The sequence below is a fragment of the Mycobacterium sp. 360MFTsu5.1 genome (assembly GCF_000383495.1).
Taxonomy (GTDB): Bacteria; Actinomycetota; Actinomycetes; order Mycobacteriales; family Mycobacteriaceae; genus Mycobacterium; species Mycobacterium mucogenicum_B.
On record NZ_KB911468.1, the window covers coordinates 230687 to 288357 of the forward strand.

The following is a 57671-nucleotide window of genomic DNA, read 5'->3' on the forward strand; positions in this document are numbered from 1 at the left end:
AGCGCGAGTTTGCCGAAAGCCTTGGCCGCCAACAACGACTGTGATCGGACGTGCTTGGCGACGTCGCGGTAGCTGCCGTCGGGCCAGCGGTTGGCGGTGCCGCCGAGCACCGCGAACAGGTCCTCGGCGCCCCACATGACGGCGTACGTGTTGTCGACCCGTGCGGTCTCGGTGACGGCGAGCGCGCCGAGCGGCGTCTCCACCAGCACCACCACGTCGAGCGGCGCAAGTGCCCGAACTTGTTCGGCGGACTCGGTTTTCGCGAGCATCACCGTGGTGTACGGCGTCTTCGCCAGCGCTTCCAGGTCCAGCGGATGATCAGCGGTGTCCGACGGGTTCAGCCGCACCACCGTGCGCGCCGGGTCCAGCGGGGTGTCGATCAACGCCTGGCGAGCCGCCGGCCGGTCCTTCGCGGCGCAGCCGTCTTCCAGGTCGAGGATCACCACATCGGCTGCGGCGGCGGCCTTTTCGAACCGCTCAGGACGGTCCGCCGGGCAGAACAGCCAGCCGGGGCCCGGGGCGGTCAAGCTCATGACGGCTGCTCCGCGGGACGCTTGCGCACCATGGTCTTGCGCGTCGCCGTGGCGACGATGTCACCGTGCTGGTTGCGACCGGTATGGGCGAACGTGACGATGCCCTCCCCCGGCCGGCTCTTGGACTCGCGCTTCTCGACCACCTCGGACTCCGCGTACAGCGTGTCGCCGTGGAAAAGCGGCCTGGGGAAAGCGATGTCGGAGAAACCGAGGTTTCCGACGATCGTGCCCTGCGTCAGCTGGGCGACCGACAGCCCGACGAGCGTGGACAGCGTGAACATCGAATTCACCAGCCGCGCATGGAACGGCGGCAACGCGTCGGAGAACGCGGCGTCCAGATGCAGCGCCTGCGTGTTCATGGTCAGCGTGGTGAACAGGACGTTGTCGGCTTCGGTGATGGTGCGGCCGGGCCGGTGCTGGTAGATGACGCCCGGCTGGAACTCCTCGTACCAGAGCCCGCGCTGCTCGATGATCCGCTTCTCGGTCACAGCCCGGCCTCACGCGCGATCAGCATCAGCTGAACTTCCGTTGTGCCCTCACCGATTTCGAGGATCTTCGAATCACGGTAGTGCCGGGCCACCGGGTACTCGTTCATGAAGCCGTAGCCGCCGAACACCTGGGTCGCGTCGCGGGCGTTGTCCATCGCGGCCTCGCTGGCGATCATCTTGGCGATGCAGGCCGCCTTCTTGAACGGCTTGCCCGCCAGCATCAGTGCGGCGGCGTCGTAGTACGCGGTGCGGGCGACGTGGGCGCGGGCCTCCATCCGGGCGATCTTGAAGGCGATGGCCTGGTAGCCACCGATCTTGCGGCCGAACGCTTCCCGCTCCTTCGAGTACTTCACGCACTCGTCGACGCAGCCCTGCGCGACGCCGACCGACAGCGCGGCGATGGCGATGCGACCCTCGTCGAGGATGCGCAGGAAGTTGGCGTAGCCGCGGCCACGGTCACCGAGCAGGTTCTCGGCCGGCACCCGCACGTCGTCGAAGCTCAACGGGTGGGTGTCCGAGGCATTCCAGCCGACCTTGTCGTAGGCGGGTTCGGCGGTGAAGCCCGGCGTCGGCACCGGAACCAGGATCGACGAGATCTCCTTGTGCCCACCGGGCAGTTCGCCGGTCACGGCCGTCACGGTCACCAGCTTGGTGATGTCGGTGCCGGAGTTGGTGATGAACTGCTTGGAGCCGTTGATCACCCAGCTGTCGCCGTCCAGCTTGGCGGTGGTCTTGGTGGCGCCGGCGTCACTGCCGCCACCGGCCTCGGTCAAACCGAAGGCGCCCAAGGCCTTTCCGCTGGCCAGCTGCGGCAGCCATTCCTGCTTCTGCGCCTCGGTGCCGAAGCGGTACACCGGCATGGCACCCAGGCCGACGCCGGCCTCCAGCGTGATGGCGACGCTCTGGTCCACCTTGCCGAGTTCTTCCAGGGCCAGGCACAGGGCGAAGTAGTCGCCGCCCATGCCGCCGTACTCCTCGGGGAAGGGCAGGCCGAACAGGCCCATCTCGGCCATCCCGTCGATGACCTTGTACGGGAAGGTGTGGTCCTTGTCGTGCTGGGCGGCCACCGGCGCGACGACCGTCTGCGCGAATTCCCGAACCGTCTTGGCCAGCTCGGCGTAGTGGTCCGGCAGGGTGCCGGTCGAAATGAAGTCGCTCATTTGGTCTCCTCGGTTGCTGCGGTAATCCGGGCCAGCGGCTGGCCCACTTTGACCTGATCGCCCACGGCGACAAGCAATTCCACGGTGCCGTCGACCGGCGACGACAACGCGTGTTCCATTTTCATGGCCTCGACGGTGACGACGACGTCACCACTACTCACCGTCGACCCGTCCTCGACGCCCACGGCGACAACGGATCCCGGCATCGGGCTGACGATCTCGGCGTCACCACTGTGTTCGTCGTCGGCGCGGACCGGCGCCTCACGTACGTCCTCGACGACGGTGGTACGGCCGGCACCGGCCAGCCACAGCCGGTGGTCCTCGACGGCGGTCAGGTATTCGGTGCGCAGGCCGTCCACCGTGACGATCAGCCGGTCACCGTCCAACGACGCTGTCACGCTGAGCGGTTCGCCGTCTTCGATGCGTGCCGTGGCGGCCGCGGGCGTTCCGGTGAGGTGGACGTGGTCGGTCCGGTCACCGGCCCGCAGCCGGATGGTGGTCGGCGCGTGCTCCCCCACCCGCCAGCCCGTCGGGGTGGCCCACAGTTCGCCGGCGTCCGCCCAGCTGTGCAGCCAGCGGTACGCGGCGGCGGCGATGAACTCGTCGTCGCCGGCCTGCGCCGCGACGTAGTCGCCCGTGCGGCGGTCCAGCAGCCCGGTGTCGAGGCGTCCGGCGATGACGTCCTCGTCAGCCAGCAGGAAACGCAGGAAGTCGAGGTTGGTGCCGACACCCAACACGGCGGTATCGGCCAGTGCCCGGTCCAGGCCACGCCGCGCCGACTCCCGATCCGGCCCGTACGCAATGATTTTCGACAGCATCGGGTCGTAGTCGCTGCCGATCACCGAGCCGGCCCGGATACCGGAATCCACGCGGGCGTCGGCGGGCTCGGCCAGCGCCAGCACGGTGCCGCCCGTGGGCAGGAAGTCGTGCGCCGGGTCCTCGGCGTACACGCGGGCTTCGATGGCGTGGCCCGTCATCGTGATGTCGTCCTGTGCCACCGGCAGTGCCTCGCCAGCGGCCACCCGCACCTGCAACTCCACCAGGTCGATGCCCGTGACCAGTTCCGTCACCGGGTGTTCCACCTGCAGGCGGGTGTTCATCTCCATGAAGAAGAACTCGTCGGGCCGGTCGGCGGAAACGATGAACTCGACGGTGCCGGCGCCGCGGTAATCGACGCTGCGGGCGGTGTCGCACGCGGCCGCACCGATGCGGGCCCGGGTCGCCTCGTCCAGCACGGGTGACGGGGCCTCTTCGATGACCTTCTGGTGCCGGCGCTGCAGGCTGCACTCGCGCTCGCCGAGATGCACGACGTTGCCGTGACTATCCGCGACGACCTGGACCTCGATGTGCCTGGGGTTCAACACGAATCGCTCCAGGAACAGGGTGTCGTCACCGAATGCCGAGGCGGCCTCGCGGCGGGCCGAGGCCAGCGCGGCGGGCAGCTCGGCAGCCGAATGCACCACGCGCATACCCTTGCCGCCACCGCCGGCGGACGGCTTCACCAGCACCGGGAAGCCCACCTCGGGGGCGCCGGTGATGAGCTCGTCGTCGGTGAGGCCCGGACGCGAGATACCGGGAACCACCGGCACCCCGAAGGCCGACACCGCCGCCTTGGCGGTGATCTTGTCGCCCATGGTGCCGATGGCCTTGGCCGGCGGCCCGATGAAGACGATGCCCGCATCGTGCAGTGCGGCGGCGAATTCGGCGTTCTCGGACAGGAATCCGTAGCCCGGATGCACGGCCTGCGCGCCGGTGCGCCGCGCCGCGCTCACGATGGCGTCGATGCTCAGGTAGCTCTGCCGGGCCGGGGCCGGGCCGATGTTCACCGCCACGTCGGCCTCGAGCACATGCCGGGCACCGGCATCGGCGTCGCTGAACACCGCGACCGAACGAATCCCCATGGCCCGCAACGTCCGGATGACGCGGACCGCGATCTCGCCGCGGTTGGCGACCAGGACCGTATCGAAAGTCTTCATCTCACATCCTGAAAACGCCGTAGGACACAGGCTCGAGCGGAGCCTGCGCGACAACTGAAAGAGCCAGTCCCACCACGGTTCTGGTGTCAGCCGGGTCGATGACGCCGTCGTCCCAGAGCCGGGCCGTCGAGTAGTACGGGTTGCCCTGATCTTCGTACTGCTGGCGGATCGGGGCCTTGATGGCCTCTTCCTCCTCCGGCGTCAGGTCACCGCGCACGGTGGCCAGCACCGAGGCGGCCTGCTCGCCGCCCATCACCGAGATGCGGGCGTTGGGCCACATCCACAGGAAGCGTGGCGAGTACGCGCGGCCGCACATCGAGTAGTTGCCGGCGCCGTACGAGCCGCCGATGACGACGGTCAGCTTCGGCACCCGCGCGCAGGCCACCGCGGTGACCATCTTGGCGCCGTGCTTGGCGATGCCGCCGGCCTCGTAGTCGCGGCCCACCATGAAGCCGGAGATGTTCTGCAGGAACAGCAGCGGCACCGACCGCTTGTCGCACAGTTCGATGAAATGTGCGCCCTTCTGGGCGGATTCACCGAACAGCACGCCGTTGTTGGCGATGATGCCCACCGGGTGGCCATGGATGCGGGCGAAGCCGGTCACCAGCGTGGTGCCGTATTCGGCCTTGAATTCGGTGAATTCGCCACCTTGGGCAAGCGAAGCGCCGGGGAATGGCCCGTCGACGATGCGGGTGATCACCTCGTGCACGTCGTACGGCACCTTGGAGTCGATCGGCACGACGTCGTAGAGCTCGGTCTGGTCGCACACCGCGTCCACCACCGGGGCGACGTCCCACGGCGCCTGCGCGCGCGGCCCGAACGTCGAGGCGATGCGGCGGACGATGCGCAGCGCGTCGCGGTCGTCGTGTGCCAGGTGGTCGGTGACGCCGGAGATCTTGGAGTGCAGGTCGCCGCCACCGAGGTCCTCGGCCGAAACCACCTCTCCGGTCGCGGCTTTCACCAGCGGCGGGCCGCCCAGGAAGATGGTGCCCTGGTTGCGGACGATGACGGCCTCGTCGCTCATCGCGGGGACGTACGCGCCGCCGGCGGTGCAGGAGCCGAGCACCGCGGCGATCTGCGGGATACCCCGCGCCGACATGTTGGCCTGGTTGAAGAAGATGCGGCCGAAGTGTTCACGGTCGGGGAACACCTCGTCCTGGCGCGGCAGGAACGCACCACCGGAGTCGACGAGGTACACGCACGGCAGCTGGTTCTGGCTGGCGATCTCCTGCGCCCGCAGGTGCTTCTTGACCGTGATCGGGTAGTACGTGCCACCTTTCACCGTCGCGTCGTTGGCGACGATCATGCATTCGCGACCCGACACCCGGCCGATGCCGGCGATCATGCCGGCGCCCGGGCATTCGTCGTCGTACATGCCGCCCGCGGCCAGCGGCGCGATCTCCAGGAACGGGCTGCCCGGATCGAGGAGCCCGTTGACCCGGTCGCGCGGCAGCAGCTTGCCGCGACCGACGTGGCGCTCGCGGGCGCGCTCCGATCCACCCAGCGCGGCGACGGCCAGCCTGTCCTTGAGATCGGCCACCAGCGCCAGGTGCTGCTCGCGATGCGATACCCGTTGGGAAACGCTCGGCGACATCGTCGCTCCATTTCACTTGAGTTAATGGCGAATAACCGAACGCGATGTTAGTCTTCATTAACTGAGATGTCCAGACCGGGTTGGAGGTGTCGATGACGGCATCAGTGTCAGACGCCGAAACACCGCGCAGCCGAGCCAAATCCGACCGGCGCGGCCAACTCGTCGCCGCCGCCGAACGACTCATCGCCGAACGTGGCTTCCTGGCGGTCCGCCTCGAGGACATCGGCGCCGCGGCAGGCATCAGCGGGCCCGCGATCTACCGGCACTTCCCCAACAAGGAAGCGCTCCTGGTCGAGCTACTGGTCAGTGTCAGCGCCCGGCTGCACGCGGGGGGACGCGCCGTGGTCGCCGAATGTGACGATCCCGCCGACGCACTCAACGGCCTCATCGAGTTCCACCTGGACTTCGCGCTCAACGAGTCCGACCTGATCCGGATCCAGGACCGCGACCTCAACAACCTCCCCGACGCCGCCAAACGGCAGGTGCGCCGCTCGCAGCGCCAGTACGTGGAAATCTGGGTGGACGTCCTGCGCCGGCTCGACCCGTCCCGCAGCGAAGCCGACGCCCGCACCATGGCCCACGCCGCATTCGGGCTCCTGAACTCGACGCCGCACAGTGTCACCGCGGGCGGCGCCCGCAAGCAGGAGGAATCCTCGCGCGCCGTGCTGCGCGCCATGACCGTCGCGGCACTGGCCCCGCACCGCTGATCCAACCCGCCGCAGCGTCCCCGCGGTCCGGCGCGCGCCGCAGGTACCCTGCAAACATGAGGTGGGCATGACCGGATCGCGCGACGACGGGCTGGACGCCACCAAGAAACTCCCGGCCATGCCGACGGCCGGCTACCAGACCGACGCCTTCACCGATCCCTACGGTGTCACCGCACCGCCGAAGGTCCGCCGCCACAAGTGGCTGTTCCCGCTGGCCGGCGCGGTACTGATCCTGGCTCTCTGCACCGTGATCGCGCTGGTCATCGTCAACAGTTCCGAACAACAGACCCTGGTCGCACCGCCGCCGCTGCCGGTCCCGACGCAGGATCCGATGTCGTCGTCGACGACTGTGACGACCACCACGACGCCCGAGAGCACCGAGCCCAGCGAAGCCGTCAGCCCACCGGCGGCGGCAGCGCCCCCAGACGACGAGAGCGGCGACACCGAAGCCGTGCTGTACGCCGTGATCGGCAACGGCCGGGCGGTGAGCATCACGTACGTCGACACCGGCGGGGTGCTGCAGACGGAGTTCAACGTGCCGCTGCCGTGGACCAAGGAAGTGCAGCTGAACCGGCCGGCCGCGCGCTCGGCCAGCGTCAGCATCGTCAACGCCGGACGCGGCATCGCGTGCACCATCTCGGTCGACGGCACCCAGATTCAGCAGCGGGAAGGCGCGGGCCTCACGGTGTGCCGGCAGTCCGGCAAACGCGGCCGCGGGCACGGGCACTAACGCCGGGCCGGCACCTTCACCAGCATCATCCCGACCAGCCCGATCGCCAGGACCGTGCACAGGCCGCCCAGGCCCGCCCGCGTCGTCGCGAAGATGTCGATGAACATCGAGAACAACCACGGCGACAGCACGTGCGCCGCCCGGCCCGTGGTGGTGTAGAGCCCGAAGGCCACGCCCTCCTTGCCGTCCGCCGAGATGCGGAGCATCAGGTTCCGCGACGCCGACTGCGTGGGGCCGACGAACAGGCACAGTGTCAGGCCACAAATCCAGAACGCGAGCGGTCCGGACAGGAACATCAGCGTGATGCCGACGGCGACCATCGCGGCCAGTGAGCCCACGATGACGCGCTTGGAACCGATCCGGTCGTCGAGCATGCCGCCGAGCGCCGCGCCCAGTGCCGCGATGGTGAACGCACCGGCGCCGAACAACGGCACGCTCGTCGGCGCGAGCCCGTAGACGCTGACCCCCACCACCGGTCCGAAGATCGAGATGCCCGTCAGCCCGTCGCGGAAGACGGCGCTGGAGAGTAGGTAGTAGACGACGTTGCGGTCGCGGCGCCACTCGCCGACGACCTCCGTCCACAACCTGCGGTAGGCGCCGAAGAATCCGACGGCCGGCGTGCCGTCGTGCGGCGGCGACTTCACCGTCAGCAGCAACGGCAGCGCGAAGATGACGAACCACGCCGCGGCCACCAGGACCGCGTACCGGTCGGGTTTGCCGTCCGAGTTCGGAATGCCCAGGAGGCCGAGGGTGTCGCCGCTACCGGACTTGAAACCCACGAAGACCAGGAGCAGCAGTACGACGCTGCCGAAAAACCCTGCCGCCAAGCCGAATCCAGAGATGCGACCCGAGGTCGTCGGCGTCGACAACTGCCGCAGCATCGCGTTGTACGGGACCGTCGCCAGGTCCATGCACGCCGCGGTGCAGGCCAACAACGCCAGGCCGATCCACAGGTAGTGGTAGTCGGGCTTGATGAACGTCATCGACGCCGTCAGCACCACGACGGCGCCCGTCAGCGCCGCGAGCGCCCGCCGCCGCCGGTACGCGGCGTCGACCATCACGCCCGTCACCGGGGCCAACAACGCCACCGCGATGCCCGCCACCAGCACCGCGCGCCCCAGCCAGCTCTCGGGCGTCGTCGGGCCCGGCAGGCCTTTGCCGACCTCCGAGATGAGATAGATGTTGAAACCGAAGGTCGTCACGATCGCGTTCACGCCCGTGGCACCGGAGTCCCACAGCGCCCAGGCGGCGACGCGGCCCCGGCCGACAGGCGGGACGTGGCTGCCCAAGGCCCGTCGATTCGCTCGGCAAGCCTCGCTCATGCCGCCACTCTATTGGTCCCTACGATTGCACCCATGTCCGTACCCGCTCCCAGTCCCGACGCCCGCGCCGTCGTCACCGGCGCCTCGCAGAACATCGGTGAAGCGCTGGCCACCGAACTCGCCGCCCGCGGCCACCACCTGATCATCACGGCGCGCCGCGGCGAGGTGCTGGCCGAGGTCGCCAAGCGCATCACCGACAAGTACGGCGTCACCGTGGAGGTCCGGGCCTGCGACCTGACCGACCCGGCCGACCGCGACAAGCTCTGCGACGAGCTCGCCCAGCGCGACATCTCCATCCTGTGCGCGAACGCCGGCACCGCGACCTTCGGTGCCGTCGCCGACCTGCCGGCCGAGGGTGAGAAGGCCCAGGTGCAGCTCAACGTGCAGGGTGTGCACGACCTGGTGCTCGCCGTGCTGCCCGGCATGATCGCGCGCAAGGGCGGCGGCATCCTGATCTCCGGTTCGGCCGCGGGCAACTCGCCCATCCCGAACAACGCGACCTACGCCGCGTCCAAGGCGTTCGCCAACACCTTCAGCGAGTCGCTGCGCGGCGAGCTCAAGCCGCACGGCATCAACGTCACGCTGCTGGCGCCCGGACCGGTGCGCACCGAGCTGCCCGACCCGTCCGAGCAGTCACTGGTCGAGCGCCTGATCCCCGACTTCCTGTGGATCGACACCGAGTACACCGCCCGGATTTCGCTGGACGGCCTCGAGAAGAACAAGATGCGCGTCGTGCCCGGCCTGACCTCCAAGGCCATGTCGGCCGCGAGCGGCTACGCCCCGCGCGCGATCGTCGCGCCGATCGTCGGCGCGGTCTATAAGAAGCTCGGCGGGTCGTAAGGCCCAGCCGCCGCGCCGAGAAGGACCAAATGGCTGCTGATTCGGCTTCGCAACGACCATTTGGTCCTTCTCGGCGCGCCCCAACTGAACCGACTTACCGCCGGCGCGTCGTACCGAACAGGCTGCGGGTGATCTCGCGGCCTGCCACGGTCGCCGCCGAGCGCAGGAAGCTCTTGAACGCGGTGCTCTGCAGGACTTCCGACACCATGCCGGGTCCCTCTGCCTCGACCTCGACGCGACCGGATGCGGTGAGGTCGGGCTCTTCGGCCGGGGTGGGCGCGGGCGCCGTGCCGGCATCAGCCGCAGGCGGCGCACCGGCCGGCGCCGGCTGCGCAGACAGCCGCTCGTGGGCCGAGTCGCGGTCGACTGTCGCGCCGTAGGTCGCTTGCAACGGGCTGGCCTTGGCGGCGGCAGCAATGGCGTCGGGGCCGATGGTGCCCATCAGCGACCGCGGCGCGCGCAGCCGGGTCCACGCCACCGGCGTCGGCGCACCGACCTCGGACAGCACGGTGACGACGGCCTCACCGATCCCGAGCGACGTCAGCGCCGACTCCAGGTCGTAGACGGACGTCTTCGGGTAGGTCCGGACCGTCTTCGTCAGAGCCTTCTGGTCGTCCGGGGTGAAGGCCCGGATCGCGTGCTGGACGCGCGCACCCAGCTGGCTGAGGACGTCGTTGGGAATGTCGGTGGGCAGCTGGGTGCAGAAGAACACGCCGACACCCTTGGAGCGGATCAGCTTGACGGTCTGCTCGACCTGGTCCAGGAACGCCTTCGACGCGTCGGCGAACAGCAGGTGCGCCTCGTCGAAGAAGAAGACCAGCTTCGGCTTGTCCGCGTCACCGATCTCCGGCAGCGTCGAGAACAGGTCGGCCAGCACCCACATCAGGAACGTCGAGAACAACACCGGCCGCGCGGCCTGGCTGCCCAGCTCCAGCAGCGTGATGATGCCGCGGCCCTGCGGGTCCAGACGCATGAGGTCCTCGGGCTTGAGCTCGGGCAATCCGAAGAACGTGTCGCCGCCCTCGGCCTCCAGGTTGATCAGCGCACGCAGGATCACGCCCGCGGTGGCCGGCGACACCGCGCCGAGTGCCTTGAGCTCCTCTTTGCCCTCATCACTGGTCAAGAACTGGATGACACCGCGCAGATCCTTCAGGTCATCGAGGAGCAGGCCCTTCTGGTCGGCCCAGTGGAAGATCAGCCCGAGCGTCGACTCCTGAGTCTGGTTGAGCCCCAACACCTTCGACAGCAGGATGGGCCCGAAGCTGGTGACGGTGGCGCGCACCGGGACGCCGATGCCCGTCGTCCCCAGTGACAGGAACTCGACCGGGAAGGCGGTGGGCGTCCAGTCGTCGCCGGTGTCTTTCGCACGCTGGGCGGTCTTGTCGCCCGCCGCGCCGGGCTGCGCGAGCCCCGACAGGTCGCCCTTCACGTCGGCCATGACGACCGGCACCCCGGCCGTCGACAATTGCTCGGCGATGACCTGCAGCGTCTTCGTCTTACCGGTACCGGTCGCGCCCGCGATGAGGCCGTGGCGGTTGATGGTGGCCAGCGGAATCTTGACTTGAGCGCTGGGGTCGACGGTCCCGTCGACGACGACCGCGCCCAGGTTCAGCGCTTGGCCGGTGACGGCGTAACCAGCGGCGATCTGCTGCGCGGGGGATGCACTCGAATCGGTCGTCATGCGCCTGACCCTACTTCGTCGGGTCGCTGGTGGCCGGGTATGGACACCCCGTTGAACGCCTGGGAATAGTCTGGAACACCGTGCGTGACGAACTGGTATGGATCGACTGCGAGATGACGGGGCTGGATCTCAAGTCCGACCGGCTCATCGAGATCGCGGCATTGGTCACTGACAGCGACCTGAACGTGCTCGGCGAGGGCGTCGACGTGGTGATCCACACCGACGACGCCGCCCTCGACGGCATGGCTGATGTGGTGATGAAGATGCACACCCGCTCGGGCCTGATCAACGAGGTGCGGACCTCCACGGTCACCCTCGAAGAGGCCGAGCAGATGGTGCTGGACTACATCCGCGGCCACATCGGGCAGGCGAAAACCGCTCCCCTGGCCGGCAATTCGATCGCCACCGATCGCGGCTTCATCGCCCGCGACATGCCCCGCCTCGACGACTTTCTGCACTACCGGATGATCGACGTCAGCTCGATCAAGGAACTGTGCCGCCGCTGGTACCCGCGCATCTATTTCGGGCAGCCCGACAAGGGGCTGGCGCACCGCGCCCTCGCCGACATCCACGAATCCATCCGTGAGTTGAAGTACTACCGCGGCACCGCGTTCGTGCCCGCGCCCGGCCCGTCTACCAGCGAAATCGCGGCCGTCGCCGGTGAACTCGGCCCACCGACGAACGACGCCGTGGAGACCGATTCGGCTTAGCGGGCCCAAGCGGTTAGTATCTACGACGCTGCTTCTGAGAAGCAGCGATGGTGGCTGTAGTTCAGCTGGTAGAGCACCAGGTTGTGATCCTGGGTGTCGCGGGTTCGAGTCCCGTCAGCCACCCCGAGGTAGAACATCGCCTCACCTGCGCGTAGCGGGTGAGGCGATGTTTGTTTTCCGGGGGTCTCGCGCCCGGCTGGCACAGTGGTGCACGTGGGTGATGCGATCGAGTTGCGAGCGTCCTGCCTCGAAGGACCCCGAGTCCGCCTTCGCAAGGCGCGCGACGAGGACGCCGAGGGCCTGATCGAAACGCAGACCGACGAGCGGGTACGCCGGTATCTGGGCGGACCGCGACCTGTCCACGAAGTGCGCGCCGTGCTCGAAGGGGTCGGCGCGGCAACGTTATTGGAAGCCCCCGGCTGCTACATCGCGACGGCCAAGGATTCCGACGAGATGCTTGGGACGGTGACGCTGAGTCGCCGTCGCAACGACGTGCCCGGCCATCTGGACCCCGGCGGCGACGAGCTCGAGCTGAGCTACGTCTTCCGTCCGCACGCGTGGGGTCGGGGCTATGCGAGCGAAGCCGCGCGGCTACTGCTGGAGTACGCGGCCGGCGAGCTGGACGACCAACCTGTCGTGATCATCACCCAGACCGCCAACCGCGCCTCGCTCCGCTTGGCCGAGCGCCTCGGGTTCAGTGTGGTGGCGACGTTCGAGCAGTACGACGCCGAGCAGGCGCTGGCGACCGCTCGGCTGGCCACGTTCCTGCGCACCGAAGCCCTTCGCGCCGACTCCTAGGGTCAGCAGGGCACCTGGTCCAGGAAGCCGTGCACCGACCGGATGCGGCCGTCGGCGTCCGTGGCCAGCACGTCGAATCCGATGATCGGCGGCTGCTCCCCCGCCGGCCCCAGGCCCCACTGGAAGCGGGCCTGGTTGTGGTGGCTGTCCGGGCCGCTGACGAGCGAGAAGACGAATCCGGGGAATTGGGTGTGGACCGCGCCGATCACGCCGGAGATGGCGTCGTGACCCGCGACGTCGGCCATCGGATCGGTGTAGGACGCCTCGGGCGTCCAGTGGTCGTCGAGCAGCGCCTTCCGTTCAGTCGGGTCGGTGGCGTTCCAGGTCTTCAGGTACGCGGTGACGATGTCGTTCATGCTGACCTCTTTCATGTCGGGTTGGTCAGCTCAAAGCTTGGCGGCCGAAACGCGGCAAGTCGATTACTTGGCAGGTAATGATGTTCTGCCGCTTGGGCTTTCGGCGACGACGCCTTCTTCGGCCTGCGCTTCGCGGCGTTGACCCTGGGCCTACGGCGCGAAAAACCGAGTAACGCAGGCCCTCAGCGCAGAACCAACACCAGACTGGCGTTCACCCTGCGGCTGGGGCGCAGAAAGCCGAGTAGCCAAGACCCACACCGCAGAGCCGACCCACGGCCAGCGTTCACCCTGCGACCCAGGCGCAAAAGGCCGAGTAGCGGAGACCCGCACCGCAGGGTCAACCCGAAACGACGAAAGCCCCCTCCCGAAGGAGGGGGCTTTCGCATCTGTGCGCCGTCAGGGTTTCGAACCCCGGACCCGCTGATTAAGAGTCAGCTGCTCTACCAACTGAGCTAACGGCGCGCGAGAGAGACCTTAACAGCCCGATGGCCGCAGGGTGAAATCGTATGGTCAGCGCCGTTTCCGGACCTCGATCGCGGGTATCCATACCGGGTCGGACGGCCCGATGGACCCGCCACACAGCCTTGGAGGTGTCCAACATCACACGCGACGGACTCACCGCCCACCTGCGCACCACTTGAGCCGGCCGAAACCCGCACCACCACAGCGAATCCCGGTCGAACAGTAGCCAATGCACACCTGTCAAGACCCTGTATACACACATGATCGTCAATAGCGGTCTGCCGCCGCAAACCGTCAAAAATCACATAGACCTGCAATTTTGTGACGAGCCACCGAAAAACAGAGTTAGCTGAAACGGCGTATGATGGTGTAGAAATATAGGTGACGACGACTGAAGGGAGTTAGCTGATGACACCCATCGCCGGTGCAACCTACGCGGCGCCGAGTGCCGACGTTGCGGCAGCAGCCGACGACGCCCTGGTCATCGTCCACAACTGCACCCGGCTGGGCCGGGTCGCGAATCCCCCGCGCAGCTGGCTGCCAGGCTGGCTGACACCGCGCCGCGGGAACTAGAAAAGCCGGGTTATCCGCGGATCTTGCGGATAACCACCACCAGCACCACAACGCCGAGTCCGGCGAACGTTGCGATGACCGCGGGCTTGGACGCGATCGCGATGGCCTTGGCCTTGGCGTCGTCGGCCAATCGCTGGGGGTTTGCCCGCTCGGCGAGGGCGTCCACCGTCAACGCCAACTGATCGCGTGCACGATCGATTTCCTGCTTGATCTCGTCAGGATTCCGGTCAGCCACTTCAGCCCTCCAGCTCGCGTTGCTCCTAGGCGCTCTACCCTAGAGCAGCTTGCCGCAACAGCAACGCCTGGCCGACAGAAGGGACCTCCCGGTGGCACCGACCCCGCGACTCGAAGTGGGCGACAAAGCCCCCGCATTCAGCCTGCCCGACGCCGACGGCAACACCGTGAAGCTGTCGGACTACAAGGGCCGCAAGGTCATCGTCTACTTCTACCCCGCAGCTTCGACACCGGGCTGCACCAAGCAGGCCTGCGATTTCCGCGACAGCCTGGCCGAACTCAACGAGGCGGGGCTCGACGTCGTCGGCATCTCCCCCGACAAGCCCGAGAAGCTCGCCAAGTTCCGCGACAACGAGGGCCTGACGTTCCCACTGCTGTCGGACCCCGACCGCAAGGTGCTCACCGCCTACGGCGCCTTCGGCGAGAAGACGATGTACGGCAAGACCGTGCAGGGCGTCATCCGCTCGACGTTCCTCGTGGACGAGAAGGGCAACATCGAGGTCGCGCAGTACAACGTCAAGGCCACGGGCCACGTGGCCAAGCTGCGGCGGGACCTGTCGGTCTGACCATCTGCGCCACCCGGTTCCCGGCTGAGCAGGTCGCGCCGGGAACCGGGTGGCGGCCCGCCCAACCACGTGTGACAGCTGCGTGGCCGTTCGGCCAATCGTTGTCTCCACCGGCGTTGCGCGAACAGCCGCAGATGCGTTCAGGTGCAAGACTTTTGGCGTGACGCACAACATCCACATCCGGACTGTCGACAGCAGCATTCGCTACCCCCAGGCGCTGAGCTATGGCGAGAAGGACCAGGTTCTCTGGGTCCAGATCGGCGAAGACGCCGACCACTCGGACACCATCTATTTCAGCCCGTCCTACTGGCAGCAGTACTCCGTGGACCCCCACAGTGAGGATCCGCTCGATCTGGAATTCGACGAAGACGACGACGAAGACGATGAGGACGACGACGAGTAGAACCCCGGCGCCGGGGGTACGACGTTTCGTACCCCGGCCACACCGGATAGACCGGGCGCCGGCTTCGACCACCCCGGCGCCCCGCTCTGGCACACTCGACCCGTGGCCGCGCCCGACGTCCGTTTCCGCCGCCTCGCCGAGCAGGTGGCCGACGAGTTGCGCCGGCGCATCCTCAGCGGTGACCTCCCCGACGGCAGCGTGCTGCCGACCGAGGATGAACTGCTGACCGAGTTTCCGATCAGCAAGCCGTCACTGCGCGAGGCGATCCGAATCCTGGACGCGGAAGGGCTGCTCAGCGTGCGCCGCGGCAAGCTCGGCGGCTCGGTGGTGCACCGGCCCAGCGCGAGCAACGTGGCCTACACCATGGGTCTGGTTCTCGGCGCGAACCAGGTGAGCCTCGGCGACGTCGGCGCCGCGCTGCAGCAGGTGGAGCCGGCCTGTGCGGCGTTGTGTGCGCAGCGCGCGGACCGCAAGACCGCGGTGGTGCCGGTCCTTCGGCACATCCACGCCGAGTCGGTCGGGTCGGTCGAGGATCTGGTGGCGGTGACATCCGCGAGCCGGCGCTTCCACGAGGCATTGGTGCAGCACTGCGGCAACGAGACCATGATCATCCTCGCCGGGGCCCTGGAGAAGCTGTGGTCGTCGCACGAGCTGAACTGGTCACGGCAGTTCACCGACCACGCCGGCATTCCGGTCGACGAGCGCCGGGCCGCACTGGAGGATCACCGCACGCTGATCGACGCCATCGAAGCCGGCGACGCCGAACGCTCGCGGGAATTGGCCGCGACGCATCTGCTCGATGCCCAGCACTACCCGGGTTCGGCCGGTGTGGTCGACCCGGCGATGGTGCGCACCCGCACGCGATCTTCGTGAATCCTTGACAAAGTGCGCGCTTATTTTCATATGATTTGAAGATGCGGCCTGCGGAGGCGACCACGATGGACATGGCGGTCACGGGTTCGCCGGCATTCACCGCCGAGGACGTCGCACGCTTCCACGCCAATGGCTGGTGGACCGAGTCCACGATCTCGGATGCCGTGCGCGCAAACGCCGCGCGCACCCCGGACCGGGTCGCATATGTGGACTACCCGAACCGGTCGCTGACCTGGCGTGAATTCGATTCCGCGGCAACTGCTTTGGCCGGTCAGTTGGCCGGCGCCGGCGTACGCCCCGGGGACCGGATCGCGGTGTGGCATGGCGACACCACCGCGATCCACGTGCTGTTCGTCGCCATCGAGCGATGCGGCGCGGCGGTCGTCGGTGTCGGAGCACGCGCCGGAATCCGCGAGGTGACGGCCATTCTGCAGAACGCCGAACCCCGACTGCTGGTCACCGATCCCCCGCGGCAGGCTCAGGCCCACACCGTGGCCGGCGCCATCGACTGCCCGCTGCTGACCCTGGACGAACTGTCCGTGGGTACCGACTCGACCGACGTGAGCCCCGAGGCCCAGCTGGGCGCCGACGACGTCTTCCTCATCAACTCGACGTCGGGCACCACCGGGCTACCGAAATGCGTCGTGCACACCCAGAACCGTTGGTATTACTTCCATCAGCAAGCGGTCGCCAACGGCCTGCTGACATCCGACGATGTGTTCCTTCCGGTCATCCCGACCCCGTTCGGCTTCGGGTTGTGGACCACGCACATCACCCCGATCCTGTTGGGCACCAACAACGTCCTGCTGGACCGGTTCACCGTCGCCGCGGCGTGCGCGGCCATCGAACAGCACAGGGTCACCGTGTTGTGTTGTGTCAGTACCCAATTGACCATGATCATGGCCGAACCGGTGGCCCGTGAGTACGACCTGAGCTCGCTGCGGGTGGTGTTCACCGGTGGCGAGGCCCTGCCCTACCGTCCCGCGCACGAGTTCGAAAAGCTTACCGGCGCAACGATTCTGCAGTTCTACGGCTCCAACGAGACGGGCCTGCTCAGCGGCACCACGGTGCACGACTCGCTCGAGCACCGGCTGCGTACCGGCGGCCGGATCGTCGCGGACATGGCCGTCCGCCTCTTCGACGGAGACACCGACGTCACCGACACCGGCCGGGGCCAGCCCGCCTGCCGCGGGCCGGCGACCAGCCTCGGCTATCTGGGTGGCACCGACCACGACAAACTGTTCACCGCCGACGGCTGGATGCGGATGGGCGACATCTGCGAAATCGACGCCGACGGCTACCTGCGAGTGACGGGCCGGACGTCCGACTTCATCGTGCGCGGCGGCAAGAACATCAGCGCTGCGCAGGTCGAGGACGCCGTCATGACGCATCCGGCTGTCGGCCTCGCGGCGGCGGTGGCCATGCCTGATCCGGTGTTCAGCGAAAAGGTCTGTGTCTACGCCGAACTGATCGGCGCGGCCACGCTGGAACTCGACGACCTGTGCACGCACCTGCTCGCCCAGGACGTTTCGAAGGAACTGCTACCCGAGAGGCTGATCGTGGTCGACGAGCTCCCCCGATCCTCGGGCGGCAAAGTCGCGAAAGGCCAACTGCGCGAGGATATCCGCGCCCGGATGGGAGACGGTCATGACCGCAGCTGAAAAGCCCCGCCGCGGCGGGCTCGAAGTCTGGGCGCCGTCGGTGACGCCGCCGATCGGTGTCGACCTCACCGACGAGCAGGCCATGGCCATCGCGTTCCGGCACCTCGCGACCATCGACTTCGCCGAGAATCTGGCCGGGCACATCACCTGGCAGCCCGACGGCCGGACCGACATGTACGTCAACCCGTGGGGCCTGTGGTGGCAGGAGGTCGCCGCTTCCGACATCTGCGTCGTCGACGAGGACGCCCGCGTGCAGCGGGGCCGCTGGGACGTCACGCCGGCCATCCACATCCACACCGAGCTGCATCGCGCCCGCCCCGATGCGCGCGTGGTGATCCACAACCACCCCTACTACGTGTGCGTGCTGGCGGCGCTGGGCCGGCTGCCGGAGTTGGTGCATCAGACCGGATCGCTGTTCCTGGACGACCTCTGCCTCGTCGACGAATACGACGGCGAGGTCGACAGCCCTTCCCTCGCAGCCGAATTGGCGGCCCGGATCGGCGCGGCGAACACGACCATCCTGGCCAACCACGGCGTCATCGCCACGGGCCGCAACCTCGCCGAGGCGGTGTACCGGGCCGCCTCGATCGAGCGGGTCTGCAAGCTGGCCTACGACGTCCTGCTGACGGGCCTGAAGCCGAGCGAGATGAAGTGGTCCGACATGGTCGGCATGAAGTCCTCCCTGATCGAGCGCGCGGCCGACGTGTACTGGGCCGGCGCTGCCCGCATGACCATCAAATCCGATCCGTCCGTTCTCCAGTAAAGGCGTTGGTACGACATGAAATCCATCGACGATCTGGCCGCCAATCTCGATTTCACCGTCGCCAAGACCGGCGCGGACCGCACCGTCACGCTGCTGCCAGACCCGCCACGTGCCGCGCGCCGCTACACCGTGATCTCGGTCGACGACCACATCGTCGAGCCACCCGACACCTTCACCGGGCGGCTGCCGAGCAGGTTCGCCGACCGGGCGCCGCGGGTCGTCGACACCGCGGGCGGCGGCCAGACCTGGGTGTACGACGGCCAGGAGCTACCCAACGTCGGGTTCAACGCCGTGGTCGGCCGTCCTGTGTCCGAGTACGGCTTCGAGCCGGTCCGGTTCGACGAGATGCGCCGGGGCGCTTGGGATATCCACGAACGCGTGCGGGACATGGACCTGAACGGGGTGTACGCGTCCCTGAACTTCCCGTCGTTCCTGCCAGGATTCGCGGGCCAGCGCCTGCAGCAGGTCACCACCGACCGCGACCTGGCGATGGCCTCGGTGCGGGCCTGGAACGACTGGCACTTCGATGTGTGGGCCGGTTCGTACCCGGACCGGATCATCCCCTGTCAGCTCCCCTGGCTGCTGGACCCCGAAGTGGGCGCCAAGATGATCTACGAGAACGCCGAACGCGGCTTCCATGCCATGACTTTCAGTGAGAACCCGGCGATGCTGGGCCTGCCGACCATCCACTCGGGCTACTGGGATCCGATGATGGCGGCCTGCGCCGAGACCGGCACGGTCGTGAACCTGCACATCGGATCGTCGGGCTCCTCCCCCTCCACCACCCCGGACGCGCCGCCGGACGTGCAGGGCGTGCTGTTCTTCGCCTACGCCATCTCGGCGGCCGTCGACTGGCTGTATTCCGGCCTGCCCAGCCGGTTTCCGGAACTCAAGATCTGCCTGTCCGAGGGCGGCATCGGCTGGGTCGCCGGGCTGCTGGACCGGCTCGACCACATGCTGAGCTACCACTCGATGTACGGCACTTGGGAACGGCTCGGCGAAAAGCTCACTCCGGCCGAGGTTTTCACCCGCAACTTCTGGTTCTGCGCGGTTGAGGACCAGTCGTCGTTCGTGCAGCGCGACCGCATCGGCGTCGACAACATCATGCTCGAAGCCGACTACCCGCACTGCGACTCGACCTGGCCGCACACACAGGCAACCATCCACGAGGAGATCGGCAACCTGCCCGCCGACGTGATCCGAAAGATCACCTGGGAGAACGCCTCTCGGCTCTACCAGCACCCGGTGCCCGAGTCGGTACAAAGAGACCCCGAGTCGTTCTGACCGAGCGCGCGCAGCCGCTCACCCCAACGTGTTCGATCCAGACCCGTCGCAAATCGTGACATTGTCACAAAACCGGACATTGTCAGCCGGTGATGACAGGTCCAGATCGAACATGCCACAGAGACTCGTGTCGAATACGCGGACGTCCTAGCGCCCGAGCGCGTCCAACAACAGCGCTTCGGAGATCGCGGCCTTCTCCAGCACGCCCAGGTGCAGGCTCTCGTTGATGCTGTGCGCCTGGGTGCCGGGGTCCTCGACGCCGGTGACCAAAATCGTTGCGTCGGGGAAGGTCTCGGCGAATTCGGCGATGAACGGGATCGATCCGCCCATCCCCATGTCCACCGGGGCCACCCCCCACGCCTGCGTGAACGCCGAGCGCGCCGCGTCGTACACCGCACCACTGGCGTCGATGGCATACGGCTGGCCGACGTCACCCGGGGTCACGGTGACCTTGGCGCCCCAGGGCGCGTGACTCTCCAGATGCCGCGTCAGCGCGGCCAGATGCGCCAGCGCATCCCCACCCGGGGCCACCCGCATGCTGACCTTCGCCCGCGCCCGCGGAATCAGCGTGTTCGACGCCTTGGCGATCGACGTGGTGTCGATGCCGATGACCGTGATGGCCGGCTTGGCCCAAAGTCGTTGCACCACAGAGCCGGAACCGATCTGCTGCACGCCGTCGAGCATGCCGGTCTCGGTGGCGACCCAGTCGGGCCCCCGGTCGACGTCGGCGGCGGTGCCCTCGTACAACCCTTCGACCGCAACGTTGCCGTCGTCGTCATGCAACGTGGCCAGCAGCCGCACCAGAGCGCTCAGCGCGTCGGGCACCACGCCGCCCCACAGCCCGGAGTGCAGGCCGTGGTCCAGTGTCGCCACCTCGACGACGCAGTCGGCAAGGCCGCGCAATGACACCGTCAACGCGGGCGTCTCGGTGCTCCAGTTGTCCGAATCGGCGATGACGATGACGTCGGCCGCCAGCAGGTCGCGATGCGCAGCGAGCAGGGCACCCAGAGACGGCGAGCCCGATTCCTCTTCGCCCTCAACGAAAACCGTCACGCCGACGGGCGGGTTGCCGCCGTGGGCCCGCATGGCGGCCAGGTGCACGGCGATGCCGGCCTTGTCGTCGGCGCTGCCGCGGCCGTAGAGGCGGCCGTCGCGCTCGGTCGGTTCGAACGGTTCCGACGCCCACTGCGCGGCGTCGCCCTCGGGCTGCACGTCGTGGTGCGCATACAGCAGGACGGTCGGCGCGCCCTCCGGCGCCGGGTGGCGGGCGATGACGGCCGGCGCCCCACCCTCCTGGACGATGTGCACCTCACCGAACCCCGCCTCGGACAACAGCTTTGCGGTCAGCGCGGCGCTGCGGTGTACCTCGGCGTGCCGGGCCGGGTCGGCCCACACCGACTGGATGCGGACCAGGTCCTCCAGGTCGGCACGCACCGACGGCAGCACCTCACGGACGCGGGCGACGAGATCAGCCATGACATCGAGCGTAGTGCGCGCCCTCACCAACCGGCGTATCGTCACCGCATGCCGTCGATGGGTCATCTGTTGGCGTTCGGGCTGATCTCGTTCTTGGTGATCGTGGTACCCGGCCCGAGCGTCTTGTTCACTGTTGGCCGGGCGCTGACGGTCGGACGGCGCCAGGCGTTGCTGACAGTGGCAGGCAATGCGATGGGCGCCTATGTACAGATCCTCGCCGTGGCCCTGGGCGCCGGTGCACTCATCTACGCTTCGGCGCTGGCTTTCGGCATCATCAAATCGATCGGTGTCGCATACCTGATTTATCTTGGCGTCCAAGCCATCCGGCATCGGCACGCCCTCGGTGAGGCGCTCACGGGTGGCGCGTCCTCGATCCGGCCGCTCCGGGTGCTTGCCGACGGCTTCGTCGTCGGAATGACCAATCCCAAGACGATCGTGTTTTTCGTCGCGGCACTACCGCAGGTGGTCGACCCCGCAGTCGGGCACGTATCGACTCAGATGCTCATTTTGGGTGTCGTGTTCCTCGCCATCGCGGTGACCTCTGACAGCATTTGGGCTTTGGCGGCCGGGCTGGCCCGAGACTGGTTCGCGCAGTCGCCGCGGCGCATCGCGGCCATCGGCGGTGCCGGCGGACTGGCCATGGTCGGCCTCGGTGTCAGCCTCGCGGTCACGGGCCGCAAAGACTGACCGGGCCGCTCACGCTGGCGAGTAGACGTGAATACCCCCAAAATCTGCTGATTTTGGGGGTATTCACGTCTGCTCGCGCAGAGAAGAACTAGTCCTGCTCGAGCACCGCGACCGCGGCCGCGGTGTCGCCCTCGTGGGTCAGGGACACGTGGATGGCCACGCCCTTGAGGTGCTCGGCGATCTCGCCGGACAGCCGCACCTTGGGCCGGCCCCACATGTCGGTGACGACCTCGATGTCGCGGTGGATGCCCTCGGGCAGCACCGGACGCTTCGAGAACCGCGAGCCCGACCACGCCTTGATCACGGCCTCCTTGGCCGCCCAGCGGGCTGCCAGGTGCCGTGCCGCCGACGAACTCTTGTCGGCGGCGTCACGGCGCTCACCTGGGGTGAACGTCTCCGCGAAGACGGTGCCCGGCTGGTCGACCTGCTCGGCGAAATCCGGAATCGAGACCAGGTCGATGCCCACACCCAGGATGCTCATGGGCAACAACCTAGCGGACCCAATCCCGATACCTCAGAAGGCCTCACGAGCGGGCGTACCACCCGTCCTCGCCCAGACGCGCGTCGGCGTCGAGCAGCATGTCGGCTTCTTGACGCTTCTCCGGCGCATCGTGGTTGAAGCGGCGGTCGGCCGGCTTCTCGTACAGCGCGCGCCCACCGGCGATCGCCGACGCCAACCGGTGCTGACCGGCCAGGACCCGCTCACCGGCACGGCGCAGGTAGTCCTCACGCTCGGCCGGATCGAGGGCCGCCACCAGCGCCTGCGGGTGCACCAGAGCGATGAGGCCCGACACGTGACCGAAGCCGAGGCTGGTCACCAGACCGGCCTTGATCGGCAGGCGGTCGCCGAACTTCAGCGTCTCGCGGACCCACACGAAGTGCTGCGCGTTGGACAGCTCGTCGTCGACGCAGTCCAGGCTGCGGTTCGGCGGGATGACGCCGTCGCGCAGAATCTGGCACAGGCCCAGCATCTGGAACGCCGCGGCGCCACCCTTGCTGTGTCCGGTCAGGCTCTTCTGGCTGACGATGAACAGCGGGTTGCCCGGGGACCGGCCCATCGAGGCGGCGAGGCGCTCGTGCAGCTCGGTCTCGTTGGGATCGTTGGCCAGCGTCGAGGTGTCGTGCTTGGAGATCACCGCGATGTCGTCCGGGGTGACGCCCAGCTTGGCCAGGTCGCGCACCAGCTGCGACTGACGTCCACCACGGCCGGCACCCAGCGCGCCCAGGCCCGGGGCCGGGATCGAGGTGTGCACACCGTCACCGAACGACGACACGTAGGCGACGACGGCCTGGATGGGCAGACCCATCTTCACCGCGAGGTCACCACGCGCCAGCAGGACGGTGCCACCGCCCTGGCCTTCGACGAAGCCGAGACGACGACGGTCGTTGGCACGCGAGAACTTCGAGTCGCTGATGCCGCGGGCCCGCATCATCGCGGTCTCGGCGGTGGCCGACATGTCGCCGAAGCCGATGATGGCTTCCAGTGTCAGGTCGTCGTAACCACCGGCGACCACGAATTCGGCCTTGCCCAAACGGATCTTGTCGACACCCTCTTCGACCGACACGGCCGCGGTGGCGCACGCGCCGACCGGGTGGATCATCGCGCCGTAGCTACCGATGTACGACTGCACGACGTGACCGGCGAAGACGTTCGGCAGGACTTCCTGCAGGATGTCGTTCGGCTTGTTCCGGCCCAGCAGGTTGCCGTGGTACATGGTCTGCATCGAGGTCATGCCGCCCATACCGGTGCCCTGCGTGGAGGCCACGAGGCTCGGGTGCACCCAGCGCATCAGCTCTTCCGGCGAGAAGCCGGCCGACAGGAACGCGTCCACGGTGGTGACCAGGTTCCACAGCGCCAGGCGGTCGATCGAGCTGGCCATGTCCGGCGTGACGCCGTAGACCTGCGGGTCGAAGCCGGTCGGCACCTGGGCGCCGACGGTCCGCGACAGCTTGACCTTGCGCGGCACGCGGATCTCGGTACCGGCCTTGCGGGTGACCTGCCAGTCGCTGCTGTCCGGCACCGGCGCGATGACGGTGTGCTCCGGATCGAACTGGTGGAACGCCCGGGCGTCGGCCTCGGCGGACACGACGAAGGAGAAGTCCTTGTCGAGGAACACCGAAACCAGCAGCGGCGCAGCGTGATCGGGGTCGATAGCGCCGTCGTCCACCCACTCGCGGATGCCGACGCGCTCCAGCACGACGTCGTGGTAGCGCTCGACCAGTTCGGACTCGTCGACCAGCTCACCGGTGTTGGTGTCGTACCAGCCCGGCTTCGGGTCGTCTTCCCACTTGACCAGACCGGTGGTCCAGGCCAGCTCCAGGACGCCCGCGGCCGACAGCTCGCCGGAGACCTCCATCTCGAAGCGGGTGCGCGACGAGCCGTACGGGCCGAGTTCGGCACCGGACACCAGCACGACCATGTCGGCCGGGTCGATGTCGAGGTCGGCCCACTCCGGAGCCGGCGCGGCCTGGTAGCCCCGCGGCGGTGACGGCAGCGCCGAGATGGTGCCTTCGAGGTCTTCCTCGTCGACAGCGGCCTCGGCCACCATCTCCTCGCGGGCCTTGGCGGCCAGCTCGGCCATGTCGAGCTCGATGTCGCCGAGGCCACCGGTGAGGTCGACCTGGATGGGCTCACGGGCGGCTGACACCTTGGCGTCGATGCTGCACAGGTTCAGCAGCATCGAGGCCATCTCTTCGGTGGTGTACGTGATGACACCGGCTTCCTCGACGGCACCCACGATGGCGTCGTTGTGGCCCATCAGGCCGGTGCCCTTGGTCCAGCCGATCAGCGCGTGCGCCAGCGAAACTCGTTGCGACCACGAGGTTTCCGCCTTCCAGCGGGCGACGACCGCGTCGAGCGCAGCCTTCGACTCGCCGTAGGCGCCGTCGCCACCGAACATGCCGCGGTTCGGGGAACCGGGCAGCACCACGTGCAGACGCGACGCGATGTCACGCTCGGAGCCGATGTGCGAGAGCCCACCGATGAGCCGCTGCACGGCCCACAGCAGGACCTTCATCTCCATCTCGGCACGGGCGCCGGCCTCCGACAGGTCCCCGGCGACGCGCGGTGCGGCGAACGGGAACAGCAGCGTCGGGGTCTGCGCGTCCTTGAGGTGGATGGCCTTGGGGCCCAGGTTCTCGACCTGCTCGTTGCCGACCCACTCGACCAGCGCGTCAATGTCGCTGTAGGAGGCCATGTTTGCGGGCACGACCCACAGCTGGGCACCGAAGCGGGCGTTGTCGCGGTACAGCGTCCGGTAGAACGCCAACCGGCTGTCGTCCAGCTTGGACGTGGTCGCGATAACCGAGGCGCCACCGGCGAGCAGCTGGCCCACCACGGACGACGCGATCGAGCCCTTGGAGGCACCGGTGACGACCGCGACCTCGTTGGCGTAGCGGCCCTTCTCCGGGTTCTCCGCACCGGCGGCCGCGCGGCCGTACAGCGCGGCGTGGAGGGTGCGGCCGGCGGCGAGCGCCTTGCCCTGCCACCAGCTGGCCTGCGTGGCCACCACGTGTCCGGCACCTTCGAAGCTCTCGGAGAGCTTGGCCCAGTCGCGGTTGACGTCGTCCTCGTCGAGCAGCCAGATGCGTGCCAGGTCCTCACGGGCGCTGGCCCAGCGGTCGTCGAACAGCACGGCCTTGCGGGCGTCGAACGACGGAGCCACCAAACGCGGCCAGTCCGAACCCAATTCGGCGGTCACGAGGTCGATCAGCTCGGAGTCGGTGGCGTCCGGCGCGGACACCGGCGTCTGCAGACCCAGCTCGCCCAGGATCAGCCGGGCGGCACCGGCCAGCACACCGTTGGGCCCGGTGACCTTCTCGGCGAACTCGTTGAGCGCGGCCGAGTCGACCACACCGCCACCGGCACCGCCGGCAGACGGCAGCGACACGGCGATGCCCTTACGCGCACCGACCGCGGTGACCGCGGCGTCGATGACCTTGTCGACGGCGTTCGCGTCGGCCAGTGCACCGGAGTGCAGGCCGCCCATCTCGCCGCCGCGGACGCTGCTGCCCTCGCGGGTGCCCAGCGCGACCTCGGCGGTGACGTGCTTGGCCCAGCCGGGGCCCAGTTCCCAGGCCTTGCTGACGCGCTCGGCGATGTACGCCGGACGCTTGCCCGAGGGGCCGAGCACCGTGCGCAGCTGGTCGTTGATCGCGTCGGAGAGGACGGGACCGAACGGCTTGTAGGTACGGGCCAGCTTGGTGACCTGTCCCTTCAGACCGGCCAGGTCGGCTTCCGCGGCACCGTCGATGGCGCCGAGGTTCAGCTCCGAACCCAGGTCGACGAGCAGCTGGTTGCGTCGCGACGACGCACCGTCGGTGATCGACTCGATGGAGTCCAGCGGCTCGATCTGGTCGATGCGCATCTTCGCCGACAGCGCGATGAGCGCCATGGTGGCGTCGGCGGCGTCGTACGTGATGTCGTCCGGACGCGGGCCACCGGCGGGCGCCGCGGGAGCGGCGGCCGGAACCGGTGCTGCGGCAACGGCTTCCGCCGGGGCCTCGGCTGCGGGCGCGGCGGGGGCATCGTCCTCGGGCTCCGGATCGGTGTCGGTCGCGAACAGCACCGCGGCGTCGCGCTCGACGTTGAGCACCTCGGTGGTGTTGTGCGAGTACTCCGGCAGCTTCAGCGTGTTGGTGGCCAGGCCGGCAACCGTCGGCATGGTCTTCACACCGACCTCGACGAACCGCTCGACCCCGAGGCCGCCGGCAGCTTCCTCGATGAACAGCAGGTCCTGCGTCTCGATCCAGCGGACCGGGCTGGCGAACTGCCAGGCCAGCAGCTCGATGACGGTCTTACGCATCAGCTCGGACGGGTTGTCCCGGCGCCAGGTGTCGTAGTCTGCGAGGATCTCGTCGAGCGGCTCGGCCGGCACCAGGTCGCGGATCTCCTGGATGAAGTCCTTGTCCAGGGTGAAGGGTCGCGGCACCAGGTTCGGGATGTACTTGCCGACCAGCAGCTCGGGGTCCTGCCCGTGCGGCATGACGCGGTCCAGCGCGCGGCGGAAGTCGGCGACGCCGACCCGCAGCACCTCGGAGTGGAACGGCACGTCGATACCGGGGACGAGGATGAACGAGCGCTTGCCACCGGTGATTTCGCGACGACGCTCGATCTCGGCCTCCAGGGCCTCGAGGCCGCGGACGGTACCGGCGATCGCGTACTGCGAACCACGCAGGTTGAAGTTCACGATCTGCAGGAACTCACCGGTCTCCTCGGCGATACCGGCGACGAAGTCGGTGACGTCGTTGTCGTCCAGGTCGATCTGCGACGGCCGGATGGCGGCCAGGCGGTAGTCCGACCGGCCCTTGGCGTCACGCGGGACGATGTCGTGCATCTTGCTGCCGCGGTGGAACACGACCTCGAGCAGCGCCTCGAGCTCGTACACGCCGGACACGCAGGCCAGCGCGGTGTACTCACCGACGGAGTGGCCGCAGGCGATGGCGCCCTCGACGAACGCACCCTGCTCGCGCATCTCGGCCACCTGGGCGGCCGCGACGGTGGCCATGGCCACCTGGGTGAACTGCGTCAGGAACAGCACGCCGTCCGGGTGGTGGTAGTGCACGCCGCTGGCGATGATGCTGGTCGGGTTGTCCCGGACCACGTGCAGCACCGAGAAGCCCAGGGTCTCGCGGGTGAACTTGTCCGCGGAGTCCCAGATCTTGCGGGCGGCCTTGGAGCGGGCACGGACCTCCATGCCCATGCCCTTGTGCTGGATGCCCTGGCCCGGGAAGGCGTAGACGGTCTTGGGCGCGGCCAGCTGAGCGGTCGCGGCCATCACCAGGTCGCCGCCGACCTTCGCGGTGACCTCGATGATCTCGGCGCCGCGGTCGATGCCGACGCGGTCGACGCGGAACTCGATCTCGTCGCCCGGCAGCACCATGCCCAGGAAGCGCGAGGTCCAGCCGACCAGGCGGGCCGGCGGGGTGGCGCGGCCGTCGGTGGCGGTGACCACGTGCTGGGCGGCGGCGGACAGCCACATGCCGTGCACGATGGGCGATTTCAGGCCGGCCAGCAGCGCGGCGGCGCGGTCGGTGTGGATCGGGTTGTGGTCACCCGACACCACGGCGAAGGCACTCATGTCGACCGGCGCGGTGACGGTGACGTCGCGGCGACGACGGCGCGGCGTCTCGGTGGCGTTGTCGGTGATCGCACCGCCGGCGCGGACCGGGTCGGTCAGCTCGGCGGCACCGCTGCGGCCGCGGATGGCGAAGCGCTCTTCAAGGCGCGCCAGCTCGGTGCCTTCGGCGTCGGTGATGCTCACCGACACCGGGACCACACGGCCGACCTCGGTGTCGACCGCGGCGGAAGCCGTTGCGGTGACGGTCAATTCGGCCTTCTCGGCCGGCATCGGGGCCAGCAGGTGCGCGGCGTGGTCCAGGTGGACCAGGCTCAGCAGACCTTCGACGACCGGGATGCCGTCGTCGGTGACGGCAGCGCCGATGACCGAGAACACGGCCGGCCAGCAGCGGCCGACGAGCGCGTCGGGCACCAGCGTCAGGCCCGGCGCCAGCGGGGCGCCGAAGGTGGCGGTGACGCCGGTGTGGTCGGCGACCTCTTCGGGGTCCCACTGCGCGGTGACGGTCGCGACGTTGTCGGTGACGGCCGGCAGGGCGTCGACGCCGTCGGCACCCGCGGCGATGGCGAGCACTGCGCGCATCGCGGCCGAGGCGTCCTCGGTGGTGACGACCGGCATGCCGCCGTTCACGGTGGCGGTCGGCAGGGTGAAGCGGATCGCGATCCAGATGTCGGACAGCGGCACGTTCAGGACGACGCCGTCACCGTCGAGTTCCAGCCGGGAACCGGTGGACGGGTGTGTGGCCGAACGGTTTTCGTTGACCTGCCACTCGCTCGGGGCGCCGATGCGGTGCACCGGGTTGATGGCGGTGCGGCCGGCCCACAGCACGTCGGGCGAGTCGAGGACGACAGCCAGCGGGCCGGTGATGTCGGCACGGGCCTGGCGGCGCGAGACGACCGGAACCGGCTTCACGCCGGCGGCCAGCACCTCGTCGATGGCGGCCTGCTCGAAGCGGTCCAGCAGTTCACCGACGGGCTCGTCGACGCGGGTGATGCCGGCGACGGCAGCGGTGCCCGGGATGATGCAGACCTGGTCGGCGTCGTAGCGGGCGTCGTGCGCCTGCCACAGCGAGTCGCTGCGCCACCAGCGGCGCACGTCCTTGTCGATGACCGGGACGAAGTTGACGGGCTTGCCGAGCGTCTTGCACAGCGTGATGAAGAACGGGACGTCCGCCGGGTGCAGGCGCAGGGTCTCGGCCTCGGGGTACCGGGCGAGCAGCTCGGCGATGGCGCGCTGCGGATCCTCAAGCAGCGCTTCACCTTCCGCGGTCGCCGGGAACAGCGTCTCGATGCGGCCGGCGTCGGCCGGGTTCAGGCGGGCCTCGGCACGCTGCAGCATCTCCTCGAAGCGGTCGCGCCAGGTGATGTCGAGCCACGGCGAGTGGGCGCGCTTGGTGTCGGCGGTGCTGCTGCCGTCGCCGATCGCGAGCTCGACGTAGCGCTGCAGCCACTGCTGGTAGGTCATGTCCGCGACGTCACCGAAGTACGGCTTGGCGGTGTTGGCCATCGCGGCGATGATCTCGTCGCGGCGCTCGGCGACGGCGTCGGCGTCACCGGCGACCTCGTCGAGCAGGCGGCCGCAACGCGACGCGGTGTTGTCGATCTCGTGGATGTCCGCGCCCAGCTGGCTGCGGCCGGAAGCCATGCCGCCCTGGGCCTTACCGGCGCCGACCCAGTGATCGGTGCCCTTGGTGTCGACCAGCAGCTGCTTGACCTGAGGCGAGGTGGTGGCCTCGAGGGTGGCCATGGCGGCGGTGCCGACCAGGATGCCGTCGACCGGCATCAGCGGGAAGCCGTAGGTCTCGGCCCAGCGGCCGGACAGGTACTCGGCGGCGCGCTCGGGCGTGCCGATGCCACCACCGACGCAGATGGTCAGGTTGGCCTGCTTGCGCAGGTCCGAGTAGGTGCTGACGAGCAGGTCGTCGAGGTCCTCCCACGAGTGGTGGCCACCGGCGCGGCCGCCCTCGACGTGGACGATGATCTCCCGGTCCGGGACCTCTTCGGCGATCTTGATGACCGACTTGATCTGGTCCACGGTGCCCGGCTTGAACACCACGTTGGTGATGCCGATCTCGTGCAGTTCCTCGATCAGCGCGACGGCCTCGTCGAGCTCGGGGATGCCGGCGGTGACGATGACACCGTCGATCGGGGCGCCCGACTGGCGCGCCTTCTGCACGATGCGCTTGCCGCCCAGCTGCAGCTTCCACAGGTAAGGGTCCAGGAACAGCGAGTTGAACTGGATGGCGCGGCCCGGCTCGAGCAGCTGCGTCAGCTCGGCGACGCGGTTCTCGAAGATCTCCTCGGTGACCTGACCGCCGCCGGCCAGCTCGGCCCAGTGGCCGGCGTTGGCGGCCGCGGCGACGATCTTGGCGTCGACGGTCGTCGGGGTCATGCCGGCGAGCAGGATCGGCGAGCGACCGGTCAGGCGGGTGAACTTGGTGGACAGCTTGACGTCGCCGTTGGGCAGCTCGACCGCGGTCGGCGCGAAGCTGGACCACGCGGGCTGCACGACCGGGGCGGCGCCGACGGTGAACAGCGAACGCTGGCCGGCGCGGGTGGCGGCGGGCACGATGCCGATGCCGAGGCCGCGGATGATCGGCGAGGTCAGGCGGGTGACGGTGTCGCTCGGGCCGAGATCGATGATCCAGCGGGCACCGGCATCGTGCATGCGCTCGACCTCGGCGACCCAGTCGATGGGCTTGACGAAGATGGCTTCGGTCATCGCGTGGGCCAGCTCGGTGTCGATACCGCATTTGGCGGCCCAGCGGTCGACGACCTCGATGCCGTCGGCCAGGCGCGGGGTGTGGAAGCCGACCTCGACCTGCACGCCCTGGAAGACCGGGCTGAAGACGGCGCCGCCGCGCAGCTTGTTCTTGCGCTCGGCCTCGTCCTTCTCGGTGATCTTGCTGCAGTACAGCTCGAAGCGGGCCAGCTGCTCCGGGGTTCCGGTGATGACGACGCTGCGGCGGCCGTTGCGGATCGACAGGACCGGCGGCAGGACGGTGCGGACGTCCTTGGAGAAGTCTTCGAGCAGTTCGGCGATGCGCTCGGGGTCGACGTTGGTGACCGACACCATCGGCGACTTGTCGCCGCGGCCGACCATGCCGCGGCGGCGCGACACGAGCGAGCCGGCGGCACCGATGAGCTGGAGGAGCGCGAGGAGTTCGGCGTCGCGGGTGCCGTTGGCCTTGAGCGCCTCGGCGGCGATGATGCCCTGCGAGTGGCCGGCGACGGCGACGGGCGGGGTGCCGGCCAGGTCGAGGCCCTGACGCTGCACGGCGCGAATGGCGGCCATCTGTGCCAGCAGGATGCCGGGGCCGGAGATGGCGGCGGTGGTCAGCTGCTTGGCCGACGGCAGCGGCTCGTCGGCGGCGAGGGCGCGCACCCACTGCATGGGCTCGAAGCCGATGGGCCGTACGACGACGAGCTCGCGCGCGACGGGCTCGAGCAGCAGGGCCGCTTCGCCGACGATCTCGCTGAGCTCGGATTCGATGCCGGCCGAGCTGACGAGCTCTTCGAGGTTCTCCAGCCACGAGGCACCCTGACCACCGAACGCGACGGCATACGGCTCGCCGGCGTTCAGCAGGTCCACGAGAGCATGTGCGCTCGCCGCCACCGCCTCGGTGTTGCCACTGGTCACATTGCGGTGCTCGTTGATCGTCATGCGTCCCTCTCGTCTTTGCCGCGCGAACCGGTCAGGTGCTTGGTCTTGGTAGTCGGCCCTGGGGCAACGCGATGCGACGTCGGATCACGTGAGGCCCGTGCTACGTCTGGCTCCCGATTTTTCGGGTGCCTGAGAGCCGGGCCGACTGCACTAAGAGTGTCATAAGATTCGCGGCATTTTTCGGCCGGAAATGGTTACCAACGAGTTCTACGGATCGGTAACCACCTACGTGGGTAACACCGCGTCGTGGGACTGCCCGTACCCAACAGGACAAACGTCCTGTTGGCGGCTGGTTACGGTCGAGTAGCAACAACATCGCTGATCAAAGCGGTATTGTTATCAAATCGTGACCATGCTTGTGACGGTGCCGAACCTTACTAATGAGTAGGAAAAGACCCGTTCCAGAAAACACTCGACAATGACGGTCCGTGTGTCTATACGGGCGGTAAGTTACCGAGCCGCCATTTGCTGCGGTTTCATCTCGTTTTCTTAGAGCCGGCCGCCAGCTAACTACTGAGCGGTAATCTGCGCGGCCGTCAGTCCCACTGTCCGAAGCGCGGCTTGAGGATGTGGTTGATGTCGACGCCGACTCCCCCGACGTGACGCTTGTCGATCTCCACCTGATGCAGTGCCGCCGCCGGATGCGCGGCACCACCGGGCGAGCCCCAGTTGTGCTGCCAGAAGTACGACCCCAAGCCGTCCTGCACCGCCCACTCGATGGTCTTGGAGTTGGCGTACACGCCGACCCGCTGGTGACCCAGCACCGATTCCCAGCCGCGCAGGTACGGGGCAACCTGCGCCTTGTACTGGGCCGGAGTCGGATCGTCGTCGATGGACGCGTAGATCGGCGCCCCGACCGGACCGCCCGCCGCGGTGTGCAACGCGAACCCGCGCTGGGCGTGCTGCACGCCGGCGGCGTGCCCGCCCAGCCAGTCGGCCGTCGACTCCTTGCCGTACTGGTAGCACGAGACGATCTTGAGGCCGCCCTTGTAGAGGTCACGCGCCTCCGGCAGTTCGATGGGCTTGCCCAGCATCCACGCCCCGCCCGGCCGCCGGTCCGAGACATACCGGATGGCGCCCAGTGCCCCGGCCGACCGGATATCGGACGCGCTGAGCACCCCCGCCGCGTAGTCCAGCAACACTCCGTACGGGGCCGCCCAGGCGGTCGTCGCGCCGAGCACCGATTGCAACCCGGCCCCCAGGCCGACCGCCGCCGGCGCGGCTGCAGCGTATTTCAGCAGGTCACGACGCGAAATTGCCACGCGTCTCAGGATATGACAGCTACCTCTTCCGACCCGTTAGCCACACCAGTGCGCTTTTGTCCCACACGTGCCTGCTCAACGTCACGTTTGGCGCGCGACCGCCTCGGCGACGTGCCGGTGCCCAATGATCTCGAACCCGGCCACGCTCACCATCGGCGCCAGGCTGGCCACCAACAGACAGAGCGCCATCGGCACCCCGACTGCGGCGAGCACCACCGTCGCGATCAGGACCAGCGCAGTCACCACCACAAGCAGCACGTGCAGGGCGTCCACCGAGCGCAGCATCAGCGCGTACAGCACGTAGACCAACGCGATGTAGACGCCGACCGGGATCACCACGCTGAGCACCGTGGCCACCGATCCCAGCGTCGAGTGGTGCTGGATGTAGTACGCGGCGGTGTGCAGGCCGGCACCGGTCGCGACGATGGCGCCGTACACCGGCATGTGCAGGTACCCGAACCAGAAGCCCCGCTCGCGGTGCGCGTGCAGGGCGTCGGCTGACGGCACCATGAAGTACACCCACCACATGCCGAAGGTCAGGGCCGTGCCCGCGATGGCCAGCAGCACCGCGTCCCACGACCAGCCGTGCTCGCCGACGACAGCCGACAGTGAGGCGACGGTCCCGACGACGCCCTCCCCGAGCGCGATGATCGCGAGCAGTCCGTAGCGTTCGGCGATGTGGTGCGCGTGCCACGGGGTTCCGCCGCACTTGGTCTCGGCGATCATCGGGCCGCCCAGTTCGATGAGCGCCAACAGCACCCAGAAACCCAGTGTCACGGGCACACTCGTCGGCAGGAACACAGTGCCGACCCAGCCCACCTGGACCACCGCCACGATCCAGACGTACGTCATCGCCGCCGCACGCCGTGACGGATCCTGCTTCGCGGCCCGTAACCACTGGCCCACCAACGCAATTCGCATCACGACGTAACCCGCGACCAGCACCGCGTTGTCGACGTGGTGGCCGTGCTCGATCGAGGCGTAGAACGCGGGCAATCCGAGCGCCAGGACCAGTACGCCGACCATCTCGATCATGGTCATCAGGCGGAACACCCAGTCATCGGTGTCGTACGCCGAGGCGAACCAGGTGAAGTTGATCCACGCCAGGCAGATCGCGAAGGTGGAGAACACGAAGCCCGTGATGCCGGCGCCAATGTGGCCCGCGGCCAGCATGTGCGACAGTTCTGACGCCGCGACGCCGAATGCGACGACGAAGGTCAGGTCGAACAGCAGCTCCAGCGGAGTGGCGACGCGGTGCCTTTCATGCGGATCGCGTCCCCGCATCGGTGTCAATCGATGGGCGCGCACCGCGCTGTGTGGGTCGGGAGCGTCCTGCTGCGTCCCATGCATGCCGTGTCCCTTCAACGATCCGGGCCCCGTCCGGGCCGCATCACGGTAAGCCTGCCGCAGATCCCCGCTGTCGTCCCACTACCGTGAAGACGTGTCCGCTCCCCCGATCGCCGTCGGCGTCGTCCTTGCCGCCGGCATCGGATCCCGGGTCGGGGCCGACGGCAACAAGGCCTACCTGCAACTGGCCGGCCGCAGCATGGTGGCGTGGTCGGTGGCGGCCGTGGCCGCCAGCCCCCGGGTCGCCCGCACCATCCTGGTGTTCCGCCGCGGTGAGCGCGACCAGGTGGTTCGCCTCATGGCCGACGAACTCCCCAGCACCACAGTCGAATTCGTCGAAGGCGGTGACTCGCGGCACGGCTCCGAACACAACGTGCTGAGCTACCTCGCGGCCGATATCGATGCCGGCGCCGTCGACGTGGTGCTGATCCACGACGCCGCCCGTCCGCTGGCCGGTGCCGACCTGATGGACACCGCCGTCACGACGGCACGCGAGCGGGGCGGCGCCATACCGGTGCTGCCATCGGGCGACGTGCTGCGCCTGACCGAGAACGGGCTCAGCGCCATCGACCAGTCGTTGGTGCGGGTGCAGACACCGCAGGCTTTTCGCGCCGCACCGCTGTGGCAGGCGTACCAGGACGCGGCCGCTGCCGGGTTCGAGGGCACCGACACCTCGTCGTGCGTGGAGCGCTTCACCGACATCGAGGTCCACGCGATCGCCGGATCGGCCCAGAACTTCAAGGTGACATTCGCACACGACGTGCAGGTCGCCGAGCGCCTGCTGGGCCGGCTCGGACGCGGACAGGAATCTGAACCGCTCGCCGCGAACTAGACCGGGTCGAAAGCGGAGATCAACCAGGCGCCGTCGATCTTCTTCATGGAAATCTTCACCGCGCTCTGGGCGAACGTGCCGTCCGGATTGTCCTTGCTCACCGTGGTCTGGTTGATGAATGCCAACACGAGCGCCGACTCCGGCGACAGATCGGAGACAGCGGCCCGCACGACCGTCGCCTCCGTCTTGACGGACTTCTCCTTGACCGCGCGGGTCACGACGCTGTTGGTGAAGTCCGTGTAGAACTTGACGAAGTCGCCGGTGAGGTGGGATTTCGCCGACGCGAAGTCCTTGTCCATCGTCTGCGGGGCGTACGACAGCATCGCGACGGCGCCATCGGATGCGGCCTTGACCACCGTCTCGGCCACCGCGGCGTCGGTCTGCTGATCCGGGCGGTACTGCTTCAGATACACCCACACGGCGAAGCTCGAGGCCACCGCCAGCATCAGCGCCAACAGCGCCGGCAACAACACCCGGGCCCGCCGGGTCCGAAGCGATTCACCGCCGGCCTCGGATTCGGCCGGCGTGCCGGCCGTCGGCTCCTCGGCCGCGGGCTCGACATCGGTTGCCGCCGTAGTGGCTTCGTCATCTTCTGCGGTCACGGCACGAACTCGACTTTCGCTAGCTTGATCTGGCCGCCGTCGCGGACCACGTCGACACTGAGCCGCCATGACCTGGGCTGCTGTTCCTTGCTGACGGCGTTGGACACCCGGGTGGTCACCGCGAGCAATACGTTGGCGGTGTTCTCGGTCATCGACTGCACCGCCGTGGCACTCACCGTCGCCACGGTGACCGCCTTCGACGACTCGGCCACCTTGACGAAATCGCCTGCCTGGGCTTGGAAATCCTTCTTGAAGTCCCCGGCGGTGCTGTCGATGATGCGCTGCACATCCTGCTTGGCATGGTTGAAATCCAAGGACATCAGGTTCACCACGCCCTGGCTCGCGCCGGCCGCATATTCGGCCCGCTGGCGCGCATCCGCGTCGGTTTTGTGGTGCTGCCACATCATCCAGCCGCCCAGCCCGACCAGTCCGAGCGAGATCACGACGATCAGGGTCGCCGCGACCACGGTCAGGATGACTCGCCGCGAATCACGCTGCGCCGGCGCCGGCGGCGTCTGTGCAACAGCCAGATCGGTGTCGATGTCGTCGGCAGCATCGGCCGCCGCGGGCGGTTCGGTCTCCTCAAGATCAGCGGTGGCAGCCACTTCGACGTCTGTCGCGGCACCGGCATCGGAGTCGGCTTCGCGCGCCGCGACCTCCTCGGTTTCCGCCGCGGCGCGGCGCAGCCGGATCGCCTTGGCCCGGGCGCGGGCTGCGGCCGCCATCGCTTCCGCCTCGGCGGCCTCCGCCTCGGCCTCGTCGGCCGCCAGCGAGAGCGCGTCGGGCGACTCGGGCCGGCCCATGCTCGGTTCGTCCATACTGATCAATACTGACGCCTCATTGAGGGACGGCATCGAACCTCCTGTCCGCGTCGCAAGGCAATGTAGGAGAATGAGATTATCATTCTCGTCATACCACCGTAACCTCGCGCCACTCAATCCGTCCGCAAAGCGGTCTTTGCCTGCGGAAATGTCATTTACGTGGACATATTGACGCGGAGCGCCCCGCCTCGGCCGCCGCAATCCCCAGCCGGACCGACCACATGCCCCCACACTGGACCATCGGCACCTGTGCACAGATTCCGCCACCCGCGGCCAACCGGCGATGTTATTCTCCGTTTTGGAGAACAACAGTCTCGCGGTGCCGGTTCCAGGCACCAGTCCACACCAACCCGGCTACGCGAAGCGGTGGAGGAATGTGATGAAGTTGCTGGCGATGGGCGCTGCAGCGCTGTCTGCCGCGTCGATCGCTCTGGCACCTCCCGCCTCGGCGACCATGTGGCCGGGCAACTACAACATGCACATTCCGGACCGCCGCGACTTCCATACGTGGATCTGGTCGGCGCAGTCGCCGTGTTACGCCCCGGACGGCAGCCAGATCAGCCTCGACAAATGCATCCATGTGCTGACCATCCCGCAACCGGTGGCCAAGGCCGACAGCTCCGCGGGTGACGCACAGCTGGTCAACGGCCAGTACACGCTGACCATCAACGAGGACATCGGGTTGCGTTGCGGCGATCTCTATTACGGGCCGACCATCCCGACTCATGATGTATATGTTTGGGACGCAACAACTCTCACTGGGACCATGACTTCGTCGTTCGACTCCGGTTGCGACGGCGCACCCGGAGGTACGCTGACCTATCCATTCGGTCTCACCAGGATGTAACGATGCGCACTTCGGTGATTCTCGCTGCGGCAGTACTGATCTCGTCGTCGGCAGCGCCTACGCCCGCCTTCGCGGATGACGAAGCCGCACCGGCGCCGCCACCCGCGGCACATCACGTCCGCTACGTCGTGAGCGCGGACGCGCCGATCTTCAGCTACATCTATTACCGGGAGGTCGACCCACCGACCTGGTCCGACTACAGCCACAATCCGTATGAGTTCAGCCCGCGGGCCGACGTCACCGTCGGGCCCAACCAACCGTGGGTCTTCGACACGACGCTGAATGATCCCAATCTCTGGGCAACAGTCATGGTGCAGTCCGGCGAGGCCCCCAACTTCAAGACACCGACCTTCAAATGTCGCCTCGAAGTCGACGGCGCCGTGGTGAAGGAGGGCAGCGGCCCCCGCGGAGCCTTGTGCTCGATCCGAAACTGGTAGCTTTCCACGAAAACTCCAGCGCCTCTGGCGAATTCACCGAGGTACCGGCTCCATGATGGTGCCGACTCAGGTGTCGCCGCGCATCCAGCGACTGACGCCGTTCATCGGAACACACGTCAGGAACAAGCCATCCGGCGCCTGCGCGACCATGCTCTGCTCGGTCATGCAGTCGCTGTTCTCGTCGCGAATGCCGGCCATCGGCGGCGAGCGGAACCAGCGGGGCTCGTAGCGTCGGGGCGAGCCGCAGAACATCAGCCGGCCCCAGTCCGTCGTGGCGAAGACGTAATAGGTGGTGTTGTCGCACGGTGCGCCCAGCACCCGGTGCGGGATGATGCCCGGCACGCAGAACGCGTCGTTGCAGGTCTGGGGGTCTGCGGTCGCGGTGGGCAGGACATCCCAGGATCGGGGCGCGGCCATGGCCATGCCAGCCATCAGCATCGAGGCGGCCGCCAACACCATCACGCGCACGCCCTCAACTTTCGCACATTCGGAAACGAAATTCTCTGTTTTAGAGAAGGCGATTACGATGGTCGACACAACCCACCGCGACGTACCGGTGGGACCACTAACCTGGGCAACGCGCCACCCGACACAAGGAAGTCTTCCCCATGGCACCACAGGCCGTCGGCAATTCCGCAGATACCGCGGCGGCCGGCGATGCGGCAGCAGCCGAAGCCGAGGCTGTGCAGGCGGAGGAACGTGCCCGCCAGGCGCGCGCCCGCGCTGCCGAACTCCGCAGGCAGGCGACCGAGTCAGTTGCTGCAGCGAGCCCCACCACAGCCGCGCCACCACGCCAGGTGTCACGGTGGCGCCCGATCGCGGTGGGTCTCGCCGGCCTGGCCTTCTGCATCCTGCTCGGCATCGGCGCGTCCCTGAGCTGGCGTCACCAGCTGGCGCAGACGCAGCACCAGCAGCAAGAGCGCGCGGCGGCGGCAGCCCGACAGGGTGTCATCAACGTCATGTCACTGAACTTCATCAACGCCGAAGACGATGTGAAACGCATCGCCGACAACGCCACCGGCAAGTTCAAGGACGACTTCCAAGGGCAGCAGTACATCCTGGTCAGACAGCTCATCGACGCCAAGGTGGTCACCCATGTCGAGGTGACCGGGGTCGCGGTCCAATCGGTATCCGAGAACTCGGCCGTGGTCCTCGTCGCGGCGACATCGCAGGCGGCCAACACCAAAGACCCGCACCCGGCGCCGAAACGATTCCGGGTGGTCGTGACGCTGACACAAGACGAAGGTCTGCTGAAGATCGCCGATCTCGAGTACATCTGAGCGCGCCGAAGTGATACTGCAGATGGCAATCTGCCACCCGATCGGAACTGATATTCTCCAAATTCGAGAATAGAACTACCACACTGCAGAGGGACGCCATGCCGGGCTTTACATGGAGCACCAAGGCGGCGGTCGGTTCGCTCCTCGCCACCGCCGTCGCATTGTCGGGTGCGACGCCGGCCCACGCCGACGAAGACCCGAGCCTCTGGGGCATCAACGGCACGTTCGCCACCTCATCGAACGGCGCGTTCGCCAAACTCAACGAGCGATACGAGGCGCAACCCGGGAACCGGGCCACGTGGACCATCACTACCCGATGCGTGGGCCCGTCGGATTGCACAGGCACCGTCAAGAGCAGTGACGGATGGACCGCGCCGATCTACACCACGGACGGCATCTACTTCGTCAAACGGTCGGTGCCCAACTGGCGGTACTGCGACGACGGCACCGCTATCCAGGGCTTCCAGGAGTACAAAATCTATCCAGTAGCGCCCGACGGCCGCTTGGCTAACCTCTCTGACGAGTACGCCGGTGAAGACCACACCATGGGCCCCAGCGGATCCTGCGGCCGCAACCAGTGGCCGGTCGTCCGGATGCCGTTCTACATGAAGAAGGTCGCCGGCTAGCCGCGTCCGCGTCGCCGGCAGGCGCCACCGCTCCCCCGGCGCTACGACGGCATCATCTGCTCCCACGACGTCGCCGGCTTCACCAGGTCGGACTGCGCGTACAACTTTCCGTCACTGCCCAGATACTGACCACTGCGCGGATCGTAATGGGCGATCATCACGGACGGACCGGAGGAAGACTGCTTGAACGCGCTCGGCGCTGCCTGCGGCGCCGAATTCCCTTGCGGCACAGGGGCGTTGGCACCGACATCCGGAGGACCGGGCGCCGGGGTGGGCACAGTGGTCGCCCGCGGCAGCAGATCTGGGCGGTCTGGGACCATCGGCCCTTGCGGCAAGCCGCCGTCCGCTGGTGCCGCAGCCGGCGCGTCCACGTGTAGTGGTGGATACGGCAGCAGTGGACCCGGCGGCATACCTGGGTAGCTGGCAGGTGGCGGGGCCGGCGCCGGTGGCGCCTGCGGCCGGTCCGCCACGCCCGCCGGCAGTGGCGAGCCCTCGATTGGACCGTAGATGTTGTCGTCGGGCCGCGCCCGCGAATCCGGACGAATACCTTGCGCGATCAGGTTGGGGTCGATCGGGTACGGCCCCAAGGCATGCTGCCGCTGTGCCAGCGGCTGAAAACCGTTGGGGTCATTGCACAATTCGACCGTGGGCGCCCGTTTTCCCGGGTTGTCCATGCACGGGTAGTTGCGCGCACCGCGCACCGCGATCGGCGAGTCCTGCGGCAATTTGCAGTACAGGTTGTCAGGAGTATCGGCGGGGCTCAGGTCGGCCGGGGACCGCCAAGCCGAGGGCGGCAGAAAGCCGACTGTGCACGACGGCGGGTCACCGAGACCGACTGAGAAGTCACCGTTGGGCATGCCGGTGGGACTGTTCACGGGCGCATACGTTTGAATCTGCGCCACGAACGGCGGCAGCAGCACCAGCAGCTGTTCGAGCGACGCGTGCCAGGTGACACCGATCTGACCTATGGTGCCCAGGTTCGCCAGCAAGATCGGAAGAGTCGGCTTGATCTGCTGCAACAGGTTTGAGGTCTCCTGCGAGAAGCCCGGACCGTTGTGCAGTATCGAACGGAACTGCGTGTCGTCATTGGCCATCGTGCCGGTGATTCCGGCCAGATGGGCCGCCCAGGCCCGGATGCCGTCGGTGTTCTGCGCCTGCGCGTCCAGGAATGGTCCTGAGTCGTCGACCAACGTACGCATCTGGTCGGAGACTCCGTTGGCGGCGGTGGTCAGCTTCGACGCCGAATCCAGCAGCGACCCGAAGTCGTAGCCCGTGCCGTTGAACGCCGCGTAGGACTCGTCGAGCAGCTTGGCCAGCTTGTCGCCCGGAATCGTGTCGACCATGGCGCCGAGCTTGTCCAGCATCGGGCCCACCGGCTGCGGGATGGTGGTGTCCGCCAGCGGAATGGTCGCGCCGTCTTCGAGGTACGGCCCAGAGTTGTTCTTGGGCAACAGTTCTACGTACTGCTCGCCCACCGCCGACATGCTGCGGACCTGCGCCTGCAGCGCAGCCGGGACCTTCGGCGAGGTGTCCAGCGACAACGTTGCCTCGGCACCCGTCGGCGTCAGCTTGATGTCGGTGACCCGGCCGATCTGCGATCCGCGATACGTGACATTGCTGAAGCGGTACAGCCCACCGGTGGCCGGCAGCTGCAGCTTGACCGTCAGCCGGTCGAGCCCGAGCAGCGTGGGTATCTGCATGTAGGCGAACAGCATCACCGTCACGCCGATGACCGACGCGATGGTGAAGAGAATCAACTGAATCCGGACTAATCGGGTGAGCATCAGTTGCCTCCGTTCGGCGGCGCCGGGGCCGGCTCGGGCGCCTGCGCTCCGTATGGGCCCGCGAACAGCTGGTTCGGGGCGGGCGGCGGCGCGTCCCGCACAACGCTGCCGGCCATTCCCGCCTGCGGTACCAACGGCAGCATCGGGCCGGGGCTTTCGGCCACGGCCGGCGGCGGCGCCCACGGCGGCTGCGGTGAACTCGGCACCCAGCTGCCCGGCGGCGGTGGGTCGATGCCGGTCTTGAGCGGGTCGTAGGTGTAGTTCAGATACGACGGGTCACCTGGCGCCGGCACGAGTTGGGTGCCCTCCTGCCCCCACCGGGTACCCAGCATCGTGCTGTGCTTCAGACGCGGGATGGTGAGGTCGATGACGGCGTAGAGGTTGTAATAGTCTCCGCGGATTGCTCGGTCGATGAAGCTGCCGGTGAACGGGAAATGCGGCAGGTACTCGAGAACGGTGTCGACATCGGGCCCCAGGGCGGTGAACGCCGCCAGCGCCGGTGTGATGTTCTTGAGGTTGCTCACGAGATCGGCCTTGGAGTCGTTGACGAGCTCAGTCGCCACGTTGCTGAATTTGCCGAGTTTGGTCAGCGCGGTGGTCAACTGCGGCCGTTGCTTGATCAGCACATCCAGCGCCGGTGGGATCTTGTTGAGAGCCTGGGTGAGCACATCGCGCTGCCCGGCGAACGTAGCCGCCAGCCGGTTGAGCGCTTGGATCGAGTTGACGATGGCGTCGCGTTGGTCGTCCAGGGTGCCGACGAAGTCGTTCAAACGTGACAGCAGATCACGGAATTCGGCTTCGTGACCGTTCAGCGCGCTGCTGAAGTTGTGGATCACGTCCCCGATCTGGCCCAGCCCGCCGCCGTTGACCACGGCAGCCAAAGACGACAACGTCCGTTCGGTGGTCGGGTAGGTCGACGAGTCGTTCAACGGGATCGTCGCGCCGGGAGCCAAAGCGCCGCTCGGGTTTTGGCCGACCGGCGGGTCCAGTGCCAGGTGCATCGAACCCAGCAGGCTGGTCTGGCCGACCCGCGCCACCACATTGGCAGGGACGGTCACGCCCGGCTTCACCGAGAACTCGATGTCCGCGTGCCAGTTCTTGGCCGTCATGCGGCGGACGCTGCCCACCACGACGTCGTTGATCATCACCGGCGAATTCGGTTCGAGCGTCGCCACGTTCGCGACCTCGACGTGGTACACCGTCGAGCCCGTCCCACGGCCGACCGCGCCGGGCAGCGGAAGCGAGTTCACGCCCTGAAACGCACAGCCGGTTGTGGTCAGCATGATCGCCACGCCGGTCGCCAGGGCCGCCTTTGCCGTCCGCTCCCATGGGGAACGATATTGTGCACCAGCAGATTTCACAATGCTCATGGGCGCGGCGCCCCTTCTGCCGGGGCCGGTGGTGGCGGGGCGGCGGACATGCCCGGGCCGAGTGGAGTGTCGCTACCGATCTGGCCCGCGGGCACAGGAGGACCGACCGGTGCCGCAGGCGCCTCGGCAGGCAACGGCGGCGGTGTGCCTTGCGGGGCGGGCCCGGGCACCGGCCCGGCCGGATTCAGCATCGACCACACCGACGGCGGCATGTTCGGCCCCGGATTCGGCAGCGCGTTGGGCAGCATCTGGTCGGCTCCCGGTGGCGGGGTGCCCGGCGGCCTGCCGGTGAAGGGCGGCACGGCCGGGCCAGGGTTGTAGGCCGACAGCACCGGATCGGTCTCCGGCGGTACCGGCGATCCGCCACCGCCGCCGGGTGCCAGGCGCGCTTCGGAATACACGAGGTCCTCTGGCGACGCGGCCGGCATCAGGAACGGATCGATCCCGAACGGCAGATGGTTGAAGTTGACCAGGCGCAGGGCCGGACCGAGGTACTGCGCACAGAGCTTCGCGGTCTCGGGTGCGGTGGTGTTCTCCAACGCACCGATTGCCCCGCAGATGAATTCGACGGGTGACGAGAAGTTGTTCAGTACGAATTGGCCGACCGGACTGCCTGTCACCGGGTTGTAGATGTTGTATGCGTTGACGAACTCGTTGGGGGCGATGTGCAGGATGTTCTTCAGCTGCATCTGGTTGTCCACGAGGTTCTGCGTGACGTTGGTCAGTCGGCGCACCTGCTCGGCTGTCTGGTCCCGGGTGCCGGCGACGAAGTTCTGCACCTCGACGATCGACGTCGACAGATCCTTCAGTGCCGCATCGAGATCCGACTTGCTGCCGTCGACCACTCCGGTGAGCGTCACGAGCCGATTCTGGAACGCCACGATCTGCTGATTGCTGTCGCGCAACGCCGTGACGAAGGTCTGCAGGCTCTTGATGATGTCGACCATGTTGCCGCTGCCGGCCGCCAGCACCCTTGCTGCACCGGCCATTTCGGTGATGGTGTCGTGTAGCTTCTGGCCGTTGCCGTCCAGCGCATTTGCCGCGCTGTCGATCATCCGCGACACCGAAGTACCGGAAACACCACTCTTTGGCCCCAGATCGGTGGCCAGCCGCGTCAGCTGAGTCTTGACCTCATCCCACTCGACCGGAACGGCGGTGCGGTCCAACGGAATGACGGCATTGTCACCCAGCTTCGGACCGCTGTGCCGGTACACCGGGGTCAGCTGGACGTACCGCGCCGCCACCAGGTTCTGCGCCACGATCACGGCCTTGGCGTCCGCGGGAATCGGCACGTCGCGGTCGATGTCGAGGGTCAGCCGGGTCTGTGTGCCCTCCGGCACGATCGCGCCGATGGTGCCGACCTTCACGCCGGCCACGCGGACGTCGTCTCCCGGATAGATGCCGGTGGCTTCGGTGAACAGTGCGCTGATGGTCCGGGGCGCAAAGAACAAGTGGCGTACCAGGAATCCACCGCCGACCACCAACAGCGCGACCACCGCGGCCGCGGCCAACCGCCTACGCGTCATCAGCGCGATCCTCCGGGAATTCCGTTGTAGGGCAGCGGGAGCTCGGCACGCGGTCCGGCGTTGTCCGGCGGTTGGCCGGCGTGCACGCCGCGACGGAAGCCGAACGCATAGTCGAAGAACGGTTGCAGCGTCTGCGCGGGGATCAGGTTCGGCACATAGGCGCTGTAGTACGGGCCGTTGGCCAGCGTCTCACCTTGCGACAGCATGAATTTCCGCATGTCGGGGAGAATCTTGGTGATGTTGTCGCGGTTCTTCTCGAGAATCTCGGTCACTCGGTTCAACCGCTCGAGTGTGGGCGCCAATTGTTTCTGGTTGTCGTGCACCAGACCCGACAACTGTTTGGACACCGCCGAGGTGTTGGCGAGCAGCGCGACGATCGCCTCGCGCCGCTCGTTGAGCACGCCGAGCAGGTCGTTGGCATCGAGGATCAATGTGTTCAACTGTCCACTGCGTTGGGAGAGCACGTTGGTGACATCCGCTGCGCTCTTGAGCAGTCCGGCGAGGCTTTCGTTGCGGCTGTTGAGCGATCGCGATACTCGGCTGAGCCCGTCGAAGGTCGGACCGAGCTTCGGCGCGATCTGGTCGAGCGTCGCGGCCAGCGTGTCGAGCGACTGGTTGAGCGAAGCGGTATCGGTGCCGGCGGTGTTGCTGGTCAATTCGCCCACCGCATCGGTCAGCGAGTATGGCGACGAGGTCCGCGTGGTGGGGATGACGTCGTTGGGCCGCATGGTGCCCGTGCCGGCCGATTCCAGGGTCAGCACCCGCTCGCCGAGCAGCGACCCGGTGCGGATGTGCGCGGTGGTTTGCGAACCCAATGGGTACTTGCCCTTGGCGGTGAAGGTGACCACCGCATTGCCGTCCCGCAGCGCGATGTCGGTGACCGTGCCGATCTTGATGCCGGACACGGTGACCTGATTGCCTTTCGCTATCCCGCCCGCCTCGGTGAACTCCGCCTGGTAGCGCACCGAAGTGGCCCACTGGCTGATCCGTTCGGGCTGCAATCCGATGGCAATGATGAGCGCTATCAACACAACACCGAAGAATCCGGCCTTGACCAGCCGTGCACCGCGATATTTCAGCATCAGGGCTCACCGCACCTTCCGCCCTCTTGCTGAATCATCGGGAACACCGCGGTGCGACCCTGCAGGTCTGACACGCGAACCTGCAGACCACAGATGTAGTACATGATCCAGCTGCCATACGATCCGAGGCGGGCCAGCTTGTGGTAGACCTCCACATCCTTCTGAATGCCACGGTCCAGCACCGTCTTATGGTCATCGAGGAACGGAGCCAGTCGGTTGAGTTCGTCGACGGTCAGCTTCAGCGGCTCCCGTGTCTGGTTCAACAGACTGGTAATGGAGGCGGTCCCCTGATCCAGTTGGGTGATGGCGCTGCCGATCGGATCCCGATCCTGGGCCAGCCCGCTGATCAATTGCTGCAGCTTGTCGATGGCGCCGGAGAATTGGTTTCCGTCTTTGGACAAGGTGCCGACCACCTGGTTCAGGTTGTCGATCAGCTGCGACACCGTCTGGGCGTTGTCCGCCACCGTATTCGAGAACGACGACGTCCTGCCCAGCAGGGAATCCAGGTTGTCCCCTTGCCCCTGGAAGATCTGGACCAGCGACGACGTCAGTGCGTTCACGTCCTGTGGGTTCAGCCCGCGGACCACGGGCCGCAATCCGTTGAGCAGGAGATCCAGATCCAGGGCACCGGACGTACGGTCCTCACCGATGGTCGAGCCCGCGGGCAGAATCCGGGATGATCCCGGTGCGGCCGTCAACTCGAGGAAGCGGTCCCCGACCAGGTTGAGATAGCGGACCGCAATCTTGGTCCCCGTGGTCAGCGCGACGTCCTTGTCGGCGTCGAATGTGACCAGCACCTTGTGATCGTCTTGCAACTCAACATCGTTCACGGTGCCCACCCGGACACCGGCCACCCGCACCGAGTCGCCGCCCTTGAGCCGCGAGGCGTCGGCGAACACCGCCTTGTACTGCGACGTGGAGCCGCTGCGGTATTGGCCGAAGGCCATGAACAAGAAGACCGTCATCAGCACCATGACGGCGGCGAACACCGAGAACTTGATCAGTGTGGAGTTGGAACGCTTCATCCGGGCATACCCGCCTGAGTGGTGTTGCGCGGCGGACCGTCGATCGGGCCGAACAGGATCTGTTTCAGGCCGTCGGAGTTGAGCACCACCCCTGGGTTGCCGTACACCCATGGGTTGGCGGCGGTGTCCGTGACCAGATACTTGGACCGGTTACCAAATCCGATGTAGGGCAAGCCCATACAGTGCGGGCCGCCCTTGGCCGCGACTTTGGGCAGGTTCGACGGGTAGCGGTAGCGGTCGATGCCCATGACGAACGACGCGTTGACCATCACGCCGGGATTGGGCTGCGGCGGCTGGTGCGCCAGGAAGTTCATTCCGCCCAGCGCACATTTGAGCCCCGGCGCGTACTCGTTGAGCAGGTCGGTGGTCGGGGCCAACAGGTGCAGCACCTTGCTGAGCTGCTCCCGATTTCCGCCGAGCACATCGTTGCCCGTGTCCGCGAGCCCCGACATGCTGATCAGGAAACTGTCCAGACTCTTCTGTTCCTCGGTCAAGGTCGCGCTCATCCTGGTGGCGTTCTTGACCGTTTCGAGCAGGTCGGGTGCGGCATCGGCATAGGCCTGCGACACCGGGGCCATCACCTCGATGTCGTGTCCGAAGTTGGCGAGGCTCGGGTTCAGCTTGGCCAGCAGGGTGTCGAAGTCGACCATGGTCTGGCCGAATTGCTCGCCGCGCCCGGCCACTGCGGTCGACATGGCCGCCAGGGTCTGGTTCAGCTTGGCGGGGTCGATCTTGTCGAGCACGTTCGTGAGCTGTTGGAACACGGTGTTGATCTCGACGGTGACGTGGTCGCCACCCAGCTCTTGTCCGGCCCGCAGCGGCGTCGAGGACGGATCGGAAGGCGCCTGCAGGTCAACATATTTCGCGCCGAACACCGTCGAGGACGCGATGTTCGCGCGGACATTCCCGGGAATCAGATGCAGCTGCGACGGATCCATCGCCAAGTGCAGGGCGGCGGTGCCGTCCGCGCGCTGCTCGATCGATTCGACGGTGCCGACCTCGATCCCCCGCATCTTGACTTTGGCGTCCGGGTTCATGACCAGACCGGCGCGCTGCGAAATGACCGTCACCGGAACCGATTCGGTGAAACTGTCGGAGAACAGGGCAATGGCCAATGCGATCACCGCACCGACCACGGCGACCGTCGCCAGGCCTGCCAGCGGTCGCGCGTAGGTCCGGGCGCCGAAATGTCCGCCGCCTTTGGCCGCCACGGGAGCCGCGGAGCTGGTGGTCTCTGACCGGTGGAGGGGGCCCGGACCCAGGTTCTTCGTCACCGTCGCCCCTAGCCCGACAGGTGGAAGTTGCCGTTGGAGCCGTAGATCGACAGTGACACCAGCAGGGTCACCGACACCACCACGACCAGGGACGTACGCACCGCATTGCCCACGGCCACACCGACTCCCGACGGACCACCGGTGGCGAAGTAGCCGAAATAGGTATGGATGAACAGGATCGTCAAGGCCATCAGGATGGCCTGCAGAAACGACCACAGCAGATCGACCGGGTTCAGGAAGGTATAGAAGTAGTGGTCGTACAGGCCCGCGGACTGGCCGAACAACATCACCGTGACAAACCGTGACGCGATGAACGACAAGATCACCGCAATGGAGTACAGCGGGGTGATCGCGATCATGCCGGCCAGGATTCGCGTGGACACCAGGTACGAGATCGGGCGGATCGCCATGGACTCGAGCGCGTCGATCTCCTCGTTGATCCGCATCGCCCCCAGCTGCGCGGTCACGCCCGCACCGAATGTCGCGGCCAGCCCGATCCCGGCGACGATAGGCGCCGCGATCCGCACATTGATGAACGCAGACAAGAACCCGGTCAACGCCTCGATGCCGATGTTGCCCAGGCTGCTGTACCCCTGCACCGCCAGCGTGCCGCCGGTGGCCAGCGTCAAGAAGCCCACGATCGCGACCGTCCCGCCGATCATCGCCAACGTTCCGGCGCCCATGGAGATCTCGGCGATCAGCCGCACGACCTCCTTGCGGTAGTGCGACCCGGCGAACGGCACCCCGGCCAACGCCTTGCCGTAGAACAACGTGTGATCACCGATGCGCCCCAGTAGACCGATCGGCCGGCCCAGCTCGCGCGCCATCCGCGGATACGTCTGCCGCAGCGTCTTGAGTGCCATCGCCGCGTCCTACCGCGCCGTCATCCGGATACCGATGGCGGTGACTACGACGTTGATCACGAACAACGCCATGAACGCGTACACCACCGTCTCGTTGACCGCGTTACCGACGGCCTTGGCCCCGCCCCCGGAGATGGTCAACCCGCGGTAACACGCCACGAGCCCGGCGATCAGCCCGAACAGCGCGGCCTTGATACACGAGATGATCACCTCGGGCACACCCGTCAGCAGCGTGATCCCGGCCGCGAACGCACCGGGGTTCACGTCCTGGACGAACACCGAGAAGATGTAGCCGCCCAGGATGCCGATGATCACCACCAGCGAGTTCAGCAGCAGCGCAACCAGACCCGAGGCCAGCATCCGGGGCGTCACCAACCGGGCCACCGGGTTGATGCCCAGCACTTCCATCGCGTCGATCTCTTCGCGGATGGTCCGCGACCCCAAATCCGCACACATCGCCGTCGCGCCCGCCCCCGCGACGATCAACACCGTCACCATGGGACCGACCTGGGTCACCGCACCGAACGCCGCACCCGCCCCCGACAAGTCCGCCGCACCCAACTCACGCAACAGGATGTTCAACGTGAACGACACCAGCACCGTGAACGGGATCGCCACCAACAATGTGGGCGCCAACGACACCCGCGCCACAAACCACGACTGCTCCAGGAATTCGCGCATCTGGAACGGCCGCCGAAACAGATACCGCACCGCATCCGCCGACATCGCGAACAAACCACCGATGGCCTGCATCGGCCCGGATGCACTGCGCGCGAAAGAAATCCCCGGTGACCACCGGTCCGGCCCCTTACCTGCCATCCGCGCCCGGTCCTTCCAGAATCGTCACGGCCGACACGGCAGCCGGACCGCCAATGTTGTGTGCCAACGCGATGCGGGCGCCGTCCACCTGACTGTGGGCAGTGCCACGAAGTTGTTGGAACAACTCGACGCACTGTGCCACACCGGTGGCACCCGGCGGGTGGGAACCGGCCTGCGTACCAGTGATTTTCACGAGTGTCCGGATGCCGACGTCGTCCAGCTCGGGATCGAGGCCCAACCCGGCCAGTGGCCCGGCGGCATTGCTGCTCTCGGTCAACGGCAGGTACGTACCGATGGCGACGACGGTGGGCATCAAATGAACCTGGTCTAGGCGACGACCGTGGCGAAGGTCTTGCGCTCGAGAAACTCTTCGAGTCCGGCCGCACCCATCTCCCGGCCGATGCCGGACTGCTTGTACCCGCCGAACGGGCTGTCGGGGCTGAAGTAATTGCCGCCGTTGATCGAAAAGGTTCCGGTGCGGATGCGCCGGGCCAACGCCAGGGCGCGCTCCTGACTGCCGAACACCGCGCCCGACAGTCCGTAGATGGAGTTGTTGGCGATCTCGGCCGCGTGGTCATCGTCGTCGTACGCGATCACCGCCAGCACGGGTCCGAAGACTTCCTCCTGGGCGATCTCACTGTCGGGGTCGACGTTCGTCAGCAGGGTCGGCGTGTAGAAGTAGCCGGGGCCCTTCTTCTCGCCGCCGGTGACCAGGGTGGCGCCGTCGGCGACGGCCCGTTGCACCATGGCATCGACCTTGTCGCGCTGCTTCTGGCTGATGAGCGGCCCCATGTAGGTGGCCGGATCCTTGGGATCGCCCCAGCGCACATGCGAGAAGTTGGCCTTGACCATCTCGACGATCTCGTCGTGATGTTTCCGCGGCACGAGCAGCCGGCTGGTCAGTGCGCAGCCCTGGCCGGCGTGGGTGACCATGCTGAACGCGGAAAACATTGCGGCCAAGGCGAAGTCGGCGTCGTCGAGCACGATGGCGGCGGACTTCCCACCCAGTTCCAGGAACACCCGCTTGAGGGTCGTGCTGGCGGCGGCCATGATGGCCCGGCCGGTCGCGGTCGAGCCGGTAAAGGTCACGGCGTCGACGTCGCCACTGGTGGTCAGGGCGATGCCGACCGCCGGGTCGGACGAACTGATGATGTTGACGACGCCGGCAGGGATGTCGGTGTGGTTGGCGATGAGCTCACCCAGCGCCAGGGTGACCAAGGGCGTGTCGGGGGCCGCTTTGAGCACCACCGTGCAGCCCGCCGCCAGTGCCGGGGCGAGCTTGGCCAGTGCCAGCTGATTCGGGTAGTTGTAGGCGATGATCGCCGCGACGACGCCGGCACTTTCCTTCTCCACCCAGCGATGGTGCTGGGCGCCACGGATCTCGACGGTGCCGAGGTCCTCGGTCATCGGAAAGGTCTCGAGCAGATCGGCGTAGTAGCGCACGATCGCGATGGGTTGGTCGAGTTGCGCGCCATGCGTCAGCGCGACCGTGGCGCCGACTTCTTCGATGGTCAGCGCCGCCAACTCCTCGCGGTGCTCGATGAGAGCTTTGTGGAATTGGTCGAGGCAGCGGATGCGCAGCTCCACATTGGTGGCCCAGTCGGTGTCGTCGAATGCGCGGCGGGCGGCCTTGATGGCTGCCTCGGCGTCGGCCACGGTGGCCTCGGGCGCGTGGCCGAAGACCTCTTCGGTGGCCGGGTTGATCGAGGGACAGCTACCTTCGCCCGCGACCAATTCGCCATTGATCAACATGCGGCGGTCCACGCCCGTTTCGGCGGCTCGAGCACCCGTGATCTTGCCTGCATCAACCGTGGCCTGAGCCATCCGCGCCTCCTCGAGCTGCGACGATGTAATGGAAATTTCATTCTCATCTACGGCGAATCATACATTCACAACGGGAGAATACAATGAAGGCTAGGTGTCCTAGACATCTGGCTGGTCACCGCGGAACGCAGCCCAGCGACCGCCCCTGAACTTGGGGCTCCCGCCCGGGTTTGCGACAGCGTGGACGCCGCCCGGCCTCGGACGGCACCAAAGCCTCGTCGCATGGAAGTGCGTCACCTGACCCGGGGCCGGCGCGCGAACGGCACCGCGACCGGCGGCACGGGGCCGCGCGACCAACCGCGCCGTGGCCACTCAGCCTGCGGCGACGATGGCCTCCAGCAGGGCCCTGTCCTGCGCGAGGTCGACGGCGACGGCGTTCGGATCGCCGTCGACGATGCCGACCTTCAGACCGGCGGACGTCAGCGCCGCGAGGTCATCGGGATGGGCGCACCGAGCCAGGGCGGCCGCCGAGAAGGCCCGCGGGTACTGCGCGGTGACGAGCTCCGATCGGTCCACGTTGCCGAGCACGATGTCATTCGTGGCGACGGCCTTCACACTGTCGGTCATCGGCAGGACCGGAAGGACGACGTCGTGGTCCGCCAGGCCGGCAGCCACGCGCGCCGCCAGTTCGGCAGGCGCCAACGGATACCGCACGTCGTGCATCAGGACCTGGTCCCCCGCACCGAGCGGCGCGGGCGCGGTGCGCACAGGTACATCACTGAGGTCATGAGCCGCAAGGCATTCCGCAGCGGCGTCGGACAACTCTTCGGCAGCCACCACCGAAACCGGCGCCACGTCGCGCACCGCCCGCACGGCCCGCACCAGTGCCGGTTCCCCGGCGATCGGCGCGGTGAAGTCGGCCGGGGCGAGCCCTGCGGGCACGGTCACGATCGCCGAAAGAGTCACCGCGACACCCTATCCTCGGTAGGACGCCGCTCCTGGCCGCTCTGGAGAAATCAGGCGCCGGGCGACGACATCCAGCAGGAAGCCCAGCGCACCGATCACCACGATCACCGCCACCACCTGGTCGTAGGCCAGCTGGTCACGGGCATTGAGCACCTGATAGCCCAGACCCGAACGCACGCCGAGCATTTCAGCCGGGACCAGCACCACCCACGCGATGCCGAGCGCCACGCGGACGCCCGTCTGCAGCTGTCCCCGGATGGCCGGCAGCACGACGGCGGTGATCAGCTCCCACCGCGTGGCGTGGAACGACCGTGCCACGTCCAGGAAGCCCGGGTCGACGGCGCGCACGCCGGCCACGGTGTTGATCAGCACGGGCCACACGGCCGCCACCGCGATCAGGAAGATCACCGGCTCGTTGCCGATACCGAACACCGCGACGGCGATCGGGGCCCACGACAGTGGCGAGATCATCCGGACGAACTGGACGAGCGGTGCCGCCGCTCGCTCGGCCGTGGTGTTGAGCCCGAGCAGCAGGCCCGCCGGAATCCCGATGACGACCGCCACCGCCAGCCCGATCACCAACCGCCACAGGCTGATCCCGATGTCGGGCAGCAGCACGCCGCGGGAGAACAGGTCGACGATCGCAGGCACGACGCGCTGTGGTGCGGCCTGGCGCAGCAGCGAGTGCGGGGCGGACAGGACGGTGGTCGTCAGCCACCAGAGGCCGACCGCGACGACGATGGCGCCGACCGGCGGGGCCCAACGGCGCACTGCCACCGGCGGATCGATCACCGAGCGGACGGTTGTTGTGGTCATGACAGCTCCAATTGCTCGGTTCGGGTGTAATCGCCGTTGAGGCCGAAGGCGGCCGGACCGCCATGGGCCTGTATTGAATTACGGACGAAGGTGTCGTCGACCAGGTCGCTGTGCACGGTGGCGGGGTCCAGCCGCTCCAGGAATCGCCGGTCGCCGTCGATGACGGTGTCGCGCATGGACGTCACCAGTTCATCGGTGAAGCTCGGGAACGGGAACGGCTGGAAGCCGAGCCGCTGCGGCTGCCACTCCGGGTGACGCAGCGGGTAGGGCGCGGTGGGATAGGTCATCGCGAGCGTGATCGCGGGTACCGGCTGGGGCAGGTAGCGCCCGCCGCCGAGTTTCGCCGCGGTCGCCTTCCGATCTTTCGACAGCGCGAGTTGCGCCGTCACCACCGCGTCCGTGAGCTGTTGCACTGCCGCCGGTCGACTGGCGATGACGTCGTCACGGGTCACCAGGGCGCAGCAGGCATGGTCGCGCCACACATCGCCGAGGAAGGTGTGGATGCGCCCGATCTTCTTGGTCTGGGCCATCGCGTTGAACGGGTCGGCCACCACGTAGCCGCCGATGGTGCCGGTGGCCAGCGCCGGCACCATGTCCGACGGACTCATCACGACGAGTTCCACGGTGCGGTCGGCCCGCGATGCCGGCCGGCGGATCACCGGTTGCAATCCGTTGGCCCGCAACAACTTCTGCAGCACGATGTTGTGAATCGACCACCAGAACGGGATCGCCAGCTGCGAACCCGCAAGATCCGGCAACTCCCGGATGTGCGGTGCGACCGTCAGTGCCGAGCCATTGGTGTGGTTCCACCCGAGTACCCGGACACCGCCACCGAGCGCATAGCGCAGCTGCACCGCCATCGGCATCAGCAGGTGCACGACGTCGAGCTGACGGTTCAGGAATGCCTCACCCAGCGCCGCCCAACTCCGGAACAGCACCGGCTTGCCGACACCCGCCGGATACAGACCCGCGGAGTGCGCGATCAACAGCGGCGCGGCGTCCGTGATCGGCAGATATCCCACGCGCAGCGGCCCGCCGGCGGCCGAATCGGTCGTGGCACTGTGCGCCAGGTCGGCCAGGCCGAAGGCGCCACCGGCAGCCGCTGCCGCGGCGATCAAGGCCTGCCGTCGTGAGATCAGCAGTCTGCTCATGCCACCCACAGTTCGGAAACGCGGTAATGGCTGAGGATTTCGTCACGCAGACCCGACTGGTCCGTCTCCTCCAGGTGCCATTGACGCTGAATCCGGCCGCCGTCGGCCAGCAGCACGACGCGCTGCGCCAGGGTGAGCGCTTCCTCGACGTCATGGGTGACCAGCAGCACCGTCACACCCAATTCGGTTGTGAGGGTGGTCAACCACTGCTGCAGGTCGGCACGTGTCGCGGGGTCCAGCGCGCTGAACGGTTCGTCGAGCAGGAGCAACTGGGGCCGGGTCGCCACAGCGCGCAGGATGGCCACCCGCTGGGCCTGCCCGCCGGACAGCTGGTCGGGATAGCGGTCGGCCAGCCCGTCGACGCCGAAGCGCCGCATCAGCTCTGCCGCATAGTCCGCGTCGAATCCCTTGCGCCGGTGTGCGAATCGGCGCGCGTAGGAAACATTGCCCTGCACCGTCAGCCACGGCAGCAGCAGCGCGTCCTGGAAGACGACTCCGATGTGCGGACGCTCGCCACCGGCGGGCCAGCTGACGGTTCCCGAGCTCAGCGATTCCAGGCCGGCCAGCACCCGCAGCAGGGTCGATTTCCCGCTGCCGCTACGCCCGAGCACAGCGACGAACTCCCCCGACTCGATGGCGAGATCGATACCGTCGAGAACGACGCTGTCCCCGAATTTCTTGGTGCCCGCGGTTATCCGAACTGCTTCAGTTCCCACCTCAGTTGTCCTTCCGATGGTGATTGCACGGGCAGAAAAGCCGCTTCGCGGAACCGGCGGTTGGCGGCCGTCCCCGCGCGATAGCCCTGGCCACCGGCCAGCGCCGATTCCAGGCGGGTCGCCCCCACCGCGACATTGGCGGCATCCAGTCGTAGCCGGATCACGTCGGCCAGGTTGGCTTCCCCTGGCGCCGAGGCGAATTCGTAGAGCCGGCGGCGGTTGGCTTCGGCGTGCGACACCAGATCGGCGAGGTCGCCGTCGAACTGGGCGGCCAGCCCATCGGTCGCCCGACCGGCCGCGGTCAGCGCCGCCCCGGTGACGCCGACGCAGAATGCGGTCTGCAGCAGCAGGAAGGTCGGCTTGATCCCACGGACGAACCCGGTGAGGTCGGCGCTGATGATGCGGTCGGCTTTCACCTCGACCTCTTCCAGGCGCAGCGACGTCGACCCGGTGCTGCCCAATGCCATCAGCGTGGGCGCCGGGTCGACCACCACGCCGACCGCGCTCACGTCGACCGCCACGACATACAGGCGGCCCGTGACGGTCCGTGCCGGGAGCACGATCAACGCGTCGTCAAAGACGTTGGATGCCCAGCGGATTGGTCCGTTGAGCCGCAGACCACGACGCGTCTCCCCGGCGAAGATCGGGAGCTGCCCGAGGCCCGCCACTTGCTTGAGCCCGGAGGCCATGGCGGTCACGCCGGGACGGCGTGCGGTGAGCAACGCCTCCGACAGGTCCGGCCGGTCGGCGAGGTAGTGAATCGCCATCTGATGCGCCCACGCCGAGAATCCGGCGGCGAGGCTCACCGCCGACACCTGCTCGATCACCCGCACGGTGTCGGGCAGATCCGGTAGCCCGAACAATCCGGAAGCGCCGAGGGCGCGCAGATCGTCACGGACGTCGGTGAGGCCCGCGTCCAGGTCACCGGCCCGGGCGTCCACCCCGGCCGTGACATGAGCCAGTCTGGTCGCGACGTCGTCGGACACCAGAGTTGTCATTGCCCACCACTTTCCAATCCGTACAACCGATCAATCGGGGTCTGCACCGCCACGCGCGCCCGCCGCACCGCGTCCTCGTCCGGCGCGTCGTAGAAACAGAGGCACTTGTCCATGTCGACCCGCACGTAGGTGCGCAGGAAGCTGACCTCGGGCACCTCCGCGTATTTCGGCGCGTTGGCCTTCTTGCGGCTCAGGTAGCTCTCCATGTCCAGGTCGGCGGGCAGGTCCCACTCGACCAGGTATCCCGCCGTCGGGCGGACGGCCTTCAGCTGGTCCAGTTCCGCACCGACCAGTCGCACTTCGTGCGGGCCGGTCAGCTCGGCGGCCCCGACCGACGGCGCGTCGATCTGCAGCGGACCGCCGGCGAGCTCCACGACCACGAACAACCGGTGCTGAGCCGTCACCTGCGCCTCGATGAGTTCGCCGCCGGCCCGGTGCACTTCGGCGTCGAGCGTCTTGATGGCCTGGTCGACCTCGGCCCGGCCGGGCAGTCCTGCGATTTCGTAGAGGTACAGCGTCACGGTGTGTTCCTGTTCGTCGGGCGTCGATGACATCACGACGCTCGCATGAACAGACCGGTCTGTCTATCGACGGTTCTCCGCTATGGTGCAGATATGAGCGCGACCCGCACCCCCCGGCCAGACCGGCCGGCACCCCGCACCGACACCGTCGGGCCGGCCCAGCGGCTACTCGACACCGCGTCGAATCTTTTTGCCGCACAGGGAATTCGGGCCGTCGGCATCGACACGATCCTGCGCGAGGCGGGGGTCGCGAAGGCCAGCCTCTACAGCTCGTACGGCTCGAAGGACGCGTTGGTGATCGCGTACCTGAACCGATTGGATCAGGCTGATCGCAACCGCTGGGAATCGAAGACTTCCGGCATCGCCGACCCGGTGGACAAGCTGCTGGCGTTCTTCGACCTCGCGGCCGCCGCGGCACGCAAGCGCCAATTCCGGGGCTGTCTGTACGCCAACGCAGCCACCGAATTCCCGGGCGACACCCTGGAACCGGTACGGGCACACCGGTTATGGATGCGTGGGCTACTGAACGAGCTGCTACAGAACGCTCAGGTGCCCGACGCCGCCGTGGTCGCCCAGCGCATCCAGCTGATCTACGACGGCGCCCTCACCGCGTCGAAACTCGAACGATCGACGGCGCCCATCACCCTGGCCCGTCAGATGGCCGCGGAGCTCATCACGAGCTACTTGCCGGCCGCCGCCGGCTGAATCCCGATGGCCGCCAGTCGCCGCTCGGACGCCTCCTGTCGGACGCGCTTCGGCCACCAGAACCACTTGCCCAGCAGCGCCGCGATGGCCGGTGTCATGAACGACCGGACGATCAGGGTGTCGAACAGCAGGCCCAGCGCGATGGTGGTACCGACCTGCGCCATGACCTTCAGGTCACTGAAGGCGAAGGACGCCATGGTGGCCGCGAACACCAGACCCGCGGAGGTGACCACCGAACCGGTGCCCGCCATCGAACGGATGATGCCCGTCTTCAAACCGCCCGGCAGCTCTTCCTTGAACCGCGACACCAGCAGCAGGTTGTAGTCGGAGCCCACCGCGAGCAGCAGGATGACCGACATGGGCAGCACCATCCAGTGCAACTCGAGGCCGACGAGGTGCTGCCACAACAGAACCGACATACCGAACGACGCGCCCAGCGACAGCAGCACCGTGCCGACGATCACGCCCGCCGCCACCATGCTTCGCGTGATGAGCAGCATGATGATGAAAATCAGTGACACCGCGGCGATTCCGGCGATCATCAGGTCGTACTGCGCGCCGTCGTGCATGTCCTTGTACGTGGCGGCGGTACCGGCCAGATAGATCTTGGAGCCCTCCAG

52 protein-coding genes, 2 tRNA genes and 1 pseudogene (2 of these 55 running past the window's edge) are annotated in these 57671 nt (G+C 67.5%); 20 read left to right on the top strand and 35 right to left on the bottom strand.

Annotation, left to right across the window (positions count from 1 at the left end):
• The 5 genes in view from H289_RS0118250 to H289_RS0118270 are tightly spaced (at most 1 nt apart) and all read right to left on the bottom strand, a layout consistent with a single transcriptional unit that may run on beyond the window.
• Positions 1 to 533, bottom strand: partial view of an HpcH/HpaI aldolase/citrate lyase family protein gene (locus H289_RS0118250; protein ID WP_020102255.1) — the 5' portion only. It extends 274 nt beyond the left edge of the window; 533 of the gene's 807 nt are visible here — the first part of the coding sequence; its start codon is at positions 531 to 533; its stop codon lies beyond the left edge, outside the window.
• Positions 530 to 1021 (bottom strand): MaoC family dehydratase, encoded by a 492-nt coding sequence (locus H289_RS0118255; protein WP_020102256.1) that lies wholly within the window; start codon positions 1019 to 1021, stop codon positions 530 to 532. Before H289_RS0118255 ends, H289_RS0118250 begins: the two co-directional genes overlap by 4 nt.
• A complete protein-coding gene (locus H289_RS0118260; RefSeq protein WP_020102257.1) occupies positions 1018 to 2181 on the bottom strand; it encodes an acyl-CoA dehydrogenase family protein in 1164 nt (387 codons plus the stop codon). The genes H289_RS0118255 and H289_RS0118260 overlap by 4 nt, the downstream gene beginning before the upstream one ends.
• Entirely contained in the window at positions 2178 to 4157 is a 1980-nt protein-coding gene (locus tag H289_RS0118265; RefSeq protein ID WP_020102258.1) for an acetyl-CoA carboxylase biotin carboxylase subunit, read from the bottom strand. Before H289_RS0118265 ends, H289_RS0118260 begins: the two co-directional genes overlap by 4 nt.
• A 1-nt stretch (position 4158) precedes the next feature.
• On the bottom strand, positions 4159 to 5751 hold the full coding sequence (locus H289_RS0118270; RefSeq protein ID WP_020102259.1) for a carboxyl transferase domain-containing protein: 1593 nt from the start codon (positions 5749 to 5751) through the stop codon (positions 4159 to 4161).
• Between the two features lie 92 nt (positions 5752 to 5843).
• Between H289_RS0118270 and H289_RS0118275 the strand changes: the two genes are divergently transcribed.
• Together H289_RS0118275 and H289_RS30795 are read left to right on the top strand one after the other, a co-directional pair.
• Positions 5844 to 6458, top strand: a complete 615-nt coding sequence (locus H289_RS0118275; protein ID WP_036420852.1) for an SACE_7040 family transcriptional regulator — start codon at positions 5844 to 5846, stop codon at positions 6456 to 6458.
• Positions 6459 to 6525: 67 nt separating this feature from the next.
• On the top strand, positions 6526 to 7188 hold the full coding sequence (locus tag H289_RS30795) for an MmpS family transport accessory protein (protein WP_081633474.1): 663 nt from the start codon (positions 6526 to 6528) through the stop codon (positions 7186 to 7188).
• On the opposite strand, the gene H289_RS0118285 is transcribed toward H289_RS30795, so the two are convergent.
• Positions 7185 to 8510, bottom strand: coding sequence for an MFS transporter (locus tag H289_RS0118285; protein WP_051128524.1), 1326 nt, complete (start codon positions 8508 to 8510; stop codon positions 7185 to 7187). The genes H289_RS30795 and H289_RS0118285 overlap by 4 nt on opposite strands.
• Positions 8511 to 8543: 33 nt before the next feature.
• On the opposite strand from H289_RS0118285, the gene cmrA reads away from it, so the two are divergent.
• The gene (cmrA, locus tag H289_RS0118290) at positions 8544 to 9350 is read left to right on the top strand and encodes a mycolate reductase (RefSeq protein ID WP_020102263.1); all 807 of its coding nucleotides are present in this window, start codon (positions 8544 to 8546) and stop codon (positions 9348 to 9350) included.
• A gap of 94 nt (positions 9351 to 9444) precedes the next feature.
• Here cmrA and H289_RS0118295 read toward each other — a convergent pair whose 3' ends face one another.
• Complete coding sequence (locus tag H289_RS0118295; RefSeq protein WP_020102264.1) at positions 9445 to 11031, bottom strand: helicase HerA-like domain-containing protein; 1587 nt, start codon at positions 11029 to 11031, stop codon at positions 9445 to 9447.
• 80 nt (positions 11032 to 11111) lie between these two features.
• Here H289_RS0118295 and orn point away from each other — a divergent pair, with 80 nt between their 5' ends.
• The 3 genes from orn to H289_RS0118310 all read left to right on the top strand — a co-directional run bounded on the left by orn (position 11112) and on the right by H289_RS0118310 (position 12539).
• Positions 11112 to 11741: an oligoribonuclease gene (orn, locus tag H289_RS0118300; protein WP_020102265.1), complete on the top strand. Its 630-nt coding sequence runs from the start codon at positions 11112 to 11114 to the stop codon at positions 11739 to 11741.
• 50 nt (positions 11742 to 11791) lie between these two features.
• Positions 11792 to 11864 (top strand) — tRNA-His (locus H289_RS0118305).
• A 90-nt stretch (positions 11865 to 11954) separates the two neighbouring features.
• Positions 11955 to 12539 carry a GNAT family N-acetyltransferase gene (locus tag H289_RS0118310; protein WP_225433747.1) on the top strand — a complete coding sequence of 195 codons (585 nt, stop codon included), beginning with the start codon at positions 11955 to 11957 and terminating at the stop codon, positions 12537 to 12539.
• Between the two features lie 2 nt (positions 12540 to 12541).
• Here H289_RS0118310 and H289_RS0118315 read toward each other — a convergent pair whose 3' ends face one another.
• Positions 12542 to 12895, bottom strand: a complete 354-nt coding sequence (locus H289_RS0118315; protein ID WP_029105407.1) for a nuclear transport factor 2 family protein — start codon at positions 12893 to 12895, stop codon at positions 12542 to 12544.
• Between the two features lie 389 nt (positions 12896 to 13284).
• Positions 13285 to 13357: transfer RNA gene (locus tag H289_RS0118320), tRNA-Lys, on the bottom strand.
• 408 nt (positions 13358 to 13765) lie between these two features.
• Between H289_RS0118320 and H289_RS33440 the strand changes: the two genes are divergently transcribed.
• Positions 13766 to 13930 carry a hypothetical protein gene (locus tag H289_RS33440; protein WP_020102268.1) on the top strand — a complete coding sequence of 55 codons (165 nt, stop codon included), beginning with the start codon at positions 13766 to 13768 and terminating at the stop codon, positions 13928 to 13930.
• 10 nt (positions 13931 to 13940) lie between these two features.
• Here the strand turns inward: H289_RS33440 and H289_RS0118330 are convergent, their stop codons facing one another.
• The gene (locus H289_RS0118330; protein WP_020102269.1) at positions 13941 to 14165 is read right to left on the bottom strand and encodes a DUF3618 domain-containing protein; all 225 of its coding nucleotides are present in this window, start codon (positions 14163 to 14165) and stop codon (positions 13941 to 13943) included.
• Between the two features lie 91 nt (positions 14166 to 14256).
• Between H289_RS0118330 and bcp the strand changes: the two genes are divergently transcribed.
• From bcp to H289_RS0118360, 6 genes are all read left to right on the top strand, one after another.
• Positions 14257 to 14730 (top strand): thioredoxin-dependent thiol peroxidase, encoded by a 474-nt coding sequence (gene bcp / locus H289_RS0118335; protein WP_029105408.1) that lies wholly within the window; start codon positions 14257 to 14259, stop codon positions 14728 to 14730.
• A gap of 160 nt (positions 14731 to 14890) precedes the next feature.
• Positions 14891 to 15133 (top strand): hypothetical protein, encoded by a 243-nt coding sequence (locus tag H289_RS0118340; protein WP_020102271.1) that lies wholly within the window; start codon positions 14891 to 14893, stop codon positions 15131 to 15133.
• Between the two features lie 102 nt (positions 15134 to 15235).
• Positions 15236 to 16006 (top strand): FadR/GntR family transcriptional regulator, encoded by a 771-nt coding sequence (locus tag H289_RS0118345; protein WP_020102272.1) that lies wholly within the window; start codon positions 15236 to 15238, stop codon positions 16004 to 16006.
• A 41-nt stretch (positions 16007 to 16047) separates the two neighbouring features.
• Entirely contained in the window at positions 16048 to 17667 is a 1620-nt protein-coding gene (locus H289_RS0118350) for an AMP-binding protein (protein WP_020102273.1), read from the top strand.
• The gene (locus H289_RS0118355; RefSeq protein WP_020102274.1) at positions 17654 to 18430 is read left to right on the top strand and encodes a class II aldolase/adducin family protein; all 777 of its coding nucleotides are present in this window, start codon (positions 17654 to 17656) and stop codon (positions 18428 to 18430) included. Before H289_RS0118350 ends, H289_RS0118355 begins: the two co-directional genes overlap by 14 nt.
• 15 nt (positions 18431 to 18445) lie before the next feature.
• Positions 18446 to 19714 (top strand): amidohydrolase family protein, encoded by a 1269-nt coding sequence (locus tag H289_RS0118360; RefSeq protein ID WP_020102275.1) that lies wholly within the window; start codon positions 18446 to 18448, stop codon positions 19712 to 19714.
• A 147-nt stretch (positions 19715 to 19861) separates the two neighbouring features.
• Here the strand turns inward: H289_RS0118360 and H289_RS0118365 are convergent, their stop codons facing one another.
• Entirely contained in the window at positions 19862 to 21190 is a 1329-nt protein-coding gene (locus H289_RS0118365; protein ID WP_020102276.1) for a dipeptidase, read from the bottom strand.
• A 48-nt stretch (positions 21191 to 21238) separates the two neighbouring features.
• Here H289_RS0118365 and H289_RS0118370 point away from each other — a divergent pair, with 48 nt between their 5' ends.
• Positions 21239 to 21877, top strand: coding sequence for a LysE family translocator (locus tag H289_RS0118370; RefSeq protein ID WP_020102277.1), 639 nt, complete (start codon positions 21239 to 21241; stop codon positions 21875 to 21877).
• Positions 21878 to 21965: 88 nt separating this feature from the next.
• Here the strand turns inward: H289_RS0118370 and acpS are convergent, their stop codons facing one another.
• From acpS to H289_RS0118390, 4 genes are all read right to left on the bottom strand, one after another.
• Complete coding sequence (gene acpS, locus H289_RS0118375; protein WP_020102278.1) at positions 21966 to 22358, bottom strand: holo-ACP synthase AcpS; 393 nt, start codon at positions 22356 to 22358, stop codon at positions 21966 to 21968.
• 43 nt (positions 22359 to 22401) lie between these two features.
• A complete protein-coding gene (locus H289_RS0118380) occupies positions 22402 to 31617 on the bottom strand; it encodes a type I polyketide synthase (protein ID WP_020102279.1) in 9216 nt (3071 codons plus the stop codon).
• A 536-nt stretch (positions 31618 to 32153) separates the two neighbouring features.
• Positions 32154 to 32879: a DUF1906 domain-containing protein gene (locus H289_RS0118385; protein WP_020102280.1), complete on the bottom strand. Its 726-nt coding sequence runs from the start codon at positions 32877 to 32879 to the stop codon at positions 32154 to 32156.
• An 81-nt stretch (positions 32880 to 32960) separates the two neighbouring features.
• Positions 32961 to 34163 carry a low temperature requirement protein A gene (locus tag H289_RS0118390; protein ID WP_020102281.1) on the bottom strand — a complete coding sequence of 401 codons (1203 nt, stop codon included), beginning with the start codon at positions 34161 to 34163 and terminating at the stop codon, positions 32961 to 32963.
• 157 nt (positions 34164 to 34320) lie between these two features.
• On the opposite strand from H289_RS0118390, the gene H289_RS0118395 reads away from it, so the two are divergent.
• Complete coding sequence (locus H289_RS0118395; protein ID WP_020102282.1) at positions 34321 to 35058, top strand: IspD/TarI family cytidylyltransferase; 738 nt, start codon at positions 34321 to 34323, stop codon at positions 35056 to 35058.
• Here the strand turns inward: H289_RS0118395 and H289_RS0118400 are convergent.
• Both H289_RS0118400 and H289_RS0118405 read right to left on the bottom strand, forming a co-directional pair.
• Positions 35055 to 35660 carry a hypothetical protein gene (locus tag H289_RS0118400; protein WP_020102283.1) on the bottom strand — a complete coding sequence of 202 codons (606 nt, stop codon included), beginning with the start codon at positions 35658 to 35660 and terminating at the stop codon, positions 35055 to 35057. The two genes, H289_RS0118395 and H289_RS0118400, sit on opposite strands and share 4 nt — an antisense overlap.
• Positions 35657 to 36463 (bottom strand): Rv1363c family protein, encoded by an 807-nt coding sequence (locus tag H289_RS0118405; protein ID WP_155944171.1) that lies wholly within the window; start codon positions 36461 to 36463, stop codon positions 35657 to 35659. Before H289_RS0118405 ends, H289_RS0118400 begins: the two co-directional genes overlap by 4 nt.
• Positions 36464 to 36860: 397 nt before the next feature.
• Between H289_RS0118405 and H289_RS0118410 the strand changes: the two genes are divergently transcribed.
• On the top strand, positions 36861 to 37328 hold the full coding sequence (locus H289_RS0118410) for a hypothetical protein (RefSeq protein ID WP_020102285.1): 468 nt from the start codon (positions 36861 to 36863) through the stop codon (positions 37326 to 37328).
• 2 nt (positions 37329 to 37330) lie between these two features.
• Complete coding sequence (locus tag H289_RS0118415) at positions 37331 to 37765, top strand: Rv2576c family protein (protein WP_020102286.1); 435 nt, start codon at positions 37331 to 37333, stop codon at positions 37763 to 37765.
• Between the two features lie 66 nt (positions 37766 to 37831).
• On the opposite strand, the gene H289_RS0118420 is transcribed toward H289_RS0118415, so the two are convergent.
• Entirely contained in the window at positions 37832 to 38233 is a 402-nt protein-coding gene (locus tag H289_RS0118420) for a hypothetical protein (RefSeq protein ID WP_020102287.1), read from the bottom strand.
• A 140-nt stretch (positions 38234 to 38373) separates the two neighbouring features.
• Here H289_RS0118420 and H289_RS0118425 point away from each other — a divergent pair, with 140 nt between their 5' ends.
• On the top strand, positions 38374 to 39045 hold the full coding sequence (locus tag H289_RS0118425) for an Rv1363c family protein (RefSeq protein WP_020102288.1): 672 nt from the start codon (positions 38374 to 38376) through the stop codon (positions 39043 to 39045).
• A 98-nt stretch (positions 39046 to 39143) separates the two neighbouring features.
• Positions 39144 to 39671, top strand: a complete 528-nt coding sequence (locus H289_RS0118430) for an Rv2253/PknI dimerization domain-containing protein (protein WP_020102289.1) — start codon at positions 39144 to 39146, stop codon at positions 39669 to 39671.
• A 41-nt stretch (positions 39672 to 39712) separates the two neighbouring features.
• Here H289_RS0118430 and H289_RS0118435 read toward each other — a convergent pair whose 3' ends face one another.
• The 16 genes and pseudogenes from H289_RS0118435 to H289_RS0118510 form a co-directional block, all read right to left on the bottom strand.
• Entirely contained in the window at positions 39713 to 41455 is a 1743-nt protein-coding gene (locus H289_RS0118435; protein WP_029105413.1) for an MCE family protein, read from the bottom strand.
• Positions 41455 to 42825, bottom strand: a complete 1371-nt coding sequence (locus H289_RS0118440) for an MCE family protein (RefSeq protein WP_081633463.1) — start codon at positions 42823 to 42825, stop codon at positions 41455 to 41457. The genes H289_RS0118435 and H289_RS0118440 overlap by 1 nt, the downstream gene beginning before the upstream one ends.
• Positions 42822 to 44351: an MCE family protein gene (locus H289_RS0118445; RefSeq protein WP_029105414.1), complete on the bottom strand. Its 1530-nt coding sequence runs from the start codon at positions 44349 to 44351 to the stop codon at positions 42822 to 42824. The genes H289_RS0118440 and H289_RS0118445 overlap by 4 nt, the downstream gene beginning before the upstream one ends.
• Entirely contained in the window at positions 44351 to 45433 is a 1083-nt protein-coding gene (locus H289_RS0118450) for an MCE family protein (protein WP_020102293.1), read from the bottom strand. The genes H289_RS0118445 and H289_RS0118450 overlap by 1 nt, the downstream gene beginning before the upstream one ends.
• Positions 45433 to 46458, bottom strand: coding sequence for an MCE family protein (locus H289_RS0118455; RefSeq protein ID WP_020102294.1), 1026 nt, complete (start codon positions 46456 to 46458; stop codon positions 45433 to 45435). The genes H289_RS0118450 and H289_RS0118455 overlap by 1 nt, the downstream gene beginning before the upstream one ends.
• A complete protein-coding gene (locus tag H289_RS0118460) occupies positions 46455 to 47732 on the bottom strand; it encodes an MCE family protein (RefSeq protein ID WP_029105415.1) in 1278 nt (425 codons plus the stop codon). Before H289_RS0118460 ends, H289_RS0118455 begins: the two co-directional genes overlap by 4 nt.
• An 8-nt stretch (positions 47733 to 47740) precedes the next feature.
• Entirely contained in the window at positions 47741 to 48595 is an 855-nt protein-coding gene (locus H289_RS0118465; RefSeq protein ID WP_020102296.1) for an MlaE family ABC transporter permease, read from the bottom strand.
• A 9-nt stretch (positions 48596 to 48604) separates the two neighbouring features.
• Positions 48605 to 49414, bottom strand: a complete 810-nt coding sequence (locus H289_RS0118470; RefSeq protein WP_029105416.1) for an MlaE family ABC transporter permease — start codon at positions 49412 to 49414, stop codon at positions 48605 to 48607.
• Positions 49404 to 49586, bottom strand: a pseudogene (locus H289_RS33080) (thiolase C-terminal domain-containing protein); the annotation flags it as partial. The gene H289_RS0118470 and the pseudogene H289_RS33080, both read right to left, overlap by 11 nt.
• Before the next feature lie 155 nt (positions 49587 to 49741).
• Complete coding sequence (locus tag H289_RS0118480) at positions 49742 to 51238, bottom strand: aldehyde dehydrogenase family protein (RefSeq protein WP_020102299.1); 1497 nt, start codon at positions 51236 to 51238, stop codon at positions 49742 to 49744.
• Between the two features lie 312 nt (positions 51239 to 51550).
• Positions 51551 to 52144 (bottom strand): IspD/TarI family cytidylyltransferase, encoded by a 594-nt coding sequence (locus H289_RS0118485; RefSeq protein WP_029105417.1) that lies wholly within the window; start codon positions 52142 to 52144, stop codon positions 51551 to 51553.
• Between the two features lie 9 nt (positions 52145 to 52153).
• Complete coding sequence (locus H289_RS0118490) at positions 52154 to 52960, bottom strand: ABC transporter permease (RefSeq protein ID WP_020102301.1); 807 nt, start codon at positions 52958 to 52960, stop codon at positions 52154 to 52156.
• Complete coding sequence (locus tag H289_RS0118495) at positions 52957 to 54111, bottom strand: ABC transporter substrate-binding protein (protein WP_036420862.1); 1155 nt, start codon at positions 54109 to 54111, stop codon at positions 52957 to 52959. Before H289_RS0118495 ends, H289_RS0118490 begins: the two co-directional genes overlap by 4 nt.
• Complete coding sequence (locus H289_RS0118500; RefSeq protein ID WP_020102303.1) at positions 54108 to 54827, bottom strand: ABC transporter ATP-binding protein; 720 nt, start codon at positions 54825 to 54827, stop codon at positions 54108 to 54110. The genes H289_RS0118495 and H289_RS0118500 overlap by 4 nt, the downstream gene beginning before the upstream one ends.
• On the bottom strand, positions 54803 to 55825 hold the full coding sequence (locus H289_RS0118505) for an acyl-CoA dehydrogenase family protein (protein ID WP_020102304.1): 1023 nt from the start codon (positions 55823 to 55825) through the stop codon (positions 54803 to 54805). The genes H289_RS0118500 and H289_RS0118505 overlap by 25 nt, the downstream gene beginning before the upstream one ends.
• Positions 55822 to 56346, bottom strand: a complete 525-nt coding sequence (locus H289_RS0118510; protein ID WP_029105420.1) for a DUF4242 domain-containing protein — start codon at positions 56344 to 56346, stop codon at positions 55822 to 55824. The genes H289_RS0118505 and H289_RS0118510 overlap by 4 nt, the downstream gene beginning before the upstream one ends.
• Before the next feature lie 93 nt (positions 56347 to 56439).
• Between H289_RS0118510 and H289_RS0118515 the strand changes: the two genes are divergently transcribed.
• A complete protein-coding gene (locus tag H289_RS0118515; RefSeq protein WP_020102306.1) occupies positions 56440 to 57051 on the top strand; it encodes a TetR/AcrR family transcriptional regulator in 612 nt (203 codons plus the stop codon).
• On the opposite strand, the gene H289_RS0118520 is transcribed toward H289_RS0118515, so the two are convergent.
• On the bottom strand, positions 57027 to 57671 hold the 3' portion of the coding sequence (locus H289_RS0118520) for an MMPL/RND family transporter (protein WP_020102307.1). 2208 nt of this gene lie beyond the right edge of the window; the window shows 645 of its 2853 coding nt (coding positions 2209-2853); its start codon lies beyond the right edge, outside the window — the gene reads right to left on this strand; the stop codon is at positions 57027 to 57029. The two genes, H289_RS0118515 and H289_RS0118520, sit on opposite strands and share 25 nt — an antisense overlap.

Coding starts and splice junctions, on each gene's coding strand:
- H289_RS0118260 (WP_020102257.1), bottom strand. CDS start 2,181: ATGAGCGACTTCATTTCGACCGGCACCCTGCCGGACCACTACGCCGAG.
- H289_RS0118265 (WP_020102258.1), bottom strand. CDS start 4,157: ATGAAGACTTTCGATACGGTCCTGGTCGCCAACCGCGGCGAGATCGCG.
- H289_RS0118270 (WP_020102259.1), bottom strand. CDS start 5,751: ATGTCGCCGAGCGTTTCCCAACGGGTATCGCATCGCGAGCAGCACCTG.
- H289_RS0118275 (WP_036420852.1), top strand. CDS start 5,844: ATGACGGCATCAGTGTCAGACGCCGAAACACCGCGCAGCCGAGCCAAA.
- H289_RS30795 (WP_081633474.1), top strand. CDS start 6,526: ATGACCGGATCGCGCGACGACGGGCTGGACGCCACCAAGAAACTCCCG.
- H289_RS0118285 (WP_051128524.1), bottom strand. CDS start 8,510: ATGAGCGAGGCTTGCCGAGCGAATCGACGGGCCTTGGGCAGCCACGTC.
- cmrA (WP_020102263.1), top strand. CDS start 8,544: ATGTCCGTACCCGCTCCCAGTCCCGACGCCCGCGCCGTCGTCACCGGC.
- H289_RS0118295 (WP_020102264.1), bottom strand. CDS start 11,031: ATGACGACCGATTCGAGTGCATCCCCCGCGCAGCAGATCGCCGCTGGT.
- H289_RS0118315 (WP_029105407.1), bottom strand. CDS start 12,895: ATGAACGACATCGTCACCGCGTACCTGAAGACCTGGAACGCCACCGAC.
- H289_RS33440 (WP_020102268.1), top strand. CDS start 13,766: ATGACACCCATCGCCGGTGCAACCTACGCGGCGCCGAGTGCCGACGTT.
- H289_RS0118350 (WP_020102273.1), top strand. CDS start 16,048: ATGCGGCCTGCGGAGGCGACCACGATGGACATGGCGGTCACGGGTTCG.
- H289_RS0118355 (WP_020102274.1), top strand. CDS start 17,654: ATGACCGCAGCTGAAAAGCCCCGCCGCGGCGGGCTCGAAGTCTGGGCG.
- H289_RS0118360 (WP_020102275.1), top strand. CDS start 18,446: ATGAAATCCATCGACGATCTGGCCGCCAATCTCGATTTCACCGTCGCC.
- H289_RS0118365 (WP_020102276.1), bottom strand. CDS start 21,190: ATGGCTGATCTCGTCGCCCGCGTCCGTGAGGTGCTGCCGTCGGTGCGT.
- H289_RS0118370 (WP_020102277.1), top strand. CDS start 21,239: ATGCCGTCGATGGGTCATCTGTTGGCGTTCGGGCTGATCTCGTTCTTG.
- acpS (WP_020102278.1), bottom strand. CDS start 22,358: ATGAGCATCCTGGGTGTGGGCATCGACCTGGTCTCGATTCCGGATTTC.
- H289_RS0118380 (WP_020102279.1), bottom strand. CDS start 31,617: ATGACGATCAACGAGCACCGCAATGTGACCAGTGGCAACACCGAGGCG.
- H289_RS0118390 (WP_020102281.1), bottom strand. CDS start 34,163: ATGCGGGGACGCGATCCGCATGAAAGGCACCGCGTCGCCACTCCGCTG.
- H289_RS0118405 (WP_155944171.1), bottom strand. CDS start 36,463: ATGGGCCGGCCCGAGTCGCCCGACGCGCTCTCGCTGGCGGCCGACGAG.
- H289_RS0118410 (WP_020102285.1), top strand. CDS start 36,861: ATGAAGTTGCTGGCGATGGGCGCTGCAGCGCTGTCTGCCGCGTCGATC.
- H289_RS0118415 (WP_020102286.1), top strand. CDS start 37,331: ATGCGCACTTCGGTGATTCTCGCTGCGGCAGTACTGATCTCGTCGTCG.
- H289_RS0118425 (WP_020102288.1), top strand. CDS start 38,374: ATGGCACCACAGGCCGTCGGCAATTCCGCAGATACCGCGGCGGCCGGC.
- H289_RS0118430 (WP_020102289.1), top strand. CDS start 39,144: ATGCCGGGCTTTACATGGAGCACCAAGGCGGCGGTCGGTTCGCTCCTC.
- H289_RS0118435 (WP_029105413.1), bottom strand. CDS start 41,455: ATGCTCACCCGATTAGTCCGGATTCAGTTGATTCTCTTCACCATCGCG.
- H289_RS0118440 (WP_081633463.1), bottom strand. CDS start 42,825: ATGAGCATTGTGAAATCTGCTGGTGCACAATATCGTTCCCCATGGGAG.
- H289_RS0118445 (WP_029105414.1), bottom strand. CDS start 44,351: ATGACGCGTAGGCGGTTGGCCGCGGCCGCGGTGGTCGCGCTGTTGGTG.
- H289_RS0118450 (WP_020102293.1), bottom strand. CDS start 45,433: ATGCTGAAATATCGCGGTGCACGGCTGGTCAAGGCCGGATTCTTCGGT.
- H289_RS0118455 (WP_020102294.1), bottom strand. CDS start 46,458: ATGAAGCGTTCCAACTCCACACTGATCAAGTTCTCGGTGTTCGCCGCC.
- H289_RS0118465 (WP_020102296.1), bottom strand. CDS start 48,595: ATGGCACTCAAGACGCTGCGGCAGACGTATCCGCGGATGGCGCGCGAG.
- H289_RS0118470 (WP_029105416.1), bottom strand. CDS start 49,414: ATGGCAGGTAAGGGGCCGGACCGGTGGTCACCGGGGATTTCTTTCGCG.
- H289_RS0118480 (WP_020102299.1), bottom strand. CDS start 51,238: ATGGCTCAGGCCACGGTTGATGCAGGCAAGATCACGGGTGCTCGAGCC.
- H289_RS0118490 (WP_020102301.1), bottom strand. CDS start 52,960: ATGACCACAACAACCGTCCGCTCGGTGATCGATCCGCCGGTGGCAGTG.
- H289_RS0118495 (WP_036420862.1), bottom strand. CDS start 54,111: ATGAGCAGACTGCTGATCTCACGACGGCAGGCCTTGATCGCCGCGGCA.
- H289_RS0118505 (WP_020102304.1), bottom strand. CDS start 55,825: ATGACAACTCTGGTGTCCGACGACGTCGCGACCAGACTGGCTCATGTC.
- H289_RS0118515 (WP_020102306.1), top strand. CDS start 56,440: ATGAGCGCGACCCGCACCCCCCGGCCAGACCGGCCGGCACCCCGCACC.